At 33.4% G+C, this 45,330-nt stretch carries 37 protein-coding genes and 5 pseudogenes; 25 read left to right on the top strand and 17 right to left on the bottom strand.

The window, feature by feature from the left end; genetic code table 11:
- Nucleotides 1-76: 76 nt before the first annotated feature.
- From QO182_RS17255 to QO182_RS17200, 12 genes and pseudogenes are all read right to left on the bottom strand, one after another.
- Entirely contained in the window at nucleotides 77-1,381 is a 1,305-nt protein-coding gene (locus QO182_RS17255) for an alkaline phosphatase (protein WP_371562998.1), read from the bottom strand.
- Between the two features lie 76 nt (nucleotides 1,382-1,457).
- Nucleotides 1,458-1,957: pseudogene (gene folE / locus QO182_RS17250) on the bottom strand (GTP cyclohydrolase I FolE).
- Between the two features lie 180 nt (nucleotides 1,958-2,137).
- Nucleotides 2,138-2,479 (bottom strand): MerC family mercury resistance protein, encoded by a 342-nt coding sequence (locus tag QO182_RS17245; protein WP_371562995.1) that lies wholly within the window; start codon nucleotides 2,477-2,479, stop codon nucleotides 2,138-2,140.
- A gap of 56 nt (nucleotides 2,480-2,535) precedes the next feature.
- Nucleotides 2,536-3,465, bottom strand: coding sequence for a hypothetical protein (locus QO182_RS17240; RefSeq protein WP_371562992.1), 930 nt, complete (start codon nucleotides 3,463-3,465; stop codon nucleotides 2,536-2,538).
- A 351-nt stretch (nucleotides 3,466-3,816) separates the two neighbouring features.
- Nucleotides 3,817-4,260: a DMT family transporter gene (locus tag QO182_RS17235; protein WP_371542491.1), complete on the bottom strand. Its 444-nt coding sequence runs from the start codon at nucleotides 4,258-4,260 to the stop codon at nucleotides 3,817-3,819.
- Between the two features lie 112 nt (nucleotides 4,261-4,372).
- Nucleotides 4,373-5,203 carry a lysophospholipid acyltransferase family protein gene (locus QO182_RS17230; protein ID WP_371562989.1) on the bottom strand — a complete coding sequence of 277 codons (831 nt, stop codon included), beginning with the start codon at nucleotides 5,201-5,203 and terminating at the stop codon, nucleotides 4,373-4,375.
- A 295-nt stretch (nucleotides 5,204-5,498) separates the two neighbouring features.
- A pseudogene (locus tag QO182_RS17225) lies at nucleotides 5,499-5,949 on the bottom strand (NAD(P)H-binding protein).
- Nucleotides 5,950-6,254: 305 nt separating this feature from the next.
- A pseudogene (locus QO182_RS17220) lies at nucleotides 6,255-7,196 on the bottom strand (NADP-dependent oxidoreductase).
- A 17-nt stretch (nucleotides 7,197-7,213) separates the two neighbouring features.
- Nucleotides 7,214-7,630 carry an organic hydroperoxide resistance protein gene (locus QO182_RS17215; protein ID WP_371542497.1) on the bottom strand — a complete coding sequence of 139 codons (417 nt, stop codon included), beginning with the start codon at nucleotides 7,628-7,630 and terminating at the stop codon, nucleotides 7,214-7,216.
- 59 nt (nucleotides 7,631-7,689) lie between these two features.
- On the bottom strand, nucleotides 7,690-8,145 hold the full coding sequence (locus tag QO182_RS17210; RefSeq protein ID WP_371562987.1) for a ferritin-like domain-containing protein: 456 nt from the start codon (nucleotides 8,143-8,145) through the stop codon (nucleotides 7,690-7,692).
- A gap of 51 nt (nucleotides 8,146-8,196) precedes the next feature.
- Nucleotides 8,197-8,775 carry a TetR/AcrR family transcriptional regulator gene (locus QO182_RS17205; protein WP_371542502.1) on the bottom strand — a complete coding sequence of 193 codons (579 nt, stop codon included), beginning with the start codon at nucleotides 8,773-8,775 and terminating at the stop codon, nucleotides 8,197-8,199.
- A 1-nt stretch (nucleotide 8,776) separates the two neighbouring features.
- The gene (locus tag QO182_RS17200; RefSeq protein ID WP_371542505.1) at nucleotides 8,777-9,160 is read right to left on the bottom strand and encodes a DoxX family membrane protein; all 384 of its coding nucleotides are present in this window, start codon (nucleotides 9,158-9,160) and stop codon (nucleotides 8,777-8,779) included.
- 184 nt (nucleotides 9,161-9,344) lie between these two features.
- Here QO182_RS17200 and QO182_RS17195 point away from each other — a divergent pair, with 184 nt between their 5' ends.
- The 9 genes from QO182_RS17195 (at nucleotide 9,345) to QO182_RS17155 (ending at nucleotide 21,562) form a co-directional block, all read left to right on the top strand.
- Nucleotides 9,345-10,220: a helix-turn-helix domain-containing protein gene (locus QO182_RS17195; protein ID WP_371562984.1), complete on the top strand. Its 876-nt coding sequence runs from the start codon at nucleotides 9,345-9,347 to the stop codon at nucleotides 10,218-10,220.
- Between the two features lie 224 nt (nucleotides 10,221-10,444).
- Nucleotides 10,445-11,215, top strand: coding sequence for an oleate hydratase (locus QO182_RS17190; RefSeq protein ID WP_371542511.1), 771 nt, complete (start codon nucleotides 10,445-10,447; stop codon nucleotides 11,213-11,215).
- Nucleotides 11,196-11,891 (top strand): oleate hydratase, encoded by a 696-nt coding sequence (locus tag QO182_RS17185; protein ID WP_371563007.1) that lies wholly within the window; start codon nucleotides 11,196-11,198, stop codon nucleotides 11,889-11,891. Before QO182_RS17190 ends, QO182_RS17185 begins: the two co-directional genes overlap by 20 nt.
- Nucleotides 11,892-12,926: 1,035 nt before the next feature.
- Nucleotides 12,927-13,916, top strand: a complete 990-nt coding sequence (locus QO182_RS17180) for an alpha/beta fold hydrolase (RefSeq protein WP_371542517.1) — start codon at nucleotides 12,927-12,929, stop codon at nucleotides 13,914-13,916.
- 10 nt (nucleotides 13,917-13,926) lie between these two features.
- Nucleotides 13,927-14,793, top strand: a complete 867-nt coding sequence (locus tag QO182_RS17175) for a hypothetical protein (RefSeq protein WP_371542519.1) — start codon at nucleotides 13,927-13,929, stop codon at nucleotides 14,791-14,793.
- Nucleotides 14,794-14,952: 159 nt separating this feature from the next.
- A complete protein-coding gene (locus QO182_RS17170; protein ID WP_371542522.1) occupies nucleotides 14,953-16,887 on the top strand; it encodes an oleate hydratase in 1,935 nt (644 codons plus the stop codon).
- A 123-nt stretch (nucleotides 16,888-17,010) separates the two neighbouring features.
- The gene (locus QO182_RS17165) at nucleotides 17,011-17,907 is read left to right on the top strand and encodes a 3-hydroxyacyl-CoA dehydrogenase (protein ID WP_371542526.1); all 897 of its coding nucleotides are present in this window, start codon (nucleotides 17,011-17,013) and stop codon (nucleotides 17,905-17,907) included.
- A 103-nt stretch (nucleotides 17,908-18,010) separates the two neighbouring features.
- Nucleotides 18,011-18,583: a DUF4833 domain-containing protein gene (locus QO182_RS17160; RefSeq protein ID WP_371542528.1), complete on the top strand. Its 573-nt coding sequence runs from the start codon at nucleotides 18,011-18,013 to the stop codon at nucleotides 18,581-18,583.
- Nucleotides 18,584-19,213: 630 nt separating this feature from the next.
- Nucleotides 19,214-21,562: a patatin-like phospholipase family protein gene (locus QO182_RS17155; protein ID WP_371542532.1), complete on the top strand. Its 2,349-nt coding sequence runs from the start codon at nucleotides 19,214-19,216 to the stop codon at nucleotides 21,560-21,562.
- Nucleotides 21,563-21,943: 381 nt separating this feature from the next.
- On the opposite strand, the gene QO182_RS17150 is transcribed toward QO182_RS17155, so the two are convergent.
- Entirely contained in the window at nucleotides 21,944-22,345 is a 402-nt protein-coding gene (locus QO182_RS17150; protein WP_371563003.1) for an SDR family oxidoreductase, read from the bottom strand.
- Nucleotides 22,346-22,382: 37 nt separating this feature from the next.
- Nucleotides 22,383-22,445, bottom strand: a pseudogene (locus QO182_RS17145) (hypothetical protein); the annotation flags it as partial.
- A gap of 97 nt (nucleotides 22,446-22,542) precedes the next feature.
- Between QO182_RS17145 and QO182_RS17140 the strand changes: the two are divergent.
- Together QO182_RS17140 and QO182_RS17135 are read left to right on the top strand one after the other, a co-directional pair.
- Entirely contained in the window at nucleotides 22,543-22,725 is a 183-nt protein-coding gene (locus QO182_RS17140) for a hypothetical protein (protein WP_371563001.1), read from the top strand.
- Nucleotides 22,726-22,814: 89 nt separating this feature from the next.
- Nucleotides 22,815-23,966, top strand: a pseudogene (locus QO182_RS17135) (proline dehydrogenase family protein).
- A gap of 707 nt (nucleotides 23,967-24,673) precedes the next feature.
- Here QO182_RS17135 and QO182_RS17130 read toward each other — a convergent pair.
- On the bottom strand, nucleotides 24,674-24,892 hold the full coding sequence (locus QO182_RS17130; protein ID WP_371542537.1) for an aspartate/glutamate racemase family protein: 219 nt from the start codon (nucleotides 24,890-24,892) through the stop codon (nucleotides 24,674-24,676).
- A gap of 363 nt (nucleotides 24,893-25,255) precedes the next feature.
- Here QO182_RS17130 and QO182_RS17125 point away from each other — a divergent pair, with 363 nt between their 5' ends.
- From QO182_RS17125 to QO182_RS17075, 11 genes are all read left to right on the top strand, one after another.
- Nucleotides 25,256-25,501 carry a transposase gene (locus QO182_RS17125; protein ID WP_371542538.1) on the top strand — a complete coding sequence of 82 codons (246 nt, stop codon included), beginning with the start codon at nucleotides 25,256-25,258 and terminating at the stop codon, nucleotides 25,499-25,501.
- Complete coding sequence (locus tag QO182_RS17120) at nucleotides 25,498-26,379, top strand: IS3 family transposase (RefSeq protein ID WP_371562982.1); 882 nt, start codon at nucleotides 25,498-25,500, stop codon at nucleotides 26,377-26,379. The genes QO182_RS17125 and QO182_RS17120 overlap by 4 nt, the downstream gene beginning before the upstream one ends.
- 455 nt (nucleotides 26,380-26,834) lie before the next feature.
- Nucleotides 26,835-29,645 (top strand): hypothetical protein, encoded by a 2,811-nt coding sequence (locus QO182_RS17115; protein WP_371542544.1) that lies wholly within the window; start codon nucleotides 26,835-26,837, stop codon nucleotides 29,643-29,645.
- Between the two features lie 274 nt (nucleotides 29,646-29,919).
- On the top strand, nucleotides 29,920-33,003 hold the full coding sequence (locus tag QO182_RS17110; protein WP_371542548.1) for a SusC/RagA family TonB-linked outer membrane protein: 3,084 nt from the start codon (nucleotides 29,920-29,922) through the stop codon (nucleotides 33,001-33,003).
- 11 nt (nucleotides 33,004-33,014) lie between these two features.
- Nucleotides 33,015-34,526 (top strand): SusD/RagB family nutrient-binding outer membrane lipoprotein, encoded by a 1,512-nt coding sequence (locus QO182_RS17105; protein ID WP_371542551.1) that lies wholly within the window; start codon nucleotides 33,015-33,017, stop codon nucleotides 34,524-34,526.
- Between the two features lie 4 nt (nucleotides 34,527-34,530).
- Nucleotides 34,531-36,180, top strand: coding sequence for an alkaline phosphatase family protein (locus QO182_RS17100; protein ID WP_371542553.1), 1,650 nt, complete (start codon nucleotides 34,531-34,533; stop codon nucleotides 36,178-36,180).
- Between the two features lie 10 nt (nucleotides 36,181-36,190).
- Nucleotides 36,191-37,552, top strand: coding sequence for an aspartate aminotransferase family protein (locus QO182_RS17095; RefSeq protein WP_371542556.1), 1,362 nt, complete (start codon nucleotides 36,191-36,193; stop codon nucleotides 37,550-37,552).
- 4 nt (nucleotides 37,553-37,556) lie between these two features.
- Nucleotides 37,557-38,657, top strand: coding sequence for an alkaline phosphatase family protein (locus tag QO182_RS17090; RefSeq protein WP_371542558.1), 1,101 nt, complete (start codon nucleotides 37,557-37,559; stop codon nucleotides 38,655-38,657).
- Nucleotides 38,657-39,961 (top strand): DUF5690 family protein, encoded by a 1,305-nt coding sequence (locus tag QO182_RS17085; RefSeq protein ID WP_371542563.1) that lies wholly within the window; start codon nucleotides 38,657-38,659, stop codon nucleotides 39,959-39,961. Before QO182_RS17090 ends, QO182_RS17085 begins: the two co-directional genes overlap by 1 nt.
- Nucleotides 39,945-41,102: a TIGR03364 family FAD-dependent oxidoreductase gene (locus QO182_RS17080; RefSeq protein WP_371542566.1), complete on the top strand. Its 1,158-nt coding sequence runs from the start codon at nucleotides 39,945-39,947 to the stop codon at nucleotides 41,100-41,102. The genes QO182_RS17085 and QO182_RS17080 overlap by 17 nt, the downstream gene beginning before the upstream one ends.
- A 2-nt stretch (nucleotides 41,103-41,104) precedes the next feature.
- Nucleotides 41,105-41,788 (top strand): phosphonatase-like hydrolase, encoded by a 684-nt coding sequence (locus tag QO182_RS17075; protein WP_371542568.1) that lies wholly within the window; start codon nucleotides 41,105-41,107, stop codon nucleotides 41,786-41,788.
- Between the two features lie 77 nt (nucleotides 41,789-41,865).
- On the opposite strand, the gene QO182_RS17070 is transcribed toward QO182_RS17075, so the two are convergent.
- A complete protein-coding gene (locus QO182_RS17070) occupies nucleotides 41,866-42,432 on the bottom strand; it encodes a helix-turn-helix domain-containing protein (RefSeq protein ID WP_371542571.1) in 567 nt (188 codons plus the stop codon).
- A 211-nt stretch (nucleotides 42,433-42,643) separates the two neighbouring features.
- Between QO182_RS17070 and QO182_RS17065 the strand changes: the two genes are divergently transcribed.
- The 3 genes from QO182_RS17065 (at nucleotide 42,644) to QO182_RS17055 (ending at nucleotide 43,737) form a co-directional block, all read left to right on the top strand.
- A complete protein-coding gene (locus tag QO182_RS17065) occupies nucleotides 42,644-42,961 on the top strand; it encodes a transposase (RefSeq protein WP_371542573.1) in 318 nt (105 codons plus the stop codon).
- Between the two features lie 185 nt (nucleotides 42,962-43,146).
- Complete coding sequence (locus tag QO182_RS17060) at nucleotides 43,147-43,416, top strand: DDE-type integrase/transposase/recombinase (RefSeq protein ID WP_371562979.1); 270 nt, start codon at nucleotides 43,147-43,149, stop codon at nucleotides 43,414-43,416.
- A gap of 3 nt (nucleotides 43,417-43,419) precedes the next feature.
- On the top strand, nucleotides 43,420-43,737 hold the full coding sequence (locus tag QO182_RS17055; protein ID WP_371562977.1) for an IS3 family transposase: 318 nt from the start codon (nucleotides 43,420-43,422) through the stop codon (nucleotides 43,735-43,737).
- Nucleotides 43,738-44,043: 306 nt separating this feature from the next.
- Here QO182_RS17055 and QO182_RS17050 read toward each other — a convergent pair whose 3' ends face one another.
- Nucleotides 44,044-45,075, bottom strand: a complete 1,032-nt coding sequence (locus tag QO182_RS17050) for a DUF932 domain-containing protein (protein ID WP_371542577.1) — start codon at nucleotides 45,073-45,075, stop codon at nucleotides 44,044-44,046.
- Nucleotides 45,076-45,330: the final 255 nt, after the last annotated feature.

Raw genomic sequence — 45,330 nt, 5'->3', positions numbered from 1 at the left:
TTTGAAAAAAGGGTTCAACTTTAATTAAAAAGGCAAACCCCTATTTTTTTAACTTACACACTTTACGGGACAGTGTCTAATCTGCAGAGTGATTCACACTAATCCAGCCTACAGCATTACTTTGTTCTTGCATTGTTGCAAACGCTTTATAGGGCAGTTTTTTGTAATTGTAAAGTCCGTCTTCTTTGTGCAAACCGTCATAATAACTTAAGACAGTTTTGGCTTCATCTGTTGAAATGCCATGGCCATTTGCTTTTTCGATAATTTCTTGAACTTGAGAAACAGATGAATCTGCTTTGATTTGGTTCAAAATCCATTCATTAGTTTGGGTGTACTTATGGATACTGTCAAAGTTAGCATTCGTTTCCTTTCCGTAAATTATTCCGGGATTGGCATTACCATGGTCAGTGGTAATAATCACTAAAGTTTCTTGGTCTTTTTCAGCAAAGTCCATTGCCACTTTAACCGCTTCATCAAAAGCTATTTGATCGTGAATTAAACCAGCGATATCATTTGGATGAGCAGCCCAATCTACTTTTCCACTTTCAATTTGTAGTACAAAGCCACTTTTGTGACCTTTCATTCGATCAATTGCTTTCTCAGCCATTTCAGCTAAGGTTGGAATAACTTTTTTCAGATTTTCATCGCTATTACGATCAACATAGTACGGTAGTCCTTCTTCTGAAAATACACCTAGAATAGGCTGAGAGGTAGTCGCTTGTTGCATTTCGCTTCTAGACTTCACCACTTGGTATCCCTTAGCTTTATAAGCTGCATATAGGTCTTTTTTGTCTTTTCTTGTTGTGGGATTAAAATAAGCAGCACCACCGCCCATCATAATATCAAAACCAAGATTTAAATAATCTTCGGCAATATCCTCTTGTGCGTTGCGACTCTTACTATTTACACAAAATCCAGCGGGCGTTGCGTGTGTAATGGGTACCGTGGTCACGCAACCTGCCATTTTTCCCGCTTTTTTAAATTTTTGCCAGAGTGGTAGGTGTGGTTCTCCCTTCGAACTTACATTCAAACTTCCGTTATTGACGCTATAACCGCCTCCCCAAGAAGAACTAGCAGTGGCAGAATCAGTAACTATAGAGCTAGCAGAAGCGGTGTCCATCAAAGCTCTTGAAACTTTATTATCCTTATAAAGTTGAATCCAGTTGCTTCCCGTTCCCGTTTTTCGATTTAAAAATAAGTCGGTCATATTTAAAGTACCCGTACTCATTCCGTCACTGACTAGAAGAATAATATTTTTAGCCTTCTTATTTTTATTAAAAGACTGGAAATCTAAAATATTTGCTGAACCTTGTAACGGATTTAATACAACGGCTCCAATTGTAAATAACGAACCACTTTTAAAAAACTTTCTTCTATCCATTTTGTGTGCTGTTTAAGAAAATTATATTTTTTGATAAATGAGTTTTGAATAATAGAGCTAGCTTTGCGTGAAGCTCTTAAATCATTTTAAAGAAATCATTTCTAATTTGGTTGTTACCAAAATCCCCTCCGTATTCTACAGTAGTTGTTTTACTGGATTTGTCATTTACTCCTCTACTTGAAACGCACAAATGTTCCGCTTCGACAACGACGATAACATCCTCCGTTTGAAGTGCCGCTTTAAGTTCGTTAAATATTTGCATGGTCATTCTGGGCGTTGACCATAGTAGCGTACAATACGATTCATCTTAGATAATCCAATAACTTTACCAGATGAAATATAACCTATGTGTGCCTTTCCTACGATAGGTAAAAAATGGTGCTCGCAGGACGAACTAAAGGTGATATGGCTTTCCACGAGCATTTTACTGTATTCGTATTTATTATCAAATACAGAAATTTCAGGCTTTTTTTTGGGATCTAATCCAGAGAATAATTCGGTGACATACATTTTAGCCACACGATACGGGGTTCCGCTCAAACTATCATCAGTCAGATCCAAACCAAGTTCTTCCATTATTTTTTTATAGTGAAAGAATATTGTTTCGATTTTTTGATCGTTTTTTCTATCGAAGGCATCTTTTCGTAAAGGCGTCTCTGCCGATGTACCGATATGATTGTCGCCAATCGCATCTATTTCTTGTTTGTTGTTTTTCATTCGAAAAAAATATAAGGGTTCTATAAAAATCGTTGCTACTTAGTGCGATTTATAATTAATAAGATGCCCGATGATCATGCCAATTCCTCCTATCAAAATCAATGAGGAGTTAATGGAAAAGAAAGATTCTAAAACTACGCCAACAATGACAGTAATAATGGAGCAGCTTAGCAACACTTTTACAATTAATGGACTAGTGCTAAAGATGATTTTTAAAACAACACATAACGAGATACATATAAAAAAAAGATCAATATAATGGTTGCTACCAAAACCCAACGGGAGTATTGTTAAAAGCGGAAAAATTAGGCAATGTACTAAGCACAATGTTGCGCTTGATATACCCAAAAGATCAAAAACGATAGTTGATTGTTTTTTCATGACAGATTTATGATAAGCATGCGGCCTGATTCACCGCATGCCTATTTTTTTAAAGATTAATGTGCAGCACTGTTCTCATGACCAAAAAGGGTAATGCTATACGGTGTAGTTGAAGTTTTAATTTTTGTGGTTTTTAATGTCGAAAGGTTTACTTGCACTAATTCACCTGTTGATGGCGATGTGATGTATACAAATCTTTCGCTTAGGGCAAATTGTGGTTTTTGAGTAGCAGTTTCAGATACAGCTGCGATTACGTTTCCATTTTTCACTGATTGTAAAGTGTTTAAATCAAATAAAAGGAATTCACCAGAATATAGTAAAACACCCAATTTTGAAAGATTGTAACTCGATTTGCACTGCACATTTTTTGTACTTTCGATAATAGGAGTGATGCTATTAGTTACCACATCAATCAAGTACGCTCCTTTAGCAGCGGTATATCCCACAAATTTTCCAGTCGTAGCCGTTTCTAAGATAGTACCAAACCAAGCCGTTCCAAAATCAGTAGGATGCGGAATTAGTTTTTGATTACCATTGCTTTCTGCTACAAGAACACCACTAGCTGATCCAAAAATAGCGTACGTACCATCAGATGCATTTCCGTGTATTCCAGCAGTGCTTACTTTTGCAGCGTAAAGTGTTTTTCCTGTACGATCGATTACTTTTACTTTTTCAGGTAAAGTCCCCGTTATTGTATTGTCTTTCTCTGTTATCGCATAGGTATCATTACTAAAAGTTGCCATAGCTCCGTGATGCGCTAATAAACCTGCATTTATGGTTGTAAAAGAAGCATTTGTAGTATGCACGTCTGATTCTTTCGCCACTGATAACGTACCATCACCATCATTGAAAGTTAGGATTTCGCCTAACTTACTTTTAAAGTGGGTAGGCAATAGTGAACTTCCAGTAAGTGAACCAAATTTAGGCGTACCTTTTGTGTCCACGTGGTCTCCGTGGTATTCAAATCCGCTATCAAAAGTTTCCACAGTATTGTCTTTTCTTCTCCAATGTTATCCACAAAAAAAAACCTTAACTGCCCATTAACCACAAAAAACACATCACGGCAAATATCTCCTTGGCTAAGGATTATTTCTTTTTTCTTGATTTCATTTACTCGAAATTTTGAAGAGTAGTAAATCCATTCTTTATCGTTTATTTCGATATAATTTGAAATAACTTGATGTATCTTTTTGAATTGATTATTCATTCTTATTAAATTAATTTATCTTGAGTTAATCCATAACTAGATAACTTAAAGAAGGCTTTAACAATCTTCAAACATTGAATATAAACTTTCTCACCTATTGTTTTTATAATTTGTCAGAGGAAATGTCATTTCAAAAATTCTTCATAATTATTACACCCACGATAATTAATAGCATACCCGTAATTCTGCCAATACTGATTGGTATTTGTTGGGCTCCCATTATTTGAAAGTGCTCCATCAACATTGATATTAATAACTGTCCTGTAACTACTAACCCAAATGTTAATCCAGGCCCTATCTTAGGAAAGGCAAGTACAATAATTGTAACATAAAAAGCTCCCAATATTCCACCTGCCCAAGCATAAGATGGAGCATCTTTTATTCCTTTCCAAGATACATTTTGAGAAGTTAAAAGAATATAAATTACTAATACCAATAAACCTATTGCAAATGATATCATTGAGGCATGAACAGGACTACCGCCAGTTTTAGCCAGTTTGTTATTCATGCCAGACTGTATAGGTAAAAATGATCCAGCAAAAAATGCTAATATAATCCAAATAAATTTTTCCATTTTGTCTAAGTTATAAAGTTTAACGTTTTTTGAAATTATTCTATTAAAGTTGGATACACTCCTAATTTCATGGCGGTATTAGCTAATAGATAAGGGCTTCCGAACACTATATTTATCTCTCGGTCAGTTTCCATCTTCTATGACTCCAAAGCCACATTTCTGGAACTGTCGTAATGGTGTTTTCTAAACATCTTGCATACTTATCTACAGTTTTATAGCCTGGAGAGCGCGATGGAAATTCTTCGATTATTTCAAAATAGAGTTGATATTCCCCCCTTTTAACTTTAGTAAATCTAGGAAAGAGAACAACATCATTAGTTTTTCTCGAAATATTGTTTGCGCCAAGGTAGAATGCTGTTTTTCTATTAAAAAAATTGCACCAATGGATGGCACTTTCTTTTCTAGGACTTTGATCGCCAATAATGCAATTCATCACTATTTCTGAATTGTTTTTTTGTTTAATAATTGTCCTATACCCTTTAGATTTCTCAACACATGTTACTCCAAACCGCTCCCGTATTAGAAGAAGAAGACCATTGAAATAAAGGTTATTTAGTGGGCGGTAAAAGGTATTTGAAGGATACGGTAATAATAAAGGTAAATATACAAGCAGCTCCCAATTCCCTTGGTGAGCTGTATACAGAAGAATACTTCTACCATCTTTAACAAAATTCTCAATGATTTCAGGGTTTTTGAGATTTAGTCGTTTTTTAGCATCTTCTTTGGAAATCGTTAATGTTTTAATTGATTCAAAAATAATATCGCAAAAATGACGGTAGAACCGTTTGGAAATATCATTAATTTCATCCTTATTTTTTTTAGGAAATGCTTTACGAAGATTGTCTAGAACCACTTTTTTTCGATATTGTATAATGTAGTATATAAAAGTATAAGTACAATCGGAAGAAAAATACAGTATTTGCATAGGCATTACTGAAAGCATATAAAATGGAAAGTATTTTAAGATCTTATAAAATTTCATATTTGTAATTGTAATTAGTGCGTACAAATTTCGCTTTGTTCAAAATTTATTATTATTTACCAGAAAAAATTAGAGTCTAGTTCCATTTGAAACTTAATTCATGTTACTTAGATTAGAAGCGCTAGTATTGTGATCAATCTTGACCGATAGCACGCAATAAATATTATTTAAATTGTTATGACAAATTTTGATTAGGTACCCTTATTGTTTCTATGTATTGAAAAATAACATTAATTTAAATGTCAATAGTATATGTTTAATTTAATCGAAGTGTATTTTCAATAGGAGTTTTAAACTCCAAAGGCTCAAAAATTTGGTTTTGCATAACGCCGTTATCCAATACTTCAACTAAGGCTTTAGCAACATCAGCTCTTGGAACACTGCCGCTTTTGTTCAATTTGAAACCGAGTTCGATTCGATCCTTACCATCTTCATTTGTCAATTGACTTGGTTTAGCGATAGAATAGTCCGAACCACTTGCCCGCAAATACTCATCGGCGTTTTGTTTTCAAGTACGCTTCAAGATCTTTATTTTGGGAAGGATTATCTGCTAGCCTAGAACTTAACATCACTAATTTTTCGACGTCGGCTTGTTTTGCCGCATAGGTCAATCGTTTAGCTCCTTCTTGGTCTACACCAAGTACGTTTTGGACTTTTGACCAAGCGGCGAAAATTATTTTGTCAATTTGGGCGGCGACTTGGCTCAAATACTCTTCTAAATCGGCTAGTACCGTCGTAACACATTTTCGCTTTCAAAATGCTCTTTTGTTCTTGTTTCCGTACCAAGGCAACCGGTTTATAGGTATCTGATTTTTGAAGTATATCAATAATGGTCCTTCCAGTGTTGCCATTAGCACCAGCTACCAATACTTTTTTTTTCGTTATTCATTTTTTTTTCGTTTTTAATAGTTATTCTTTAGGTTTTCCTCTTTCATATTGTTCAGGCCAATTTGGTATGATATGCACTTGATCTGCTCCTATTAATGAGAAATAGGGATTTTGTAGCATCTCCCTACCGGGGAATTGCATCAAACCCCTCTACAATGGTTTCTGTATAAGTTAGTTTACCTTCTTTAAGCCATTTTGATAATTGTTTTGCTCCTTCCGAAAACTTCTCCGCATAGTTTCCAATGATAAAACCTTGCATAAGGGCACTTTTTCTAATCAAAAAATGTTCTACCCTCGGCCCTGTTGGAACAGAGGTTTCATTGTAGACCGAAATGGCTCCACAAACGATAATCCTACCAAACGTATTAATGTTGGCATGTACACTATCTGAAATAGTACCCCCAACATTGTCGAAATAAATATCCACCCCGTTGGGGCAAGTAGCGGCAATTGATTTCTTTATATCTTTAGTAGTGTTATAATTGATGCCATCATCAAAACCAAATTTTGATTTTAACATTGCTACTTTTTCTTCGGTACTAGCAATTCCAACTACACGGCAACCTAGTATTTTTCCTATTTGACCAACAATACTACCAACAGCACCAGCAGCACCAGATACCACTATGGTTTCCCCTTTTTTTGGCACTCCAATCTCCGTTAGCCCTAAATAGGCCGTTAATCCAGTCATTCCTAATATTCCTAAATAAGCGGATAGCGGAGCTGCCGATGCATCTATTTTTGAAAGGTCATTTCCGTTTGAGACTTGATACTCTTTCCATTCTAAAGATCCAGATACAAAATCCCCTTTTTTAAAAGATTCATTTTTAGACTCGATAACTTCTGCGATACATCCTGAGCTAATGGATTTATTCAATTTGAAAGGTTCTACATATGATTCAGCATCACTCATTCGACCCCTCAAATAGGGATCCACTGATACAAGCTTTGTTTTTAGAAGAATTTCTCCGTTGGCGATCTCAGGTTATTCTTCATCTATAAATTTAAAATCTGTAACCTTGGGCTTTCCAGTGGGGCGATTGTTTAAAAGAATTACTTTAGTCATGTTGATGGTTCTTCTTCTTATAATAAATTTAAATTGACCGCAATATTGCCTCTAGTTGCATTGGAATAGGGACACACTTGATGTGCTTGTTCAAGTAATTGCAGAGCAGTTTCTCGTTCTATTTCCGGAATGGAAACGGCAAGATCTACTGCAAGTGAAAAACCTCCTTCATCGTTTTGACCGATAGTGACCGAAGCTGATACGGAAGTATTCGTGAGTTTTATTTTCTGCGTTCGTGCCACAAGGTTTAATGCACTGTCAAAGCAAGCTGCGTAGCCTGCTGCAAAAAGTTGCTCTGGATTTGTAAAGGCGCCGCCGCGTCCTCCCATTTCTTTAGGGATCTCTATTTTAAAGTCTAATACTCCATCATCCGATTTGGTACGACCTTCTCGACCTCCGGTTGCAGTTGCATTAGCAGTATATAATTTTTTCATGTTTTTTTATTTAATTATTATTCTTTTGTAAAATTCCTTAATTAATTATGTGTTAATGTCTACATTTGAGTTGTTAAATAATTTGCAACACCAACATTATTTATTAGGCTTACTTGTTGACGTAACCAATTTGTATGCAAAGTTTCATCTTTTAAGAAATCTTCAAAAACCATTCTGGTTGCGCAGTCGTTTTCTGATAATATTATTAACTCCTGTAATCGATTTAAGGCAATAACCTGTTCCTCGAATTCTTGTTCAAGCTGTTTAGTCACATCTAAATGAATAGGTAAGGATTTATGTTCTGTGTTTGGAATTCCACCCAAATTCAAAATTCTGTTCATGAGAATTTTAGAATCGGAAATTTCATTTTCAAATTCAGACCGCATACGTTGCGCCAATTTTGGAAAACCGTTATATTCGTTGATTGTAGCATGTGCCAGATGCTGTTCAGCACCAGCAAAAGTTGCAGAAAGGATTTCATGTAGTCCTTTTATAAGGATTGTTTTGTTTTTCATATGTTAATAAATTATAAATGAACATTCATTCTTTTTTTTAATAAAAAAATATTACACTTTTATAGCATCCCAAGCCGCTTGAAAAGTTTCATCTAATACCTTTTCATTGAGAGTATATAGGTTTCTTTCTTGCATAGACATTAGAAAAGACAATGGATATATAGTGTAGGCATAAAGGACAAAACTTGAAAGCGGTTTAATAATACCTTCGTTTTTTCCTTTTTCCCATAAATCAAGTAAAGGTTGTAAGTGTTTTAACCCTTCTTTTCTAATCTCTTCATCAATCATCGGTGTATTATCGGATTGCGATAAAAATTTAGCTTCTTTTATTTGATTTAATTTATAGTCTGCAATATTGTACCAAATTATTTCAAAACCCTTTTTTACAGGCAGATTTTCATCATAACCTTTAAGAGCACAATTACTAAAAGAGGCTTTTACCTCAAGATAAAGTGTATTAATTAAATCTTGTTTGTTTTCAAAATAAAGGTAAATTGTGGCTGTTGCTACACCTGCTAGTTTAGCAATTTTGGACATTGGAGTATCATGAAACCCATGATCATTGACCAATGTTAAGGTAGCGTTCAGTAAAGCACTTTTCTTATCCGTTATTTTTTTTTTATTAATCATATTAATTTTTTTTTGATAATTCACTATGAACTTTCCAAGCAAAGATAATTAATATAAATTGTATTGGGAGCCTTATTAATGCAGCATTATGACTCCCTATTGCGGGGTTTTTAGAAAACACATCCCAGATGTGGATTGGCAAAAATAATAGCATTAAGAGAAATACACCGAGAGCTCCATGTCGTGCATATTTTTTGTTCAGTAGTAGAGCTATGCCAAGAACAATTTCTATGAGACCCGAAATATAAATTATTACCATTGCATATGGTAAAAATGGAGGGACATACGGGATATAAAAATCCGGTTTCACAAAATGTTGTATTCCTCCATAAATCATAAAGAGTGCCAGAATAATTTTAATAATGTTCCAAAAAAGTTTTTTCATTTTATTATGTTTTAAGAATTCAAATTTATAAAAAAAATAAACGTTCATTTATTTTTTTGTCTAATTAACTAAATTTTAAGATATTTACAAAAAAAACTTGCACTGAATATTCTAATTAATTTTATAGTAAATATTTAGTCTAACTATTAAGGACTTTTTTAGGGTTAAAATTATTATTACATAAATGGAGAACTACAAAAATTTACAGGATACACTTTCTTTTTTTAATATTGATTGTAATAATTCTTATTATATCTCTACTGGTAAATCTATTTTTGAGTTTCCAAATGAACCTTTCCGAATGGATTATTATACCTTTTGTATTTGTACTAAAGGAGAAATTGATTTAAAGATTAATGGTATTGAATGTATAATAAATGTTGGTAGTATAATTTGTTCCGCACCGTCAACTATAGTACATTTTCTCAACGCAACAAATGACTTTCAGATGCAGTTGGTGTTTTTTGATAAAATTTTTTTGTTGACAAACATTTCTGATCCATTTATCATTGAAAGAATGGGACTGTTCCAGAATGATTCATGTTCTATTGTTAATACTTCTGAAAAAAATATAAAAAACTTACTAAATATTGTAGATAAATTAAAGAGCGAAGAAAAAAGCACCAGTGATTTTATGATTCCAAAAATCCGAACTTTAATTTTCCTTCTACTTATCGAAATTGCCGAAATATATCTTAAACTAGCTCCCAAAACAATTGCAGATAAAGACCCTCAAACGCATTTATTTTTTAGATTTAATAAACTTATTCAGGAAAATATTTTAGCACATAAGAAAGTTACTTTCTATGCAAATCAATTATGTATTTCTAATAAATATTTAATAGAAATCACAAAAAAGACAACAGGTAGAACACCACATCATATTATTGATCAAGCACTACTGAAAGAGGCCTACGTGCTACTTGGCAATCCTAGATACAATATTACCCAGATTGCAGATTTGCTCCAGTTCAGTTCAGTTTCTGCTTTTGGACGGTTTTTTAAAAAATATGCTTGCATTTCCCCTACCGAATACCAAGAAATGCAGGGCATATCTTAACCAGAATTTAAGTATACAATATCTGAATTTAGGGATACTAAAAAAAATAAGTATTCCACTAACTTTACTAAGTGACCTAGTAATAAAAGCAAAGGCACACATATACCTCAACTTTACGATATTAATTTTGTAAAAAAAAATAAATTATGTAGTACAGTAAAGGAAATTATAAAGGATTTGCACGTGCTAAAAAGCCTGCAAACGTAGATGAAAAATCAGCCTATTTGATTGGTTCGGGATTGGCATCTCTTTCTGCTGCAGCATTTCTGATCCGTGATGGACAGATGAAAGGCAATAAGATTCATATCATAGAAGAATTAGCACTACCTGGCGGTAGTATGGATGGGATTTGGAATGAGCAAAAAGGATACATCATCCGAGGTGGTCGCGAAATGGAACCTCATTTTGAGACGCTGTGGGATTTATTTCGAAGCATTCCTTCTCTTGATACTGAAGGAGCTTCAGTATTAGATGAATTTTATTGGTTAAATAAAATAGATCCTTCTTTTTCCCATACAAGGGTAATTCTCAATAAAAGGGAACGTCTCTCTACCGATGGAAAACTTACTTTAACGCCAAAAGCTATAGAGGAATTAATAAAGCTAATTTTGATTCCCGAAGAAAAATTGCAGGATTTACAGATAGATCAAATATTTACCGAAGAATTTTTTAAGTCTAATTTTTGGCTTTACTGGGCCACGATGTTCGCTTTTGAGCGATGGGCAAGTGCTTTAGAAATGCGTCGTTATGTATTGCGTTTTATTTCTCATGTGGGCAAAATTGCAGATATGTCTTCGCTTCGTTTTACCAAGTACAATCAGTATGAATCATTGATTTTGCCTCTGGTTAGCTATTTGAAAGAGAATGACGTTCATTTTCTGTACAGAACACAGGTTCAAAATATTGTGGTTGATACAAAAAATAATAAAAAAGTAGCGCAACGTAGAATTAATTCAAGATGGCGAAGAAAAATAAATCCATCTAACGGAAAATGATTTAGTATTTGTAACCAACGGTTCTATAACAGAAAGCAGCACTTATGGTGACAACAATACGTCGGCTCCTGTAAATAAGGACATTGGTGGGAGTTGCAAACTTTGGAAAAGATTGGCGCAACAAGATGTCAGTTTCGGGAAACCGGAAAAATTTTGCGAAAATATTCCTAAAGGTAATTGGGTCATTTCGGGTACTATTACTTTAACAGACGATAAAGTATTACCATATATAGAAAAAATCATCAAAAAAAATCTCAAAAGTGGTACGATGGTAACTAGTGGTCCGGTAACCATTAAAGATTGCCACTGGTTATATGGTTTTTCTATCAGCCGCCAACCCCACTTTAAGGCTCAAAAAGAAAATGAGGTTATTGTTTGGGTATACGGCTTGTTTTCTGATAAACGGGGTAATTATGTCAAGAAGAAAATAACCGATTGTTCAGGCATTGAATTATGCGAGGAATGGCTTTACCACATTGGTATTCCTGAAAGTGAAATTCCATCTATTGCCCAAAATTCTGCAATTACTATCCCTTGTCGTATGCCATACATTACTTCGTATTTTATGCCCCGTGCACTGGGCGACCGTCCTTTGGTGGTTCCGAATGGTTCTGTCAACCTTGCATTCATAGGCAATTTTGCCGAAACCGAAAAAGATACGGTATTCACTACTTAATATTCCGTGCGTACTGCAATGGAAGCAGTTTATACCTTGTTACAGGTTGATCGTGGGGTTCCTGAAGTTTTTGCTTCCTCCTTTGATATAAGGGTACTTTTAAAAGCTATTTATTTTCTGAATGATTAAAAGAAGCTTAAAGAGCTGGAACTTCCCTGGTTATTGTCTTTGGTAGAAAAATATGGATTGAAAAAGATTGAAGGAACATACGCAGAGGAACTATTAAAGAACGCAAAACTCTTGTGATAGGTAATTTCGGCAACCAGTTATCATGATTTTTTCAACTGGTTGCCGGTTTTGTAATTTTACAGGACAGGAATTATGCGCACCAATAATTGCGAAAACAAGCCTGTTTTGTTGGTGGTTATTTGTTTTGTCAAATTTTAATTTTGTCTTTTTTCCATCGGTAGCAACCTCCCTAGTTCCCTTAAAGAAAAAAGCACATTTTTTCAATCAGGAATAGCAGTTCCTTTATTTTAAAGAAACTGTAAATTATTGACCGCCCTTGGAAAAAATGCCATTGCTATTTTTAATTTATCCGGTTGCGGTTCTGTATCCTTAAGTCTTTTTTCCAGTTCATAGTTTTTTTTCCAGTTCATAGTTTTTTTTCCAGATTTGGATTTTGTTTTAAATTTTCTTTTCAAGAAAAACTTCCTTCTCCAAATTCTTAGAGCTCTTTATGCCACTTGTGTAGCTGTAGAGATGTTCTTTCCACCACTCCGGTGAGTTCTGATACATGTTTTCTCTCATAACTCAATTGAACGGCTCTCTCTTTAAAAGCTCGGTAATAAACTTTACATACTATTTTCATAATTTAGAAATAAGATTTCATGCATCACTTTTAGTGTCGACTCAGTTAGTAGGCGCACTATTCCAACCTTGGGTAGATTCCTTAACTATCAAATCAATTACTCGCCATCTGCTTACAAAAGAGGCAAATAATATTTTTTTTAGGATACAATATCTGAATATGGGGATACAATAGAAAGTTTCGATAGTGATAAATTTGAGTAATTAATTCTAACTCTATAAAAAATGAATAAAGTATTAAAAATTCTAGCTCTTGGAATCGTTTTTTTTTCTGTTTTGAGTATGATTGTTGCGCCTTCTGTTTACAAAAACACTCAAAGTAAAACAACAATATTGAAACATGTTAAGCATGGTTATGTTAATTCAGGAGGAGTAAATATACATTATGCGGAAATGGGCAAAGGACCTCTTATAGTAATGATTCATGGCTTTCCAGATTTTTGGTACACTTGGAGGGATCAAATGGCTGTTCTATCAAAAAAATACCGTGTAGTTGCTATAGATCAACGAGGTTATAATAAGAGTGACAAACCTATTGGTGTTGAAAATTACACTATGAAAAAATTAGTAGGAGATGTTGCAGCAGTGATTCATCATTTTAAAGAGGAGAAAGCAATTATTATAGGTCATGATTGGGGAGGTGCCGTTGCCTGGCAGTTTGCTATTAATCTACCAGAAATGACAGATAAACTTATAATTTTAAATATTACACATCCTAACGGAATGCTTAGAGAATTAGCGAATAACCCGTCCCAACAAGAAAGTAGTAGCTATGCTCGTAAGTTTATAGATGGCGCAGCCGAAGACCCTACTATTTTATTTGGTAAACCTATGACTGCCGAAAACTTAGCGTTTTGGGTAAAGGATTCCGTTACTCGTATTGAGTATGTAGCTGCTTTCAAAAGGTCGAGTTTTGATGCTATGCTTAACTTTTATAAAGCAAACTACACCAGAGAGCCTTATATGGAAGAATGGAAAAAAGCACAAGAGAATCCATTGCCAAAACTTAAAATGCCGTTGCTTATTTTTCATGGTCTAGAGGATACCGCTATTAATGCTAATGGTTTAAATAATACATGGGAATGGGTAGAAAAAGATATGACACTTGTTACCGTTCCCGGTAGTGGTCATTTTATACAGCAAGATGCTAGTGAATTTGTCTCTGCAACTATGAGTTCTTGGCTTAATTTACAGAGTGAAATGTTAAAAAAATAAATTAGGAGATATGAGTATCAACATAAAAAAACTTTTGCTAATATTACTTTTTTTATTTGTAAAGCAAGTTAAAGCACAAAACGAGAATAAAGATTCAGAGCACATTAAAGAAATGAGTAAAGAGTTTTTAAACCCTCTTTCAGATATTTGGAGTTTGCAAATACAGAACGATTTTGCGTTTTTGAGTGGCGATGCAATTTCTGGAAACCGAAAAGCAAATTATACCAACATTCAACCTATAATGCCAATACCATTAGGAGATAAATGGAATTTAATTAACAGACCCTTAATTCCTTATGTCATCCTCGAAACTCCGCAGCAAAATGGAAGTTATAAAAATGAAAGAGGTTTGGGTGATATTGAACTTATTCAAGTTATTTCTCCTTCGAAAGGCTTGGGTTTTTTTAACTTAATAGGAGGAGGTGTAACTTGGATTTTTCCAACTGCTACAAATTCTGTAATTGGATCAGAGCAATGGTCTGTTGGGCCAACTTTTGGAATGGGGCGTGTTGATGATCATGTGATGTTTGGGTTTATTGCACAACAAAATTGGTCATTAGGAGGCCAAAAAAACAGTGTTGACATTAATAGATTTAAACTTCAGTACTTTTTAAAGTATCGACTTAGTTCCACTTTTAATATAGGAATTAGCCCAATAATAGTTGCAAATTGGGATCGAGATTCTTCAAATAGATGGTCTGTACCAATAGGGTTTGGATTTGGTAGTACTACTAAAATTGGAAGATTACCAGTAAACTTGAGTTATGAAATACATCATTATGAAAAATCTCCTGAGTTTATAGGTGCACAATGGAATTTTAGATTTACACTCACCACAGGTATAATGAATCCTTTAAAACAAGAATTGAATAATTAAAATGAATATTTATTTATAATACATACTAGAACAGTCTAACTATTTTAGAATTAATAAAAAACCTAAAAAAATAAGGATAGAATTTCTGAATTTCGGGATACACAAGATCTTAGTAATAAAGGTAATTTTGTATAATATATAATTTAAAAACAATTTAAAATGAATAAAGTAACATCAAAATTTGACAAAGTATTAAAAGCATCTCCCTTTCCTGGAAATGTAGAACATGATCCAGATGCAAGCAAAGAAGTTTTGCGCAATTCAAAAGATAAAGCAATGCCTTTTGCTGATTTAACAGGGAATTATCAGCGTAATAAAGGAATTCCTTCTAAATCATTTGAAAATAGTAAAGTTTATATTGTAGGTAGTGGTATAGCAGGTTTATCAGCGGCTTATTATTTTATTAGAGATGGTCATGTGTTAGGAGAAAACATTGTTTTTTTAGATAAACTTCCGGTAGCGGGAGGTTCGCTTGATGGTGCTGGAAATGCCGATGATGGTTATATCATTAGAGGTGGTAGAGAAATGGAGATGACTTATGAGAATCTGTGGGATATTTTTCAAGATATTCCTGCACTAGAACTACCTGCTCCCTATAGCGTTTTAGATGAATACCGTTTGTTAAATGACAATGACCCAAACTATTCAAAAGCCCGATTAATACATAATAAAGGCGTTGTTAAAGATTTTAGCAAGTTTAATTTAGAAAAGAAAGATCAATTAGCCATCGTAAAGCTTTTATTAAAAAAGAAAGAAGAGTTAGATGATGTGACCGTTGAGGATTATTTTAGTAAATCATTTTTGGAAAGTAATTTCTGGACTTTCTTTCGTACCATGTTCGCTTTTGAAATCTGGCATAGTGTACTTGAGTGCAAATTATACCTGCACCGATTTTTGCATCTTACCGATGGTTTTAAAGATTTTTCTTGCTTGATTTTTCCTAAATACAATCAGTATGACACATTTGTAAAACCTTTAACCGAGCATTTGAAATCTAAAGGGGTGAAAATTCAGTTTGACACACTTGTTAAAGATTTAGACATTCATATTAATGCTGAACAAAAAATTGTCAAAGGTATTATTACTGAACAAAACAATAAAGAAATAGTAATTCCTGTAAGAGAGAATGATTATGTAATTGTTACCACAGGTTCTATGACCGAAGATACATCGTACGGAACTAACACTAAACCAGCTATTGAAGCTATTGATAATAGTAAAAGCGGTACCAGTATTGGATGGGAATTATGGAAAAATTTGGCTGCTAAGTCTCCCGTGTTCGGAAAGCCCGAAAAGTTTTGTAGTGATATAGAAAAATCAGCTTGGCAATCAGCAACCTTAACTTGTCGTCCTTCGGATTTGACTGAAAAGTTTAAAGAATATTGTGTAAATGATCCCTATTCCGGAAAAACAGCCACAGGAGGTATTGTAACCATTGCCGATTCTAACTGGTTGATGAGTTTTACCATTAACCGCCAACCCCATTATCCTACGCAACCAGATGATATTTTAGTAGTTTGGGTGTACGCCTTATATATGGATAAACTAGGGAATCATGTTCAAAAAAGGATGCCTCAATGTACAGGTAACGAAATTTTATCTGAATTATGTTATCACCTTGGTTTGGAAAACCAATTAGAAAACGTAATAGAAAACACCATTGTTCGTACTTCTTTTATGCCATACATCACATCTATGTTTATGCCTAGAGCCGCTGGTGACAGACCAGAAATAGTGCCTGCTGGATGTACCAATTTAGGTCTTGTAGGTCAGTTTGTAGAGACTAAAAATGATGTTGTGTTTACAGTAGAATCATCAGTGAGAACTGGTAGAACTGCCGTTTATAAATTATTGAACTCTAACAAACAAGTACCTGATATTGCAGGAGCACAATATGATATTCGACATATATTAAAAGCTACGAAAGCATTAAATGACAATAAACCATTTCCTGGTGAAGGAATTTTAAAACGTGTCTTAAAAAACACTTATTTTGAACATATTTTACCTATGGACGAAGTACCTGAAGAGCATCATGAATCTTTTATTGCAGAGCAATTTGGAAAACTTCAAGAATGGGCAAAAAGTCTTTAATTTATAATTTTAAAAAAGGGTTTGATTTTTTAATCAAACCCTTTTTAAAAGAAATATAATAATGAAATACTTGCTTTATTGAATCACATTTTTTGAAGTGAGTACTAAAAAAAACTAGTCAAAATGAATTACAAAAACATTACAGTAGCCGGAAGCGGCGTTTTAGGATATCAGATAGCTTTTCAAGCAGCTTTTCATAATTTTAACGTAACCGTTTATGATATTAATGAGGATGTCTTAGCAAATGCAAAAGCGAAATTTTCAAGCATGTGTGCTGCTTTCAAAAGAGATTTGCATGCTTCAGAAGCAGATTTAGCAGTTGCTTTTGACAATTTAGCGTATAGTTCGAATTTAAAAGATGCTGTAAAAGATGCTGATTTGTTAATTGAAGCTGTACCAGAAAACCCAGCTATCAAAATAGATTTTTATAAAAATCTTGCGGAAGTTGCAGTTAAAAAAACCGTATTTGCTACCAATTCATCCACCCTTTTACCAAGTCAATTTGCTGAGTTTACTGGGCGTCCTTCTCAATTTTTGGCACTTCATTTTGCCAATGATATTTGGAAAAATAATACTGCAGAAATTATGGGACATTCAGGCACAAATCCTACAATATTTAATGATGTTGTTGCTTTTGCAAAAGCCATCGGAATGTTAGCCTTGCCTTTGCAGAAAGAACAACCAGGCTATATTTTAAACTCATTATTAGTACCGCTTTTAACAGCTGCAACAACACTTTTAGTTAGAGAAGTTGCCGACCCTCAAACTATTGATAAAACATGGATGAAAGCCACCGGTGCACCCATGGGACCATTTGCAATTTTAGATATTGTAGGAATCAATACGGTGTATAATATTAATAAAATGGGTTCAGAAAAATCAAAAGACCCTTTTAAAATTAAAATGACTGCCTATATAAAAGAACACTTTGTAGATACTAATAAATTAGGTGTTTCAACAGGGGAAGGTTTTTATACCTATCCGAATCCTGCGTATAAAGAAGATGATTTTTTAAGTTAATTAAGTGATGCAATTTTTTTAACACAAATTGATTACGACACTATTTTTGACAGTATTTTACGAACAGTAATGTTATAAAATACTGTTTTATAATTTTATAAAAATGAAACACATAATTACTTCTAGAAATAAAATAAGAATGCATTTAATAAAATTTATAACATTTTTTTTTGTTTTGGTATTCTATCCTTATTTAGGATTCTCACAAGAGAATTACCCCACACCTAAAAAAACAAAAACATTACTTTTTTACATTCAACATAGTAATAATCACAACACCTATTTATATGAAATAAATATGAATGGACAAACTGTAAATAGTAGTGATCCTATTAAAGAATATCGAATCCTTTATGCTACAGACGGAAGTAAAAAAGAGCTAACAAAAATGCAAAAAAAAATAGCTTATGGTATTGTTTTAATATCGTTAACTGATAATTTATACAAATTTAGGCTTGCTGCGACTGATGAATTATCGTTCTACCTAAATTTTGAAAAAAAAGTACCCCCTAGAATTTATGTTACAATAAACAATCAAAAAATGTATTTAGACAAGATGTTTATTCAACTTGAAGAGACTAAGTTGGGGAAAAACATAAAAATTGCATACATACTATTTTATGGTAATGATTATAAATCAAATAAGGCCGTTATAGAAAAGTTTATATTAAAATGATTAAATTTTTAATTAATTCATTTAGTTTTTCTAAAAACTCTTTTTCATAAATCTATTGATTAAATTAAGTATAGATTTTGGCAACTTACCAGGCCTAAAAACAACTTTTCGTATAAATATTACACTTTTTTTTTTAAATAGATAAGGTTTTACAAAAATGACATATCTCAAACTACTTCTAAAATTTTTAATAACTGAATGTTATCTAATATTTTATCATAATCTGCATTAACGTTAACTGTCAAAGACATTTTGTGTAGTTGTTAACCATACTCCAAAAACATGAAAAAAATAATTTATAAAATTTATTGATTAATGACAAAAATTTTAATAAACATTATTTGTTTAAAACCTGTCAAAAATTCCAAATGACTTATATTGCTTCGTTTTTTTGCATTCATATTTTATAAAATTAACCCAATTGGAAGTACTAGGAATGAGAATATTATAGAAGAATTATCAGTTTTAAATGGGTATTCTAATGGAATTTCTGTGAAATTATCTTTATAAATGTATAAACCATCAAACTGTGGCGTCTCCTAAGTATTTCAATGATCTCATTTATTGTAGAATTTTCCAAAGGTTTACTCAAATAAATAACTTATCAAAAAACATTAAATATTAAAAATAATGAATTATATTTCAAGAATTGAAAAACTTGCATTCTTTCTGGTACTTTTACTTATATTTCCTACTATTTTACTCGCTCAGAAACCTATTGAAAAGAAAAAGCCAAGAGTTGCCTTAGTATTAAGTGGTGGTGGTGCAAAAGGGATTGCACATATTCCAATCTTGCAAGTACTCGACTCTTTGGGTATTGTTCCCGATTTAGTAGTTGGAAATAGTATGGGAAGTATAGTAGGAGGATTATATGCAATGGGATATTCTGGTGATAGTATTGAAAAGATTGCAAAAAACGCGAATTGGGATGAACTAATTGGAGGTAGTGTTTCTTTAAACAATGTTAGTGTCGAGGAGAAAAACGAATTTGGAAGATATTTAGTTGGAACTGGAGTCAAAGAAAGTAAAATAAAAATAACCCCATTTCTTTTAAATGATCAAAATCTTAGGTCTTTTCTATCTAACTTAACATATCCTGTTTATAAAAACACTGATTTTGATAAACTAGCAATTCCATTTCGTACTGTAGCTACAGATATCGTGAATGGAAAAGAAGTAATTCTTGACAAAGGCGATTTAGCTTTCGCAATGAGAGCTAGTATGTCTATTCCTGGAGCTTTTATGCCAGTACCATATGAAAACACACTTTTGATTGATGGTGGTGTTCTTAATAATTTTCCGGTGGATATAGCTAAAAACTTAAATGTTGATATCATTATCGGTAGTGATGTAGGTGGCGGTATGGAACCAAAAGAAAAGTTAGACAATATAGTAACTTTACTTTTTCAAACAGGGATGCTACATAGTAATCTAAAGAATCCTGAAAATAAAGCTTTATGCGATATATTGATTGACCATACACCAAATTTAACCTTTTCTACAGGAGATTTTGATAGTTGTGAAGATATATATGAAGAAGGTAAAATTGCGACAATTCAAAACTTATACGCACTTGTTGATTTATCAAAAAAGTTAAAGGGTTTTAAGCAATTAACCCACGAATTACCTAATATAGAAGAAGAAATTGTTTTAGACACCATTGTCTATAATAATATAAGCAAGAGTAATCTTGCATTAGTGAAAGCTAGAACAAATATTAAAGCAAATAAAAAATATATACGACAAGACATTTTAAAAGGTATAAATAGAGCTATGGGAACAACGATTTTCAGTCACATAACATTTACCTCTATAATAGCTGAAAGTAAAAAAGGGCTAGAATTAAATGTTTTTGAAAAATCTAAACATCAAATAAATGGTGCTTTGCATTATGATAATTATCATGGAGTAGGATTAATTATGAATTATACAGGTAGAAATATTATAGGTCATGCTTCCCGTACACTTGTAACGCTAGATATTGCTGAGGAACCTAGATTTAGAATTCAACATCAAAAGAATTTTGGTTCGGATAGAGAATGGTGGTGGAGAACAGAATTTTATGGGCAACAAATAGAACAAGATATTTTTATTAGTGGAGAAAGTGTTGAAAATATGAAGTATCGTTTCTTTGAATTTAATAATCAAATAAATAGAAATATTAATTCTTTAAAAAGTTATGTTGGAGTTGGGATTAATTACCAGAATACACATTTAAAACCAAAGATAGATCCTAAATATAACGCCAACGTTTTTGAATTGAATAAGTACGATTATTATACTACGGAAATCGATGTTCATTATATTCAGAATAGTTTTGATAAAGTGTTTTTTCCAACGAATGGTTTTATGCTAAAAGGTTCTATAAGTCGATCTTTAAAGACAGATATTCATATTAGTTTTTACAATTCAGATCTTTCTAATATTAGTGGTTCTACAAATAATTTTAGTAAGTTAAAGCTTGAATTCGAAAAAAGATTTATATTAAATGGCAATACAACTGCGATTATGGGAGCAAGAACAGGCTTAACATTCCAAGGTTATGAAAAGGATAATGATGTTTCTTTTAGCAATTATGGAGTGGGTGCAAAATATTTTCTTGGAGGAGTTGCATTGCAACCTAGAAATGAAAACTTTGTATTTCCAGGATTATATGAAGGAGAACTATTAGCAAGTCAGTTTATGAATTTAAATTTAGGTTTACAGGTAAAAACGGGGATAAGCAAAGTTTATATAACTCCTCATTTTAATGTAGCCTCTGTTGGCTTTCATAACTTTAACGATTATTTAGAAAATGTATTTAGAGCAAAGGGTAAATGGGAGGATTCTATAGAAACGAGCTTTCTTTTATCTTCAGGAGCTACTTTATCGTATAATTCATTGTTGGGGCCTGTTAATTTAGATTTATCATGGGTTGATAATATTAATAAGGTAAGATTTTTCATTGGTATAGGTTTCAATTTAAATAGATCTAATTAATGTTTCTTAATTGATTTTAGCATTGTGAATCATAATCATTTTATTCTCTAATTATTGTTTAGCGGGAAGTAATATAAGTAACAGTATGTATTAACATATATTCTTCGTTTTTGATAATTTGGACTATTCTAAAAGTTTAAAAGAAACAATAAAAAGACCACCAATAAGATTAGACAGTGCTTCTTGATTAGCACTCATGATTACCCCTAAAACAATTTGAATAAAAATTAAAATTATCTTTTTAATAGTTTTACTAAAAAGATATTAACTTACCCAAAATAAGAATATGGTCGAAGTAGGCAATGGCAATACAAAAGCTATAGTAACTGCAATTGCTTCAAAAAATCCTAAAATAATAGTTTTTATCATTTTTTTTATCAATTATGACATTCCTCCATTTCCTCCAATATTTTGAACATTGATCCATTTTGCATCATCACTGGCTAAAAAGAGTACTATTTTTGCAATATCACCTGGTTCTTCAATTCTGTTAAAAGGTGAAAGAGAAGCCAAACGATCTATAATTTCTTGAGGTTTTTCAAAAGTAAAAAGTTCGGTATTTGTAGTTCCAGGAGAAACAGAGTTTACATTAATTCCTCTATCGCCAATTTCTTTTGAAAAAACTCTATTCAATTGTTCTACAGCGGCTTTTGTTGCAACATAAGTACCATAAGTCGGTAACATAATATGATTTATGGAGGCAGAAAGATTAATAATACTTCCGTTGTCTACTAATATAGTTGATGATTCACGTAAGGCGTTGAAAACTCCTTTTACGTTGATGTCAAACTGACGTATAAAATCTTCGTCGGTTGTATCTTTAATTAATTATAATACCCGCATTATTTACTAACACATCAATTCTACCAAAACGTGAAATAGCTTGGTCAAAAAGATTTTTTACATCTGCTGTTTTGCTTACATCCGCCTAAACGGCAATTACTTCTCCACCTAAAAGCAACACCCAAAAAGCAGGATAAATTTATCAGTGCCTTGAAAAAGGATTTATCACTTCAGAATGTATCAAAGGTGATTTAATTACCTTATGTAAAGATAAAAATCATAAAAGAACAAATGATGGTGAAATTACACTTTTTAAATCAGTTGGGATTGCTATAGAAGATTTTGTATCGGCTAAATTAATATGGGAAAATAGGTATTGAATATCTAACCTAAAAACGTAATTCATAAAGATTTGATTTTAACAAAAAATCAAATAAGTGGTTCAAATAGTGCGAAAAAAATAAAAAAAATGATTAAAATATTTAATAATACACAATTGGCTTTTGCATTAAAAAGCGATTCCGAACTTGACAGAGCTTATTTTCTTTTTAAAATAATTGACAATAGGCTGTTAGTTAGAATTGGAACTGCAGTTACAAATTTTGCAATAAAACTAAAGCTTCCGGTTGAAAAATTAATTCGAGTGACTGTTTTGACCATTTTTGTGGAGGTGTTAATGAAGAGGATTGTTTGAGTGTAGTGGGTAAAATGTTTACCAAAGGAGTCTCTGCTGTATTAGATTATTCTGTTGAAGGTAAAGAGGAGGAAGATCAATTTGATGCAGCTCTTCAAATGACTTTAAAAACAATTAAATTTGCCAAAAAACGAAAGGCAATTCCTTTTGCAGGTTTTGGGCGTATTGGTTTGTACGAAAAAGTGGGTAAAAAACAAGCCTTAACCACAGAGGAACAAGCAGAATGGAATAGAATAATAGCTCGTTTTGATTTAGCATGCAGTGAAGCATATAAAAAAATGTAGCTTTACTTATAGACGCTGAAGAAAGCGGGATGCAAAATGCAGCTGACGATTTGGTTACACAAATGATGCAAAAATACAACAAGAATAAAGCGTTAGTTTTTAGTACTTTACAAATGTACCGTTGGGATCGTTTGGATTATTTGAAAAGCCTACACAAACAATCCGAAAAAGAATGTTTTTTCATAGGTATGAAATTGGTTCGTGGTGCCTATATGGAAAAAGAAAAAATCAGGGCAGAAGAAAAAGAATACCCTACACCAATTTGTGCTTCAAAAAAAACACAGATCAAAACTATGATGCGATGGTTCTTTATATGATAGAACACTTAGATAAGATGTCCATTTTTGCAGGAACATATAATGAACAAAGTTCTTATACTTTAATGAGTTTGATGAAGGAAATGGGAATCAAAAATAATGATAACAGAATCTGATTTGGTCAATTGCATGGGATGAGTGATAATATCAGTTACAATTTAGCAGCACAAGGTTATAATGTAGCAAAATATTTGCCGTTTGGCCATGTAAAGGACGTTATGCCTTATTTGATTCGTAGTGCTGAAGAAAACACTTCTGTAGCGGGACAAACAAGCACAGAACTGTCAATGATAAAAATAGAAATAAAAAGGAGAAAAGAGAAATAGCTTTTTTGATCATAAAATAACAAATTAATAGAACAACAACGTACCAAAAGGAATTTACAACGTTCCTAAAGCGTTAAGTCCCGCCCTTCGAATGGAATAAATTATCTTTATTTACTCTTGACAAAAGTTGTAAATAATTAGCCATTTATGCGATAACCAAAGATATACGATTACTGTATGATTAGAACAGAATTTTAAAAAAAAAAGCGAAATAGCATTAGTTATTAAAAAAAATAAGTCAGTTTTAAGGCGAGAACTAAAACGTAATTGTGATTTAGCCCAGCGTAATTATGATAAACGACAAAAAAGAAAAACCAAAAGAAATGATTTAATAGTAGGAATTAAAGAGAGGAATAAAGAATACTCCATCAGGAGTTAAGTCCAAAACAAATAATAAGGGTTTGCTCAAAAAACGGATTGATTTGTGTGTCAATAGAGTCTATTCATCAACATATTTGGAAAGATAAAAAAGAACAGGGGAATTTGTATTTAACTCTACGAACAACTGGAAAAAGTGAAGAAAAACACGGGAAAACCAGACCGATTTCTACTTATAAAAAAAGAGGACTGTAAATCCTCTCGAAATTCGCCTAACTATTTTACGATAACTCCATAAGGCTAGAAGTATAATCGGCTCCGTTCAACCGCCAGTTTATTGTCTGACTTTCTGATGCAACGAACCCTTAGCTGTTAGCAGTTCGGCTTTCTTATTTTGTCTCTTCACTTAAAGATAATATGTATTCAACAATGGCTTGTGAATGAATTTTTGTTGTGTCAAATATTGGTACATTAAAATCCTCTTGACTTATCAGCATTGGAATTTCGGTGCAACCTAATATGATGCATTCGGCACCATTTCTCACTAATTCATTCACAATTTCAATATATCTATTCTTGGTTTCAGGATTAATAAAACCGATACCCAATTCTTCTTTTACAGTATATTGTATATAATCTCGTGTTTCTTGTTTTTTTGGTAACTAGATTCAATTAATTAATGCAACTCTCAGGAAAAAAGATAGGATAATTTTTTCAAAAGAAAGGACATTTAAGTCCTCTCCTTCGAATGGAATAAATTGTCTTTATTTACTCCTGACCAAAGTTGTAAATAATGAGCCATTTAACCAGTGAACAAAGGTATACTATTAGTGTATTATTAGAGCAGAATTTCAGTAATGGACTTGCTAACTTTACCCGCATAAAAAGTTAAGAATAAAAACCTTAATTTTAATTTATGAAAAAAGAATCGAAAAATTTACGACGTAGCTTTCAAAGAGAAATCCGTTCAATTGAGTTATGAGAGAACAAATATATCAGAATTAGCCAGAGAATTAGGAGTTACCGCTCCACAGTTATATAAATGGCGAAAAGAGTATGAAGATTTTGGAGAAGGAAGTTTTCCTGGTAACGGCAATGTAAAACAAACGCCAGAGCAGAAGCGGATTTCAGAACTTGAAAGAAAGCTAAAGGATGCGGAGATAGAACGGGATATATTAAAAAAAGCAATAGGCATCTTTTCCAAAAACGGTCGATGATTTATACTTTCATTAGAAACAATGAAAAGATATTTCCGATTGAAATGATGTGCAAAGTATTACAAGTTGGTCAAAGAAGCTATTTTCAATGGAAAAGCGGGTCTATTTCAGATAGAAAACAAAGGGTTGAGCTTCTTAAGGAAATAACAACCTCGATCTATTTCGATTCAAAACAAAGATATGGAAGTCCCCGAATAACGGCAGAATTGGCTTTTTTAGGCAATAAAACATCAAGAATTACTGTTGCCAAATACATGAATGAACTCGGTTTACGAAGTAAATTAAGCAAGAAATTTAAGGCTACAACTAATTCTACGCATAACCATTTAATTGTCCCCAATGTTTTGAATAGGAAGTTCTCGGTTGCAGAACCGTCAAAAGTTTGGGTGTCAGATATCACCTATATCCGAGTAAAAGAAGGGTTTTTATATTTGACCACCGTTTTAGACCTCTACGATAGAAAAATCATAGGTTGGAGTTTAAGCAATGGGATGAGTGTAAAGGAGACTTCCTTGGCAGCTTTGAGAATGGCTGTTAAAAACAGAAACATTGAAAGAGGTTTAGTTTTTCACTCTGACCGTGGCCTTCAATACGCGAGCAAGAAGTTTACCAATGTGATTGATTCCTATAAAATGATTACACGAAGTATGAGTAGAAAAGGGAATTGCTGGGATAACGCAGTAGCGGAAAGCTTTTTTAAGACTTTGAAAACGGAACAGATTTATGGTAATACCCTTATATCAAAAGAGCAAATGCAACTCGATATATTCGAATTCATTGAAATATGGTATAACCGAAAAAGAAGGCATTCTACTTTAGATTACAAAACAATTGAAGAATTCTGGATACAGAAAAATAATTTCAAAAATGTTGCTTAACTAATACTGCGGGTTTTATTTGCATATCCACTGTGTTATATTTTGTAATAGTATAATGTTTTGAAAACAACTTTTTCCTGTTATGCGCTGTATATCTTTCGATTAAATACATAAGTTTTTGGTGTCTGCTCTCATAATCTGTCTATTGCTTTACTCAATAGTTGATTAACTATTGAGCATTTTTTTTTATAGTTAATATACACTTAAATCTATAAATCAATTAAAAATTATTTATATAACAGTATAGTAACACTACGTTGATATTTAAAATAGCACGCAAATTTTTTAATCTTATATTTTTGTCGCTATTGATATAAAACCTAAAATAAATTGATTTTAATCTTAAATAGTAAAGATATATTTTGAACTTTACTTAATCCAATGTTCTTTTCAATAAATTTGAAGACCAAGGACCTTGTGTCAAAAGCAAAAAACATACTCTATATACAAAAATCATGAAAACAATTATTCTATCGTTATTTCTACTCCTTTTTTTTGTGGGATGTAGTGGTGTTAAAAAAGAGGTGTCAAAAAAGATATTATGGATTATATCTGCACCTAGCGGAAACCAAATAACAAATATTGATAAAAAAGGAATAACGGTAATTCCGAACGGTCGCTTTATTACTCCCGCCGGAAAAAATATAATAACTGCGCCTCATCCTTACGGATTGACTTTAAGTCCAAATGGAAATGTTGCCGTTACAGCAAATTCAGGAACTAATCCTTTGTCGATTACTATTATTCGAGATGTTTTGTCGGATAATCCAGTAGTACAGCAAATTCCTCCGGGTCCAGCTACGGATAAAGGCGTTTTGGCTTCTGTATTTATGGGTTTAGCAATTGCACCAGATAATCAAACGATTTATGTTGCTGGTGGGCAAGAAAACAAAGTGTATTTGTTTGATGTCGATACGGGTGTAAAAAAAGACTCTATCGATTGCTCCTTTAGTTCTGAAGATAGTGATTATAGCCATGGTTATATTGGAGATATGAAGTTGTCTAAAGATGGAAAAACCCTGTATGCTGTGGATCAAATAGGATTTAGGATGCTAATTATGAACACGGAGACTAAAACCCTGATCCATTCTGTTCCTGTTGGACGTTATCCTTTTGGTATCTGTTTGTCACCAGATGAGAAAAAAGTCTATGTCGTTAATGTAGGTATGTTCGAATACTCTTATATAAAAGAAAGTAACGAAAAAGACGCTAAGATAAAATCAATTAACTATCCTGCTTTTGCGTATGGTGCTAAAGAAATGAAAACGGGTATTCAAAATGATACCATAGCTATAAAAGGGTTAGGGGAGCTTAATGCAATTGATGCCTTTTCTATATTTGCCATAGATATTGAAGATACTTTACAGCCAAAAGTAGCAGCGAAAATTAAAACGGGAAATTTGGTTGGTGCTTTAGTAGAAGGTATTCCTGCAGTGGGAGGTTCCAGTCCCAACTCAATTGTTGCGACTGATGATTATGTTTTTGTTAGTAATGGTACTAATGATAATATTTCGGTTATTTCTATTGCAAAGGATTCTGTTGTTAATACCATTCCTCTGAAACTAGATCCTCGTGTAAAGCAATTTCGGGGCGTGATTCCTTTTGGATTGGCTTTAAGCCCAGATCAAAAACGTTTGTATGTAGCGGAATCTGGAATAAATGCTGTGGCAGTAATTAATGTAGCAGATCAAAAAGTTTTAGGACATATACCCACGGCTTGGTTTCCTTCTAAAATTGAAGTAAGTCGAGATGGAAAAAAACTAATCATTGCCAATGCTAAAGGTTTTGGAAGCGGTCCTAATGGAGGCGCTACTTATAAACTAGGTCCTGACGGTAGTTATATAGGTTCGTTAATGAAAGGAACTGTGCAAGTCGTTCCTATCCCAGAAGACAAACAATTGCAAGAGATGACAAACAAGGTTGTTTCTAATAGCTTTCTATTTACCAATGCGACCGATTCTGTTTTTAACAAAAGAGCAAATAATCCAATTCCTTTGTTTCCAGGAGAGAAAGAAAGCCCAATTAAACACATTGTATTTATATCGAAAGAAAACAGAACTTATGATGAAATTTTTGGTCAGATTAAGAAAGGAGACGGAGATGCAACAATAGCACGATATGGCGAAAATGCTTCTTTTTCGAACCGAAAGAAAACAGATTCGGTTTCCAATACTACGGTGATGCCTAACCATTTGGCCTTAGCCACACAATTCAGTCTTTCGGACAATTTTTATGTAGATGCCGATGTTTCAGCAGACGGTCATCGTTGGCTAACCAATACGTATCCTAATGAATGGTGTGAAACCGCTACAGCAGCAAGTTATGGAGGTAATCGCAGCTTTAAAAAAGATTCAAAAGCGCCTGGAGTTTTTGCAATGAATGGCGCTGCAGGAGCCATTTATCCGGAAGATTATAATGAAGCAGGATCGATGTGGGATCATTTGGCTCGTCATAAGGTTGAATTTTATAATTTTGGTTTCAGCATTATGTTCGAACCAGCTTTATACAAGGCTGAATTTAAATATACGGGAATCCAACAATTTGTTAACTTTCCAATGCCCGAACCTTTATTCGAAAGGACTTCTAAAATGTATCCAACATATAATACAGCCATACCTGATCAATTCAGGATTGATCAATTCATTAAAGAATTCGATGAGAAATGGATGAATGGCAATGGGAATATGCCTCCGTTTTCAACGGTTATAATTCCAAACGACCATGGAGCTGATGATCGCCCAGAAGCCGGATATCCTTTCAGAGAAAGCTATATGGCCGACAATGATTTGGCTGTGGGCCGAATTGTAGAATATTTATCTCATACACCGTATTGGAAAAACATGTTAATAGTTATTACTGAAGATGACGCACAAAATGGAGTCGATCATATTGATGCACATAGAAGTATTCTGATGCTAATTTCTCCTTGGGTAAAAAGAGATTATGTAGGTCATCAACATTATAGTTTTGGCAGTATATTTAAATCATTTTGGAATATTCTCAACATGCCTTATTTAAATCAATATGATGCAGGTGCAACTGATTTAAGTGATCTTTTTACCACTATTCCAAACTATAAACCGTACAATGCTTTAGAAGTTGATCCTAAAGTTTTTAATCCTCAAAAAGCATTAGATCCTTTTGATGAAAAATTTAATTGGAAAGCACTTAAAGACTCACCTAAAATTGATAATGTAGAAGATATGTTTCGAGATAGTAAAGAGCAAGATGCTTATCGATTAGAAAATAGAGAGAAAAAGCAATAGTATTTAACTCGTTATTTTTTTATTTCAGCAACAGCCCAACAGAATTACTCCAGTTAAGGGGGATTTTGTTGGGCTGTTTTATTGGTTTATTTTTTTAATTTCATTTTAATAGACTCATTCTTATTTTTCCTTTTTTTTGTCATTGCATAACATTTAATTGACAATAGAATAAAGCTCTGTTAAAGATTTATTAAAGTGTAAAAGTTTACTAATATTAAAATAAACACCAATTTTACACCACAAAATTTACTAATAGTAACTATTTAATTATCTGATGAAAAAATTTAAAATTGTAATGAATTTATTATTGATGTTTACGACATCCTTAATTTTTGCACAAACCACCCTTTTTAGGGGAAAAGTGGTTGATGAACAAAATGTATCACTACCAGGGGCAACAGTACTTGTTAAAGGCAATGCCACTGGAGCAGGAACGGACATGGATGGTAATTTTGAAATACAATTACCAAAAGGGTATGAGATTATTACAATCTCTTATATCGGTTTTAATTCAGTTGATTTTAATACCTCAAAACTGAAAAGCGCCGTAATCACACTAAAAGCAAACTCTGAAAATTTAGAAGAAGTTGTTGTCACTGCTTTAGGGATTAAAAAAGAAAAAAAGAGACTAGGATATTCGGTCCAAGAAGTAAAAGGAGATTTAACAAAATCTAGAGATCCAAACGTGATGAACTCATTGTCAGGTAAAGTTTCCGGTTTAGTAGTAGCTTCTTCAGCAGAATTTTTCACTGCGCCAAAATTATATTTACGTGGAAAAAAACCCTTGATAGTTGTTGATGGTGTTCCTTTAGGAACCGATACTTATAATATTAGTCCGGATGATATTGAAAGTATAAATGTATTAAAAGGGGCCAATGCTGCAGCATTATATGGATCAGATGGAGGAAATGGTGCAGTTCAGATTACTACTAAAAGAGGTACGAAAGATAGTCGTGGTTTTGTTGTAGAGTTTAATCAAAACACCATATTTCAAGGCGGATTTAATGCAGTTCCAGAAACACAAAATAGTTATGGTCCTGGATCTTATGGAAACTATGCCTTTAAAGACGGTAAAGGAGGCGGTGTTAATGATGCAGATTATGACCAATGGGGACCAAAGTTTGATGGGCAGTTAATTACACAATATGATAGCCCATTAGATGGAGATGGAAATTTAGTGCCAACACCGTGGTTAGCCAGAGGAGCAAACAATTTTAATAATTTTATGGAAATGGGGATTTTAGAAACTAGTAACCTTGCCATAGCATCTCAATTTGATAAGGGAAATATTCGTTTCTCATTGTCACATACGTATCAAAAGGGAATTAATCCTAATACAAAATTGAATATCTATAATTTCAATTTAAGTAGTAAATACAATTTTAGCAAAAAAACATCTATAGATGCAAGTGCTAATTTTAATTTTCAAACATCACCTAATAATCCCAATGTAGAATATGGTCCCAATAGTTATATATACAATATGCTGATTTGGGGAGGAGCTGATTATGACGTTAGAGATCTTAGAAATTATTGGCAAGAGGGTAAGGAAGGTGCTCAACAAAAGAATTTTGAATATACGCGTTACAACAATCCTTATTTTATGGCTTATGAATGGTTGAAAGGTGTTCAAACAAACGGGTATACAGGACAAGTGACTCTCAAACATAAAATAACTGATGATTTTGATGCTAGTATTAGAACTAATGCAGCTTTGGAGAATGAGTTTAAAAACGAAAAATTCCCTTATTCTATGACTACTTATGGTAGAGAAAAAGCGCAAGGAGATTATAAAGAATGGTATAATTATAAATTAAAAAGTTATACTGATTTTATGTTGAACTATGATGATACGTTTGGCGATTTTGGAATAAAATCAACTTTAGGGGCAAATATAAATATTCAGAAATATAGAGACTCCTATGCTACTACAGACTATTTAATAGTACCGGGACTTTATACTTTAAGTAATACACAAACTCCCGTTCAACCTTCAAGCTATAGAAGTCACTATGAAACTTATGGATATTATGCATCTGCTGATTTATCCTACAAATCGTTCTTATTTTTGGGTGCAACTGGTAGAGTTGATAAAGATTCTAGATTACCAGCAAAAAACAATACTTTCTTTTACCCTTCAGTGTCTTTAAGTGCTGTTTTAAGTGAAGTACTTAATATTCCTAGCGTAGATTTCTTAAAATTGAGAGGGTCGTTTGCAAAAGTAGGAAGTTCATTAGACATTTATAGTAACTTAAATACGTATGCATTAAATAGTCCTTTTACAGTAGGTGGTGTAACATATAATCCAGCTTATGTAAACTCTGTTTTGTCCAATGAAAATTTAGAGCCAGCTTTTAACTCCTCAACAGAGTTTGGTATAGAAACACAATTATTTCATAATAAATTAGGTATTGATCTTACCTATTATGAAAATAAAAATGGACCACAAATCTTTGATTTAAAGTATTCTGAAGCTTCAGGATATAATGCAAAAAAACAAAATGGGATTACTACAAGAACCAAAGGTTGGGAATTAGCGGTATCAGCAACACCTATAAAAGCGAAAGATTTCAGCTGGAATGTTAGAATAAACTGGTCTGCCTATAAAGAGTATTTAGAAGAGGTATATGGAGAGATAACTAACAACGGGCAAATTAAAATTGGAGATCGAGTTGATGCTTATTACATCACCGATTTTATGCGAACTACTGATGGTCAGTTGATTGTCGGATCTGATGGTAAGCCATTAAAAAATGCTTACGAAACAAGAATTGGCTATGCAGCTCCTGAATGGTCTGCTGGTATAGCAAATAATGTAAGTTATAAGAATTTCTCTTTGGATTTTTCATTAGATGGTCGATATGGAGGAAAAATTGAAGATTATGTCGCTCGAAAAATGTGGCAAAGTGGTAGACAAGTAGGAACTGATACTCCAGAAAGAGCTAATGATGTTCAGGGAATAAAATCTTATGTAGCTGATGCTGTTGTGGTTTCGAGTGGCGCCTTAACTACGGATGGACAAGGGAATGTGATTTCAGACACCCGTACTTTTGCCCCAAATGCAACAAAAATGTTTTATCAGGATTTTTCAAAATCGTATAATGGACAAACAGCTGCCAACATTATCGACAAAACATTTTTTAAATTAAGAGAAGTTAATCTGACCTATACGTTTCCTAAGAAAATATTAACAAAAACATTTATTAACAATGCTTCTATTTCTTTAATAGGACGAAATTTAATTTATTTCGCTAAGCATAAAGATATCGATTTAGATCAGTTTAATGATGAAAAAGGATCTCCATTACAAACACCAACAGTAAAGAGTTACGGATTAAATATAAACCTTAAGTTCTAAATAAATAAAAGATGAAAATATATAATTTAAAAAAAGGAGTAACACTTCTAATCGCAACAACACTCTTGTTTTCTTGTACTCAGTTTGAAGATTTAACTGATGATCCAAATAAGGCTACAAGCGTACCACCATCAATGTTACTGTCAGAGGTGCTAAATGTAGTAAATAATGTTGGAGATGAAGGTCCGTGGAGTGATGCTCAAAGAGACAATCAGTTTTGGGTAATTTCATTTGATTACTATGGAAACCAAGATTATAATTGGGGAGCTATAAATAGTTATAGATACAAAACACTGGCTACTGTTGTTGCGATGGAAAAAGAAGCTCAAGGACTAGATAATCAAAGTAAATACGAAGCGTTAGCTAAGTTTTTTAAAGCTTATTTTTACGATTATATGGCTAAACGAGTTGGTGATATTCCGCTAAGTGAATCTTTAAAAGCCGATGCCGAAATTTCAATAACACAACCAAAATATGATTCCCAAAAAGAGGTATATATCGCTGTTTTGGATTTGTTAGAGGCTGCAAACGATCAAATTACTACAGCAAAAGCTGAGGTAGGAACTTCACAAGTCTTAGGCGATTTTTTCTTTAATGGCGATTTAGACAAATGGCAAAGAACTATTAACTCTTTTCATTTAAGAGTATTGATAAACTTAAGTAAAAGGAACAGTGAATTAAATGTTGCTAGTAAATTTAATACTATCATTTCTAATCCTTCTAAATATCCAATATTAAGAGGAGTAGAGGATAATATGGTACGAAATTTTGCTGACGAACAAGGAAATAGGTATGAGTTGAATCCTAGTAGTTATGGATTTAATAGAAATAGAAATATTATGGGAGCTACCTATTTAAATATTCTTAAAAGCAATAATGATCCAAGAATCTATATTGTGGCAGACCCAGCTCCGTTTTATTTTAATGCAAATGATCCAAAAAATTTGAATGCCTACGTTGCTGCTAATAGTGGAGATGAGCAAGGACAAATGCAAACAGATTCAGATGCTGGTAAATATAGTTATCCAAATGAATCTAGATATTACAGTAACTTTAAAGGAGAGCCATACATTCAAATTGGTTATTCAGAACAAGAGTTTACTATTGCAGAAGCAATAAATAGAGGATGGATTAGTGGTGAAAATGCTGAAAGTCATTATTTGAATGGAATTAAAGCATCAATGCAATTTTATGCCGTAGTACAGGATGATATAGATGCTTTTCTTTTAAATCCAAATGTTAGCTATAAAGGAAATAATGCAACTGGATTAAATCAGATTTTAACTCAAAAATACATATCGTTTTTTAATAATTCTGGTCGTGAGTCCTATTTTAATTATAGAAGAACGGGTGTTCCACGCTTTGATGTTGGTCCTGCAAATAATAATGCTAGTAAAATTCCATTACGATGGAAATATCCTGTAAGCGAATTTGAAAATAATTCTTCCAATGTGAAAGCGGCAGTAAGCTCACAATTTGGAGGCTCTGATGATATCAATGCAGCAATGTGGCTAATTAAATAGTAACATGAAAAAAACAAAATATTTTATTATGGCGATAGGGATATTCTCCCTTTGGTCTTGTGTTTCAGTAAAAGCACAAAAATCACCCCAAATTAAGCATGTGGTTGTAATCGGTTTTGATGGATTGAGTCCAAACGGACTAGAAAATGCCAAAACACCTAATTTTGATAAAGTAATAAGTGAAGGTGCGTCAACGATGCATGCCAGATCTGTTTTGCCTACAAGCTCTAGTACTAATTGGGCTTCTATGATTATGGGAGCGGGACCAGAACAACACGGTATAACATCTAACAGTTGGGAGAAAAATAATTTTGTTTTGCCTCCTGTGGTGCAAAGCGAAGATTTTCTATTTCCCACTATTTTTAATTTGGTTAATACCAAAATAAAAAATGCAGAAATAGGAGCGATTTACCATTGGGATGGTTTTGGAAGGCTATTTGAAAAGAATGCTGTTGATTATGATATTAGCCCTAAAACAGAAGACGAAACCGCTCAACTAGCGAGTGCGTATTTAAAATCAAAACAACCTACGTTCATCTTTATTCATTTCGATCATGTAGATCATGCAGGACATGAATTTGGACATGGAACCCCAGAATACTACAAATCTGTAGAAAAAGCGGATGCTCTTTTAGGAGAAGTGATGCTTGCCGTAAAAAATTCTGAAATGGCAAATAAAACCTTGGTTATTATCTCTTCTGACCACGGTGGAATAGGAAAAGGGCATGGTGGTGAATCTTTACAGGAAATTGAGATTCCTTTTATTCTATGGGGAAAATCGATTAAGAAAAACTTTAAAATCATCGATCCTGTTTATCAATATGACAACGCAGCAACAGTCGCTTTTGCTTTCGGTCTAAAATTGCCTATGGCTTGTATTGGTAAACCGGTTAAAAATGCATTTATAGGTTTTAATGAATCCAATGAATATCCTATCGTCAAAAGGCTCAAAGAACCAATTATTTTACCAAAAGCGGTGTTAGCTAAAAAAGCAGGTGGTTTGTATAATGATGAAGCCACAGTAGTGATAGAAAATGCAAATGACGAAGGAGTTATTAAATATACAGTGGACGGATCAATGCCTTCTAATACTTCTAATAGCTACACAAAGCCATTTAAAGTATCTCAAAATGCAGTGGTAAAAAGTGCGATTTTTAAAGATTTGAAAATAAACAGTATGGTCAATGAAGCTTTTTTTAGAGTAAAAGGGTCTAATTTGAAAATGCCTGTTTCTTATGAAGTTTTTTACTTATCTAATTTAGAGACTGTTCCCTTTTTAGAAAGTTTAACTCCAAATGCCAAAGGAAATTGTTTTGAGATTACTTCAGATGAAATAAAAGAGACTATAAAAGACAACACCGTAGTTCGATTTAAGACCAACATTACTATTGATAAAGAAGATACCTATGGTTTTTTTACGCGCTCAGACGATGGTAGTATTCTGAAAATTAATAATGAAATGATTGTAAATAATGATGGAGATCACGGTGTAGAAGAAAAAGCAGGTAAAATTCACTTAAAAGCAGGAATTTATCCTTTAGAAATTGTTTGGTTCAACGGAGGCGGAGGGGGCTGGTTAGACGTTTTTTACCAAAGCAGAACTCTACCAAAACAGATTCTTCCAACGACTATTTTAACAGCTCAAGAGCTTTAGAAAATTTAAAATGCAGCAAGAAAATTCCAAAAACAGTGTAACCGAAGGCGATATCAATCTGAGCGAGGCGCGTATCGATTGGTTGGCAACGACGGTCGATGAAAAGACAAAAGCACTTTTAGATAAAGATGCCCGTTATTTTTTTCATCAGGCCTTGTCAACGCCTTGTCTGGATGTTTTAAGTGATTGCAGTGACGCTAGTATTACCTCCATTTCAGGTAAAAAATACTATGATTTTCATGGAAACAACGTTCATCAAATAGGATATTCGAATCCTACACTGATTGAAAATATTACTGCTCAGTTACAAAGTTTATCTTTTTCTCCAAGAAGGTTCACAAACGAAGCTGCCATTAATTTTGCAGAGAAATTAGCCAGTTTATGTCCAGGAAGTTTAAACAGAATCCTCTTAACGCCAAACGGAAGTTCCGCGGTGGGAATCGCTTTGAAATTGGCGCGAGCCATAACTAAAAAGTTTAAAGTTGTTTCTTTCTGGGACTCTTTTCATGGGGCTTCTTTAGATGCAATCAGTGTGGGAGGTGAGTCAGCTTTTAGAGAATATATGGGGCCGTTATTGCCCGGGATTGAACGAATTCCTCCTCCAGTTACTTACCGTGGTATTTTTGAAAATAATGAAAATAAATGTTTAGAATACCTAGAATATGTTTTTGAAAAAGAGGGAGATATCGGAGCTTTTATAGTGGAAACAATTAGAAATACCGATGTCCAAATTCCATCGAAACATTTTTGGAAAGAGGCAAGAAAGCTCTGTGATAAATATGATGTTTTATTGATATTAGACGAAATTCCAATTGCTTTAGGCAGAACCGGAAAGATGTTTTCTTTTGAACATTATGATATCGAACCCGATATTTTGTGTTTAGGCAAAGGCTTGGGCGGCGGTATTTTTCCGCAAGCTGCTATAATTACCAGAGATGAATATAACGTTCTTGGCTCTATTTCTTTGGGCCATTATACCCACGAAAAAAGCCCTGTTGGTGCAATTGCTGGCCTCAGTACGATTCAATTTATTGAAGAAAATAATCTATTAGTAAAAGTACAAGAGGATGCGGTTTATATGCAATCGAAATTATGTGGGTTTCAGGAAAAGTTTTCACTCATTGGAGATGTTCGCGGTATCGGTCTTTTGTGGGGAATAGAATTAGTGAAAGACAGGGTCACAAAAGAAAAAGCGATTGCTGAGGCTGAAAAAGTAATGTACGCTTGTTTAAAGAGTGGTCTTAGTTTTAAAGTTTCGGCGGGAAATGTTTTACAATTGTCTCCAGCATTGACCATTAGTAGAGAAGAATTAAATGAAGCTTTACAAATTTTAGAAGAAAGTTTAACGATGGTACAACATCAAAAAATATAATAAAATGAAAAGATCAATCGTACTAACAAGTTTATTAACAATATTTTTTTTTGGAACTCAGGCACAAGAGAAAACAGAAACCAAAAAGCCAAAAGTCATCTTAATCACCTTAGATGGTTTCCGATGGCAAGAATTATTTACTGGAGCCGATGCTAAACTGATTGCTAATAAGGAATATGTAGAAGATACATTGGAGTTAAAGAAACATTTTTGGAGAGCAACTCCAGAAGATAGAAGAAAAGTGTTAATGCCCTTTCTTTGGAATGAAGTGGTTACAATGGGGCAAATTCATGGTAATAGAAATTTGGGGAGCAATGTTAATTTAACAAATAGCATGTGGTTTTCGTATCCTGGATATAACGAAATATTATCAGGAGTAGCGGATGATAAACGAATCAAGAGTAATGCTAAAATTAATAATCCTAATACAACAGTCTTAGAAAAAATTAATAATACGCCACAATACAAGGGCAAAGTGGCTGCTTTTGGTAGTTGGGATGTATTTCCTTTTATTATAAATGAAGAGCGTTCGGGAATTCCTGTAAATGCAGGTTTTGAAACATCAAAATCCAAAACTCTTTCAGATAGAGAAATATTTTTAAATGATTTGCAATCTAAAATCCCATCACCTTGGGGATCAGTAAGATTAGATGCCTTTACGTCAAATTACGCCTTGGAGTATATGAAAAAGGAGCATCCTGAATTGGTCTACGTTTCTTATGGAGAAACCGATGATTTTGCTCATGATGGAAAATACGATGCGTATTTAAAATCCGCACATACCGCAGATGCTTTGATAAAAGAATTGTGGAGTTTTACTCAAGAGGATCCTTTTTATAAGGACAACACGGTTTTTATTATCTCTACTGATCATGGACGCGGAACTCAGCCATTAAAAACATGGAAAAGTCACGGATCGGATATCGTTGGGGCAGACCAAGTTTGGTTAGTTGTTTTTGGGAATGGTGCAGAAACACTTGGAGAAATAGCATCAAAGGAACAGTTATATAGCAATCAAATCGCACCCACAATATTACATCTTTTAGAAGGTGCTGCAAAGGATACTGATATGAAAGGAAAAGTGATAAAAGTATATAAAAACTAATGCAAAAGTCAGCAAAAAAATCAAATATCCCATTTGTACTGAACGCTTCGTTAGCTTCTTTTGGGGCCTATTTCTGTATGTATGCTTTTAGGAAACCTTTTAGTGTAGCGACATTTGAAGGCTTGGAAGTTTTTCATATTGATTACAAGATTATTTTAATTATTGCACAGGTATTGGGGTATGTACTTTCTAAGTTTATAGGTATTAAAGTGGTTTCAGAATTAAAGGCAAGCCAAAGAGCCTATTATCTTCTAACCTTAATTTTAATAGCTGAACTAGCTTTAGTTTTATTTGCCGTGGTACCCAGACCTTATAATATATTTTTTATGTTTATCAATGGAGTTCCTTTAGGAATGATTTGGGGAATTGTATTTTCCTATCTAGAAGGTCGAAAATTCACAGAGATATTAGGAGTGGCTTTAAGTACCAGTTTTATAGTTTCTAGCGGAGTAGTAAAATCAATGGGACTTTTAGTGATGTCATCCTGGGGTTTTTCCCAGTTTTGGATGCCCGCCATAACAGGTTTACTATTTGTTTTGCCCTTGTTATTTTTTACCTGGTTGTTAGAAAAAATTCCAAAGCCAAACGAAGAAGATATTGAGCTGCGATCGGAGCGTGTTCCTATGACTGGAAAAGACCGGAAGAAATTATTAATTCAATTTTTATTTCCAATAACGATATGGGTACTGTTTTATACCTTTCTAACAGCCTTCAGAGATTTTAGAGACAATTTCGCAAGAGAATTATGGGATAGTATCGGATATAAAGGGGATATCGGAGTTTATACAAGTTCTGAAACATTAGTCGCTTTTATTGTATTATTAGTCTTGGGTCTTGCCTTTTATTTTAGAGATAACATGAAAGCATTACTTTTTTATCAGATTTTGTTATTGATAGGATCCCTTTCAATAGGTATTTCTACATTCTTATTTCATTTGGGGAGTTTAAACCCATTTACATGGATGGTCGTTTCAGGTTTCGGGTTATACATTTGTTATGTACCTTTTAACTGTCTCTTTTTTGACCGTTTTATGGGGGCCTTTAAGATTAAAGGTAATGCAGGTTTTTTAATTTACATCGCTGATGCTTTTGGTTATTTGGGCAGTGTTTCTGTTTTACTTTATAAAAACTTTGGACAAGCGACTTTATCTTGGTTGAACTTCTTTATGTATGGAGCCTATTTAGTTGCAGGAATAGGACTGATTGTGACTACAAGCTCTATTATTTATTTGAATAAAAAATATAAACAACATACAAAACACAGTACAAATTATAAATTAGAATTCCATGAAAACAGTTTATGACCTTATCGTTATTGGTGGTGGTGTATTGGGAACTTTCCATGCTTATCATGCTTTACAAAAAGGACTTCGGGTCGCTATTATAGAAAAAGATAAAAAACCAATAGGGGCCACTATTCAAAATTTTGGACAAGTGGTACCTTCTGGAATGGACTCTAAATGGCAATCTTATGGTAGAGAAAGTTTGAGTATTTATAAAGAAATTCAAAATCAATTTGATATTTCTATTCGGCAAAATGGATCTGTTTATTTGGCATCGAATGAGGAAGAAATACAGCTCATAGATGAGTTGTACCGAATCAATAAAGCCAATAGTTATCAATCATATTTGTTGACTAAGCAGCAATGTCTGGATAAATATCCAGGTTTGCGTTCCGACTATGTAAAAGCAGGGTTATTTTTTCCTGAAGAAGTTACTGTGGAACCCAGAACTATGATTTACAGATTACAAGAATTTATGATCCTAAAAATGGGTTTAAAACTAATCACAAATACAAGTATTATTAATTGTGAATCAACTTTAAACGGAGTCAGGATTTTAAGTTCGGCAAATGAGAAATTCTCTGCAAGTAAAGTTATTATTTGCAACGGGAATGAGTTTAAGAATTTGTATCCAGAACTTTTTAACAAAAGCGATTTAGAGGTTTCTAAATTACAGATGATGCAGACGAAGCCACAAAAAAATTATGTTCTTCCAGGATCAATACTAACTGGTTTGTCCATTAGAAGGTATGAGGCATTTTATGAGTGTCCATCCTTTAAAACGATAAAAGCAAAAGAAAACCCTGATGCTTTAGAAAAAAAATGGGGTGTACATATATTGTTTAAACAAGCGGCCGATGGTTCTGTCATTTTGGGAGATTCTCATCATTATGCTGACGCCAAAAATAAAGATGATTTGGGTTTTGACTTAGATATGAATATTGATAATTTCATGATACAAGAAGCAAAAAAAATAATTGATTTACCTAATTATGAGATTAAAAACAGATGGTATGGCATGTATTCGCAATGTAAAACCAAAGATATTTTTGAGGAAACCATTGATGAACACATCCATATTATAACTGGAATAGGAGGAAAGGGAATGACGGGTAGCGCTGGATTCTCAAAAGGAAATATTAATAAAATTTTTAATAAATAAGAATGAAAAAAAGAATGGAATTGGTGGTCTTTGACATGGCCGGAACAACGGTAGACGAGGATAATGTCGTTTACAAAACAGTACAGAAAGTAATTAATGACGAAGGGTTTAATGTTAGTTTAGATCAAGTCTTGAAGTTCGGTGCAGGAAAAGAAAAGCATCAGGCGATAACTGCAGTTTTAAAAGAGTGTACCTCGTTAACGGATACAAGTTTAGTAGCTAGTATAGCTTTTTCAAAATTTAAAATAGCCCTAAAAAGCGCCTATGATACTCTAGAAATTAAAAGTTTTGAAGGCACAGAACAGCTTTTTAAAGATTTAAGAAAAAATCATATTAAAGTAGTTTTAAATACGGGCTATGACCGCAAAACAGCTAATTTATTAATAGAAAAACTAGGTTGGATTGTTGGAGAAACCATTGATGGGTTAGTAACGGCTGATGATGTTGTAAATGGACGGCCAGAAGGGGATATGATTCTTTTGGCAATGAGCAATACAGGTGTGCTTGATGCTGAAAAAGTGATGAAAGTGGGAGACTCAGCAATAGATATTGAGGAGGGTAAAAATGCCAATTGTGGTATTACTGTTGGTGTTCTTTCAGGGGCACAAACGAGAGAACAGATTCAAAAGGCCAATCCTAGTTATATTTTAGACAGTATAACCGAACTGAGAGCAATACTCTTATAATTTTTTTCATTTGTTTTTTGTTTAACTCTCCTTTTTGATTAACTAATTAGGAGAGTTTTTTTAAGCTTTTTCGAGAGTTATATAAAAAAGTAAAGTACTAACATTTTAGCGGCTGTTTTACTTCTATTGATTGGGACGTGCGGTATTCTTCCATCAAAAAATATAGAGTCACCTTCTTTTAATAGTACTTCTTCATCGCCAATAGTATAAATACATTCTCCAGAAAGCATGTATTTGAATTCATACGCATCTGTTTCTACTTTTTCTCTCTGAGAGTTGGGTTGTATTTCGAGTAACACGGCTTCAAAACCTAAAGAAGAAAGCTGTTTTCCGAAAATATAGTTATAAGCAAAGCCTTTGGCCTCATCTTCTTTTTCGATAATTGCATTGTCTTGACTACGAGAGACGATATAATTATTTTCAGGAGTATTTGACATACCCTCAAAAAAATCACATACTTCCACTTCCAAAGCATTAATTATACTCAGTAAAACAGGTAGAGAAGGAATGGTTCTGCCATTTTCAATTCTTGAGATTAGTCCATTGCTTACTTTTGCATCAGAGGCAACAGTATTAATTGTTTTTTTATTTTTTTTTCGAATGTCTTTAATTCTTTTTCCTATACCTATTAAGTAATCATTCATGGATTTCTTGTATTTAATACGAATATCTATATTTCGATTGAAATAAAAAAGAAAGGCATGTTTTTTTATATATAAAATAAGAGTTTATTTGTGTCATTTTATTATATATTTTAATTTCAAGACAGGCAAGTAAGTTTGAAGGACTATATGTTAGATGGACATGCTAACTTAGCCATCACAGAAAGTTAAGAAATAATCTTAATTTTAGCCTATGAAAGAAGTCCGTAAAATTTATGACAAAGCTTTTAAAGATAAAGCCGTTCAATTAAGTTATGATAGAACAAATGTATCAGAACTCGTCAGAGAGTTGGGAGTCACAGCACCACAGTTGTATAAATGGCGTAAAGAGTCCGAGGAATTTGGAGAAGGAAGTTTTCCTGGGGAAGGAAATTTAAAACTAACTCCCGAGCAAGAAAGAATCTACGAACTGGAGAAAAGACTCAAAGACGCCGAGTTAGAACGTGATATATTAAAAAAAGAAATGAACAACTATTCCCGATTGAAAAAATGTGCAAAGTTCTATAAGTGAACAGCGGAAGTTATTACCGATGGAAAGAGTAAATAATCACCGTTAGACAGCAACAAAAAATGGTAATAAAAGAACAAATAATATCGATTTATTTTGAATCCAAGTAACGATACGGAAGTCCCAGAATAACATTAGAACTTCAAAGTTTTGGTTATTAAACTTCAAGAATTACATTGGCAATATATATGAAAGAGCAAGGTTTACGAAGCAAATTATACAAGAAGTTCAAAGTAAAAACCAACTCGAATCATAATTATTTAGTTGTCGAAAATGTATTAAACAGAGAATTTCTTTTCAAAATGCCTTCAAAAGTATGGGTTTCAGACATTACTTATATCCATACCAAGGAAGGGTTTGTATACCTGACGACTATTATGGATTTGTACGATAGAAAAATCATAGGCTGGAGTTTAAGCGAGGAAATGAGTACAGATGAAACCTCACTTAAAACTTGAAAAATGGCGGTTAAAAACCGAAATATTGCTCAAGTTTTGATTTTTCATTCTGACAGAGGTGTCCAATATGCCAGTAAAAAGTTTGTAAATGTTCTTGATTCCTGTAAAAAAATATCCCGCAATATGAGTCGTAAAGGAAATTGCTGGGATAATGTAGTAGCGGAAAGCTTCTTCAAATCTTTGAAAACGGAATTGATTTATGGGAACAAACTGATTTCTAAAGGAAAAATGAAACTGGAAATCTTTGACCTGAGCGAAGCGAATAGGCGAAGCAATACATTGAAATTGGGTAGAACAGAAAATGAAGACATTCCGCTTTGAATTATGTAACTATAGAAGAATTTAACGATAACATTAATTACGACAATGTAGCGTAACTTATCCTGCAGGTTTTATTTGCATATCCTAAGTCTATATCGTAAACGCTTAATTTACAGTTTGAAAGTAATCATGTAACTCTTACCGCCCCGCAATTGTTCTGACCAAAGGGAGGCCAATTGCGGGGCGACGCACTTTCTTGCAGCATTTCGCTTAGGTTGCTATCGCTGACTTTTCAGGATCATTGTCATTTAAAATTATATATAATTATAAATAGGACAGGCAGTATATTCTACCTGTCCTATTGTGTTAGTTTAGTTCTACTATAGTACCCTTTGCAGCATAATTGGTACAAAGATCAAAAGCAGTTTGCACACGTAATTGTCCGGTACCACCCATTAGTATAGAGGCTAGTTTTGCTTCATTATCCTTATAAGAACGTACATTTTGAAAGTATCCTGTTATGGCGTTATATGCTCCGAAAACCGTGCCTTTGGTGGTGTTCATTAGTTGAGTAGGGTCGCTCATGGCATATTCGTAAGCATTATCTACCATATTAATAAAACAAGTTGATAGGTCCTCTGTTCTACCTTCTTGTAAGGTTTTAAGAACCTCTTTACTAGGAGCCAGAGCAGACTGAATGAGCTTTTTTACTTCATTATCTGAAATACGTACTTTTGTCCAGTTATTAAAAATTGATTCCAATTGTAAAGCTAGGCGATCAGAAATTCCCATGACTTTGTGTGCTTGCTCAAGCCTTTGTTTTGCGTTAGAAGTATGGCGTATGCGAACAGTATTAGTTTGGTTTCGCAATGCTGCATTGAGAGTGTTGGCACATACGATACGGATGGGAGTAAAAGCAGCGGTAATGCTTCCACTTCCATCGTGGGAGGTGGTCAAGAACAGGTATTTTTCGATAAGGTCATCATTACCCACACGGATATAGTCAGGTAGCTTGGCAGTTATGAAGATGCGTTCCCCATTACCCAATGCTCCAGCTGTCTCGTAGAGCATACCGTCGCCACCCACAATGCTGTCAAAAAAAGAAAAAGCATCTCTATTCTGTACGATTTGGTAGTCTTTACCTACCACTCCCAAAACGGTATCGTTGTCCGTGCGTACGGTACTGAAAAAGTTGGGGACTTCTATGCGCATGTCCTGGAGACTGCTTGTGAAAAGTTTTCTTTTTTCGACTTCGTAGTCCAGGCCTGCGTGTTTGATTGCCTCCGCGCTTGTGGGGTAGTCTTGAATGACTTGCCCTAGATTGTGCCATGCTTTTTCCTTTGTGCTAAAAAAACTGTGTTTTTTTGTTTGCTCATTGTAATTTAAATGGTGTGCCATGATCTAAAAATTTTATGATTACTACTATTTTTATTTCTTCCCAGTCTCCTCAAAAAAATGTTTTCAAAAAGAAAAACGGAGAAAAAGAAAGCAAGAATAGAGGGGCTTAAGGAAGTGGAGAGCAATAAGTCCCGTAGGGTGACAAGTGCAACGCAGTCATTATGTGCTAGAAACGTTCTGTTTTGACCCCTATAAAACAAGAGAGTTATTCTAAATTTCGATTATTAATTATGCGGTTAATTTTTTCATTAAAAT

It is taken from the genome of Flavobacterium sp. Arc2 (assembly GCF_041431385.1).
In the GTDB taxonomy this organism is placed as follows: Bacteria; Bacteroidota; Bacteroidia; order Flavobacteriales; family Flavobacteriaceae; genus Flavobacterium.
This window is presented reverse-complemented; position numbering and strand designations above follow the sequence as displayed.

Bases quoted from the DNA above. Each gene is read 5' to 3' on its own strand.
- QO182_RS17120 (WP_371562982.1), top strand. From the start codon at position 25,498: ATGATTTATACTTTCATTAGAAACAATGAAAAGATATTTCCGATTGAA.
- QO182_RS17105 (WP_371542551.1), top strand. From the start codon at position 33,015: ATGAAAATATATAATTTAAAAAAAGGAGTAACACTTCTAATCGCAACA.
- QO182_RS17115 (WP_371542544.1), top strand. From the start codon at position 26,835: ATGAAAACAATTATTCTATCGTTATTTCTACTCCTTTTTTTTGTGGGA.
- QO182_RS17100 (WP_371542553.1), top strand. From the start codon at position 34,531: ATGAAAAAAACAAAATATTTTATTATGGCGATAGGGATATTCTCCCTT.
- QO182_RS17080 (WP_371542566.1), top strand. From the start codon at position 39,945: ATGAAAACAGTTTATGACCTTATCGTTATTGGTGGTGGTGTATTGGGA.
- QO182_RS17195 (WP_371562984.1), top strand. From the start codon at position 9,345: ATGGAGAACTACAAAAATTTACAGGATACACTTTCTTTTTTTAATATT.
- QO182_RS17090 (WP_371542558.1), top strand. From the start codon at position 37,557: ATGAAAAGATCAATCGTACTAACAAGTTTATTAACAATATTTTTTTTT.
- QO182_RS17160 (WP_371542528.1), top strand. From the start codon at position 18,011: ATGAAACACATAATTACTTCTAGAAATAAAATAAGAATGCATTTAATA.
- QO182_RS17050 (WP_371542577.1), bottom strand. From the start codon at position 45,075: ATGGCACACCATTTAAATTACAATGAGCAAACAAAAAAACACAGTTTT.
- QO182_RS17060 (WP_371562979.1), top strand. From the start codon at position 43,147: ATGAAAGAGCAAGGTTTACGAAGCAAATTATACAAGAAGTTCAAAGTA.
- QO182_RS17175 (WP_371542519.1), top strand. From the start codon at position 13,927: ATGAGTATCAACATAAAAAAACTTTTGCTAATATTACTTTTTTTATTT.
- QO182_RS17255 (WP_371562998.1), bottom strand. From the start codon at position 1,381: ATGGATAGAAGAAAGTTTTTTAAAAGTGGTTCGTTATTTACAATTGGA.
- QO182_RS17235 (WP_371542491.1), bottom strand. From the start codon at position 4,260: ATGGAAAAATTTATTTGGATTATATTAGCATTTTTTGCTGGATCATTT.
- QO182_RS17065 (WP_371542573.1), top strand. From the start codon at position 42,644: ATGAAAGAAGTCCGTAAAATTTATGACAAAGCTTTTAAAGATAAAGCC.
- QO182_RS17155 (WP_371542532.1), top strand. From the start codon at position 19,214: ATGAATTATATTTCAAGAATTGAAAAACTTGCATTCTTTCTGGTACTT.
- QO182_RS17200 (WP_371542505.1), bottom strand. From the start codon at position 9,160: ATGAAAAAACTTTTTTGGAACATTATTAAAATTATTCTGGCACTCTTT.
- QO182_RS17180 (WP_371542517.1), top strand. From the start codon at position 12,927: ATGAATAAAGTATTAAAAATTCTAGCTCTTGGAATCGTTTTTTTTTCT.
- QO182_RS17215 (WP_371542497.1), bottom strand. From the start codon at position 7,630: ATGAAAAAATTATATACTGCTAATGCAACTGCAACCGGAGGTCGAGAA.
- QO182_RS17085 (WP_371542563.1), top strand. From the start codon at position 38,657: ATGCAAAAGTCAGCAAAAAAATCAAATATCCCATTTGTACTGAACGCT.
- QO182_RS17210 (WP_371562987.1), bottom strand. From the start codon at position 8,145: ATGAAAAACAAAACAATCCTTATAAAAGGACTACATGAAATCCTTTCT.
- QO182_RS17110 (WP_371542548.1), top strand. From the start codon at position 29,920: ATGAAAAAATTTAAAATTGTAATGAATTTATTATTGATGTTTACGACA.
- QO182_RS17205 (WP_371542502.1), bottom strand. From the start codon at position 8,775: ATGATTAATAAAAAAAAAATAACGGATAAGAAAAGTGCTTTACTGAAC.
- QO182_RS17245 (WP_371562995.1), bottom strand. From the start codon at position 2,479: ATGAAAAAACAATCAACTATCGTTTTTGATCTTTTGGGTATATCAAGC.
- QO182_RS17230 (WP_371562989.1), bottom strand. From the start codon at position 5,203: ATGCTTTCAGTAATGCCTATGCAAATACTGTATTTTTCTTCCGATTGT.
- QO182_RS17095 (WP_371542556.1), top strand. From the start codon at position 36,191: ATGCAGCAAGAAAATTCCAAAAACAGTGTAACCGAAGGCGATATCAAT.
- QO182_RS17165 (WP_371542526.1), top strand. From the start codon at position 17,011: ATGAATTACAAAAACATTACAGTAGCCGGAAGCGGCGTTTTAGGATAT.
- QO182_RS17070 (WP_371542571.1), bottom strand. From the start codon at position 42,432: ATGAATGATTACTTAATAGGTATAGGAAAAAGAATTAAAGACATTCGA.
- QO182_RS17055 (WP_371562977.1), top strand. From the start codon at position 43,420: ATGGCGGTTAAAAACCGAAATATTGCTCAAGTTTTGATTTTTCATTCT.
- QO182_RS17170 (WP_371542522.1), top strand. From the start codon at position 14,953: ATGAATAAAGTAACATCAAAATTTGACAAAGTATTAAAAGCATCTCCC.
- QO182_RS17075 (WP_371542568.1), top strand. From the start codon at position 41,105: ATGAAAAAAAGAATGGAATTGGTGGTCTTTGACATGGCCGGAACAACG.